The 47245-nt window shown below is 65.1% G+C and carries 49 protein-coding genes; 29 read left to right on the top strand and 20 right to left on the bottom strand.

Annotated features, from left to right (window positions below):
- Positions 1-381 (top strand): biopolymer transporter ExbD (locus tag QM712_RS28385; protein ID WP_415026464.1); only part of this gene is annotated, 381 nt, incomplete at its 5' end.
- 16 nt (positions 382-397) lie between these two features.
- Positions 398-1159, top strand: a complete 762-nt coding sequence (locus QM712_RS28380) for a TonB family protein (protein ID WP_415026463.1) — start codon at positions 398-400, stop codon at positions 1157-1159.
- 21 nt (positions 1160-1180) lie between these two features.
- Here QM712_RS28380 and QM712_RS28375 read toward each other — a convergent pair whose 3' ends face one another.
- From QM712_RS28375 to QM712_RS28365, 3 genes are all read right to left on the bottom strand, one after another.
- Positions 1181-1603 (bottom strand): hypothetical protein, encoded by a 423-nt coding sequence (locus QM712_RS28375; RefSeq protein ID WP_415026467.1) that lies wholly within the window; start codon positions 1601-1603, stop codon positions 1181-1183.
- 62 nt (positions 1604-1665) lie between these two features.
- The gene (locus QM712_RS28370) at positions 1666-2346 is read right to left on the bottom strand and encodes a site-2 protease family protein (RefSeq protein WP_415026462.1); all 681 of its coding nucleotides are present in this window, start codon (positions 2344-2346) and stop codon (positions 1666-1668) included.
- Positions 2347-2409: 63 nt separating this feature from the next.
- Complete coding sequence (locus QM712_RS28365) at positions 2410-3276, bottom strand: LysR family transcriptional regulator (RefSeq protein WP_415026461.1); 867 nt, start codon at positions 3274-3276, stop codon at positions 2410-2412.
- A gap of 91 nt (positions 3277-3367) precedes the next feature.
- Between QM712_RS28365 and QM712_RS28360 the strand changes: the two genes are divergently transcribed.
- Positions 3368-4279 carry a DMT family transporter gene (locus QM712_RS28360; protein WP_415026460.1) on the top strand — a complete coding sequence of 304 codons (912 nt, stop codon included), beginning with the start codon at positions 3368-3370 and terminating at the stop codon, positions 4277-4279.
- 2 nt (positions 4280-4281) lie between these two features.
- Here the strand turns inward: QM712_RS28360 and QM712_RS28355 are convergent, their stop codons facing one another.
- From QM712_RS28355 to QM712_RS28335, 5 genes are all read right to left on the bottom strand, one after another.
- A complete protein-coding gene (locus QM712_RS28355) occupies positions 4282-4680 on the bottom strand; it encodes a GFA family protein (RefSeq protein ID WP_415026459.1) in 399 nt (132 codons plus the stop codon).
- Between the two features lies 1 nt (position 4681).
- A complete protein-coding gene (locus QM712_RS28350) occupies positions 4682-5428 on the bottom strand; it encodes an SDR family NAD(P)-dependent oxidoreductase (protein WP_415026458.1) in 747 nt (248 codons plus the stop codon).
- A 121-nt stretch (positions 5429-5549) separates the two neighbouring features.
- Positions 5550-6281, bottom strand: a complete 732-nt coding sequence (locus QM712_RS28345) for an SDR family oxidoreductase (RefSeq protein ID WP_415026457.1) — start codon at positions 6279-6281, stop codon at positions 5550-5552.
- Between the two features lie 127 nt (positions 6282-6408).
- Positions 6409-8238 (bottom strand): IlvD/Edd family dehydratase, encoded by a 1830-nt coding sequence (locus QM712_RS28340; protein WP_415026456.1) that lies wholly within the window; start codon positions 8236-8238, stop codon positions 6409-6411.
- Between the two features lie 121 nt (positions 8239-8359).
- Positions 8360-9460, bottom strand: coding sequence for a LacI family DNA-binding transcriptional regulator (locus QM712_RS28335; protein WP_415026455.1), 1101 nt, complete (start codon positions 9458-9460; stop codon positions 8360-8362).
- 205 nt (positions 9461-9665) lie between these two features.
- On the opposite strand from QM712_RS28335, the gene QM712_RS28330 reads away from it, so the two are divergent.
- The 14 genes from QM712_RS28330 to QM712_RS28265 all read left to right on the top strand — a co-directional run bounded on the left by QM712_RS28330 (position 9666) and on the right by QM712_RS28265 (position 22739).
- The gene (locus QM712_RS28330; RefSeq protein ID WP_415026454.1) at positions 9666-10727 is read left to right on the top strand and encodes an ABC transporter ATP-binding protein; all 1062 of its coding nucleotides are present in this window, start codon (positions 9666-9668) and stop codon (positions 10725-10727) included.
- An 88-nt stretch (positions 10728-10815) separates the two neighbouring features.
- Positions 10816-12129, top strand: coding sequence for an ABC transporter substrate-binding protein (locus QM712_RS28325; protein WP_415026453.1), 1314 nt, complete (start codon positions 10816-10818; stop codon positions 12127-12129).
- Positions 12130-12197: 68 nt separating this feature from the next.
- Positions 12198-13145: a carbohydrate ABC transporter permease gene (locus tag QM712_RS28320; protein ID WP_415026452.1), complete on the top strand. Its 948-nt coding sequence runs from the start codon at positions 12198-12200 to the stop codon at positions 13143-13145.
- 2 nt (positions 13146-13147) lie between these two features.
- Positions 13148-14023, top strand: coding sequence for a carbohydrate ABC transporter permease (locus QM712_RS28315; RefSeq protein WP_415026451.1), 876 nt, complete (start codon positions 13148-13150; stop codon positions 14021-14023).
- Between the two features lie 79 nt (positions 14024-14102).
- Positions 14103-15089, top strand: coding sequence for a D-erythronate dehydrogenase (gene denD, locus QM712_RS28310; protein WP_415026450.1), 987 nt, complete (start codon positions 14103-14105; stop codon positions 15087-15089).
- Between the two features lie 29 nt (positions 15090-15118).
- Entirely contained in the window at positions 15119-16105 is a 987-nt protein-coding gene (locus tag QM712_RS28305; RefSeq protein WP_415026449.1) for a sugar kinase, read from the top strand.
- Positions 16106-16145: 40 nt separating this feature from the next.
- Positions 16146-16796 carry a bifunctional 4-hydroxy-2-oxoglutarate aldolase/2-dehydro-3-deoxy-phosphogluconate aldolase gene (gene eda, locus QM712_RS28300; RefSeq protein ID WP_415026448.1) on the top strand — a complete coding sequence of 217 codons (651 nt, stop codon included), beginning with the start codon at positions 16146-16148 and terminating at the stop codon, positions 16794-16796.
- A 60-nt stretch (positions 16797-16856) separates the two neighbouring features.
- Positions 16857-18026, top strand: coding sequence for an acetyl-CoA acetyltransferase (locus tag QM712_RS28295; protein WP_415026447.1), 1170 nt, complete (start codon positions 16857-16859; stop codon positions 18024-18026).
- A gap of 122 nt (positions 18027-18148) precedes the next feature.
- Entirely contained in the window at positions 18149-18355 is a 207-nt protein-coding gene (locus QM712_RS28290) for a hypothetical protein (RefSeq protein ID WP_415026466.1), read from the top strand.
- Between the two features lie 121 nt (positions 18356-18476).
- Positions 18477-19676 (top strand): CaiB/BaiF CoA transferase family protein, encoded by a 1200-nt coding sequence (locus tag QM712_RS28285; RefSeq protein ID WP_415026446.1) that lies wholly within the window; start codon positions 18477-18479, stop codon positions 19674-19676.
- 127 nt (positions 19677-19803) lie between these two features.
- Complete coding sequence (locus QM712_RS28280; protein WP_415026445.1) at positions 19804-20940, top strand: thiolase family protein; 1137 nt, start codon at positions 19804-19806, stop codon at positions 20938-20940.
- Positions 20937-21296, top strand: a complete 360-nt coding sequence (locus QM712_RS28275; protein ID WP_415026444.1) for a Zn-ribbon domain-containing OB-fold protein — start codon at positions 20937-20939, stop codon at positions 21294-21296. The genes QM712_RS28280 and QM712_RS28275 overlap by 4 nt, the downstream gene beginning before the upstream one ends.
- A gap of 588 nt (positions 21297-21884) precedes the next feature.
- Entirely contained in the window at positions 21885-22412 is a 528-nt protein-coding gene (locus QM712_RS28270) for a carboxymuconolactone decarboxylase family protein (protein ID WP_415026443.1), read from the top strand.
- Positions 22413-22436: 24 nt separating this feature from the next.
- Entirely contained in the window at positions 22437-22739 is a 303-nt protein-coding gene (locus QM712_RS28265) for a nucleoside triphosphate pyrophosphohydrolase family protein (RefSeq protein ID WP_415026442.1), read from the top strand.
- Between the two features lie 30 nt (positions 22740-22769).
- Here QM712_RS28265 and glsA read toward each other — a convergent pair whose 3' ends face one another.
- On the bottom strand, positions 22770-24617 hold the full coding sequence (gene glsA / locus QM712_RS28260; protein WP_415026441.1) for a glutaminase A: 1848 nt from the start codon (positions 24615-24617) through the stop codon (positions 22770-22772).
- Positions 24618-24745: 128 nt separating this feature from the next.
- On the opposite strand from glsA, the gene QM712_RS28255 reads away from it, so the two are divergent.
- Positions 24746-25411 carry a trimeric intracellular cation channel family protein gene (locus tag QM712_RS28255; RefSeq protein WP_415026440.1) on the top strand — a complete coding sequence of 222 codons (666 nt, stop codon included), beginning with the start codon at positions 24746-24748 and terminating at the stop codon, positions 25409-25411.
- Between the two features lie 214 nt (positions 25412-25625).
- Here QM712_RS28255 and QM712_RS28250 read toward each other — a convergent pair whose 3' ends face one another.
- The gene (locus tag QM712_RS28250; RefSeq protein WP_415026465.1) at positions 25626-25847 is read right to left on the bottom strand and encodes an acetyl-CoA carboxylase biotin carboxyl carrier protein subunit; all 222 of its coding nucleotides are present in this window, start codon (positions 25845-25847) and stop codon (positions 25626-25628) included.
- A gap of 95 nt (positions 25848-25942) precedes the next feature.
- Between QM712_RS28250 and QM712_RS28245 the strand changes: the two genes are divergently transcribed.
- From QM712_RS28245 to QM712_RS28230, 4 genes are all read left to right on the top strand, one after another.
- A complete protein-coding gene (locus tag QM712_RS28245) occupies positions 25943-26917 on the top strand; it encodes an IclR family transcriptional regulator (RefSeq protein ID WP_415026439.1) in 975 nt (324 codons plus the stop codon).
- Positions 26847-28406 carry an acyl-CoA carboxylase subunit beta gene (locus QM712_RS28240; protein WP_415026438.1) on the top strand — a complete coding sequence of 520 codons (1560 nt, stop codon included), beginning with the start codon at positions 26847-26849 and terminating at the stop codon, positions 28404-28406. The genes QM712_RS28245 and QM712_RS28240 overlap by 71 nt, the downstream gene beginning before the upstream one ends.
- Before the next feature lie 203 nt (positions 28407-28609).
- Positions 28610-29104, top strand: coding sequence for a hypothetical protein (locus QM712_RS28235; protein WP_415026437.1), 495 nt, complete (start codon positions 28610-28612; stop codon positions 29102-29104).
- 123 nt (positions 29105-29227) lie between these two features.
- A complete protein-coding gene (locus QM712_RS28230) occupies positions 29228-29740 on the top strand; it encodes an EF-hand domain-containing protein (RefSeq protein WP_415026436.1) in 513 nt (170 codons plus the stop codon).
- A gap of 211 nt (positions 29741-29951) precedes the next feature.
- Here the strand turns inward: QM712_RS28230 and QM712_RS28225 are convergent, their stop codons facing one another.
- The 5 genes from QM712_RS28225 to QM712_RS28205 form a co-directional block, all read right to left on the bottom strand.
- Positions 29952-31343 (bottom strand): serine hydrolase domain-containing protein, encoded by a 1392-nt coding sequence (locus QM712_RS28225; RefSeq protein WP_415026435.1) that lies wholly within the window; start codon positions 31341-31343, stop codon positions 29952-29954.
- 125 nt (positions 31344-31468) lie between these two features.
- Positions 31469-32731 (bottom strand): MFS transporter, encoded by a 1263-nt coding sequence (locus QM712_RS28220; protein ID WP_415026434.1) that lies wholly within the window; start codon positions 32729-32731, stop codon positions 31469-31471.
- Positions 32728-33057: a hypothetical protein gene (locus tag QM712_RS28215; protein ID WP_415026433.1), complete on the bottom strand. Its 330-nt coding sequence runs from the start codon at positions 33055-33057 to the stop codon at positions 32728-32730. Before QM712_RS28215 ends, QM712_RS28220 begins: the two co-directional genes overlap by 4 nt.
- On the bottom strand, positions 33044-33619 hold the full coding sequence (locus QM712_RS28210) for an isochorismatase family protein (protein ID WP_415026432.1): 576 nt from the start codon (positions 33617-33619) through the stop codon (positions 33044-33046). The genes QM712_RS28215 and QM712_RS28210 overlap by 14 nt, the downstream gene beginning before the upstream one ends.
- 42 nt (positions 33620-33661) lie before the next feature.
- The gene (locus tag QM712_RS28205; RefSeq protein ID WP_415026431.1) at positions 33662-34114 is read right to left on the bottom strand and encodes a MarR family winged helix-turn-helix transcriptional regulator; all 453 of its coding nucleotides are present in this window, start codon (positions 34112-34114) and stop codon (positions 33662-33664) included.
- Between the two features lie 239 nt (positions 34115-34353).
- Here QM712_RS28205 and QM712_RS28200 point away from each other — a divergent pair, with 239 nt between their 5' ends.
- Positions 34354-34917: a hypothetical protein gene (locus QM712_RS28200; RefSeq protein ID WP_415026430.1), complete on the top strand. Its 564-nt coding sequence runs from the start codon at positions 34354-34356 to the stop codon at positions 34915-34917.
- A 208-nt stretch (positions 34918-35125) separates the two neighbouring features.
- On the opposite strand, the gene QM712_RS28195 is transcribed toward QM712_RS28200, so the two are convergent.
- Positions 35126-36301, bottom strand: a complete 1176-nt coding sequence (locus tag QM712_RS28195; protein WP_415026429.1) for a patatin-like phospholipase family protein — start codon at positions 36299-36301, stop codon at positions 35126-35128.
- 265 nt (positions 36302-36566) lie between these two features.
- On the opposite strand from QM712_RS28195, the gene QM712_RS28190 reads away from it, so the two are divergent.
- The 3 genes from QM712_RS28190 to QM712_RS28180 all read left to right on the top strand — a co-directional run bounded on the left by QM712_RS28190 (position 36567) and on the right by QM712_RS28180 (position 39905).
- Positions 36567-37349 carry an acetoacetate decarboxylase gene (locus tag QM712_RS28190; RefSeq protein WP_415026428.1) on the top strand — a complete coding sequence of 261 codons (783 nt, stop codon included), beginning with the start codon at positions 36567-36569 and terminating at the stop codon, positions 37347-37349.
- A 113-nt stretch (positions 37350-37462) separates the two neighbouring features.
- Positions 37463-38479, top strand: coding sequence for a transporter (locus QM712_RS28185; RefSeq protein WP_415026427.1), 1017 nt, complete (start codon positions 37463-37465; stop codon positions 38477-38479).
- Positions 38480-38561: 82 nt separating this feature from the next.
- Complete coding sequence (locus tag QM712_RS28180) at positions 38562-39905, top strand: carbohydrate porin (protein WP_415026426.1); 1344 nt, start codon at positions 38562-38564, stop codon at positions 39903-39905.
- A gap of 22 nt (positions 39906-39927) precedes the next feature.
- Here the strand turns inward: QM712_RS28180 and QM712_RS28175 are convergent, their stop codons facing one another.
- The 3 genes from QM712_RS28175 to QM712_RS28165 all read right to left on the bottom strand — a co-directional run bounded on the left by QM712_RS28175 (position 39928) and on the right by QM712_RS28165 (position 43617).
- A complete protein-coding gene (locus QM712_RS28175; protein WP_415026425.1) occupies positions 39928-41229 on the bottom strand; it encodes an MFS transporter in 1302 nt (433 codons plus the stop codon).
- A 112-nt stretch (positions 41230-41341) separates the two neighbouring features.
- Entirely contained in the window at positions 41342-42538 is a 1197-nt protein-coding gene (locus QM712_RS28170) for an acetyl-CoA C-acyltransferase (protein ID WP_415026424.1), read from the bottom strand.
- 308 nt (positions 42539-42846) lie between these two features.
- Positions 42847-43617: an enoyl-CoA hydratase gene (locus QM712_RS28165; RefSeq protein ID WP_415026423.1), complete on the bottom strand. Its 771-nt coding sequence runs from the start codon at positions 43615-43617 to the stop codon at positions 42847-42849.
- A 148-nt stretch (positions 43618-43765) separates the two neighbouring features.
- Between QM712_RS28165 and QM712_RS28160 the strand changes: the two genes are divergently transcribed.
- Both QM712_RS28160 and QM712_RS28155 read left to right on the top strand, forming a co-directional pair.
- Complete coding sequence (locus QM712_RS28160) at positions 43766-44299, top strand: PaaI family thioesterase (RefSeq protein WP_415026422.1); 534 nt, start codon at positions 43766-43768, stop codon at positions 44297-44299.
- Positions 44300-44363: 64 nt separating this feature from the next.
- Entirely contained in the window at positions 44364-44993 is a 630-nt protein-coding gene (locus QM712_RS28155; RefSeq protein ID WP_415026421.1) for a TetR/AcrR family transcriptional regulator, read from the top strand.
- Positions 44994-45079: 86 nt separating this feature from the next.
- Here QM712_RS28155 and QM712_RS28150 read toward each other — a convergent pair whose 3' ends face one another.
- Positions 45080-45988: a LysR family transcriptional regulator gene (locus QM712_RS28150; protein ID WP_415026420.1), complete on the bottom strand. Its 909-nt coding sequence runs from the start codon at positions 45986-45988 to the stop codon at positions 45080-45082.
- Between the two features lie 99 nt (positions 45989-46087).
- On the opposite strand from QM712_RS28150, the gene mmsA reads away from it, so the two are divergent.
- Positions 46088-47245, top strand: a 1158-nt coding sequence (gene mmsA, locus QM712_RS28145) for a CoA-acylating methylmalonate-semialdehyde dehydrogenase (protein WP_415026419.1), incomplete at its 3' end; no start/stop codon positions are given.

The raw sequence follows: 47245 nt of genomic DNA, 5'->3' as shown, positions 1-47245 counted from the left end.
GTGCTGCTGATCATCTTCATGGTGGCGGCGCCGCTGTCGACGGTCGATCTTCCGATCGACCTGCCGACCTCGACGTCGACGCCGCAGAAGAAGCCGGACAAGCCGACCTACGTCACCATCAAGCCGGATCTGTCGGTGGCGATCGGGGAGAACTTCGTCAAGCGCGTCGATCTCGTCAGCGCGCTCGACAACACGCCGGACATGAGCCGCGACAAGTACATCTTCCTCCGCGCCGATCGTGCGGTTCCCTACGGCGAGCTGATGGATGTGCTGGAATTCCTGAACAAGGGGGGCTATTCCAAGGTCAAGCTGGTGACGCTGGAAGGCGTGCCGGGCGCGGCGCCACCCCAGGGTGCGCCTGCAGCCGCACCTGCGCCGTGACGAAGGCCTGCTGCCGATGTCCGATTTCGAATTGAAGCCGTCTCGAAAGCTGTGGGTGTTCGCCGCGGTGGGTGCGCTTGCGCTCCATCTCGGCGGCGCGGCGCTTGCGCTCGCCAATCTGCGCGCCGACGAGCCGGACTCCATCGCCGATCCGCAGGGGATCGAGGTCGGGCTCGAGGCGATGTCTCCCAATGGCGAGCCCAGCGAGCTGCCGCCGGGGCCGGACTCCAACGAATCCGTGGCTTCGCCCGAACTGACCGAGCAGAAGGCCGAGCTCAAGGAGAGCAGCCTCCCGAAGGACGTCCCGATGGAGGCCGAGGATGCCGACCGGGCGGTGACGCAGAACGAGACCAAGAAGCCGGTCGAGGAGGAGGTCAAGGAGGCCGTCGTCCCGACCACCGCGTCGGTGGCGTCGCCGGCGGCCGAAGCGACGGCGATGCCGACCTCCGATGCCGAGAAGAAGAGCGACCGTTCGGTCCGCATTCGCCAAGGCTGGGAGAAGGACCTCGTTGCCCATCTCGACAGGCACAAGCGCTATCCGAAGGGTGTTCTCAAATCGGTTGAGCTCTCGGTCCGTATGACCTTGGACCGGCTCGGACATGTGGTCTCGGTTGCCATCGAGAAGGGCTCCGGCGATCCGATGTTCGACGACGCCGCAGTCAGCATGGTCAAGCGCTCCGATCCCGTTCCGACGCCGCCGCCGGTGGTCGCGGATGATGGGCTGACATTCGTCCTGCCGGTGATCTTCCGCAGGAACGAGAAGGCGGGGAAGGGTTGAGGCCGCGGCGCGGCCATCGGCTCAACGCCAATAGTAGCGGATCGCGACGTAGACCACGACCAGGCAGGCGAAGATCAGCGCCACCGGGAGCGGCCGTTTCTGGGTTCCGCCGAACGCCGATGCGCTGAACGTGCTGGCTCTTTTCGGCTTCGGTGCCGGACGGCGGAAAGCGGTCACATTGTCCGTGACCGGCTCGGCCGGACTGGTGCGGACGTCGGGTGGAGTTCCCGCGCCACCCATCTCGGCGTAATAGGCCCGGTAGATCGCTCCGATGGTGGCCTCGGTCGCTTCGCCCTCGCTCATCTGCTCCAGCAGTCTCTTGTAGCTTGCGAGAAACTCCTGGGCTTCCGGAGGCAGCGCGGACAACCCGTTGAGCTTGGCCATCATCTTCCAGGTGGCGAAATCGGCGCGGGCACGGGTGTCCGCGCGTCGCGCGATCAGCATATCGGCAGCTTTGACCAAGTTGGCCTCGGGCCCTTCGGGTGTCGTCAGAGGTGTTCTCTCAACTACGCATTGCCGGTCACGACGAGAACAGCTTGAATCACATAACCGGTCAACGTTCGCAGTATTGCTGAAATAACATCAAGATTTAGACCGAACTGGGAACCTGCGAGCGGCAGCAGGATCAAGAGAGCGATCAGGATCAGCATGCCGAACGGTTCGAGCCTCGCGAGAAGCAGGGCGAGCGGCCGGGGCAGCAGCCCGACTGCGACCCGCCCGCCATCGAGCGGCGGAATCGGCATCATGTTGAAGACGGCCAGCACCGCGTTGATCACGATCGCATTCTGCAGGTTGTCGGCAACCCATTTCGCCGAGTTCGCCGGCACCCAGGGCAGGGCGTGGAAGGCCAGGGCTGCGGCGACAGCCAGCAGGATGTTGGTGACGGGGCCGGCGAGCGCCACCCAGACCATGTCAAGCCTGGGATGGTTGAGATTGCGGAAATTCACCGGCACCGGCTTGGCATAGCCGAACAGGAACGGCGAATGCGCGAACAGCAGCATGGCCGGCAGGATCAGGGTACCGAAGGGGTCGATGTGCCGGAGCGGGTTGAAGCTGACGCGGCCGAGCTGCCAGGCGGTATTGTCACCGAGGCGATGCGCGACGAAGCCGTGCGCGGCCTCGTGGAAGGTGATGGCGAGCACCAGCGGCAGCACCCACACCGAAAGGTCATAGAGGGAAAAGTTCACGGCTCGGCGCTCCCGGCTTGCCTGCGGCCATCCGCGTATCGCGCGGCATGGAAGCGTGTCCAGTCAGTCCATCGTGCCCGATTCTGAAATGTTCCGCTGCAAATGATCGGCGAGCAGGGCACCGGCCCGCGACAGGTTGCGGGCGCGGTGGAGGCGAATGTCGGCCGCCGGCAGCGGTGGCAGGCCCTCGCGCCGGGACAGGGCGCGAAGGCGAGGGGGCAGGGTGCCGGCCTTCACCACCGTGACCGCAAGACCCGCAGCGGCGATCGATTCGACCGCCGCGAGCGTTCGGCTGACGAACGCAAGGCGCCACGGACGGCCAGCGGCATCGAGCGCCTCCGCGGCCCATTGGCGGAACAGGCACCCGGGTGGGTCGAGCGCCACCGGCAACGGGTCCTGCCGCGCGGGCCGATGGGATGCCGCGGCGGCCCAGACCGCCTGCTCTCGTCTGAGCAACGCGCCGTCACCGCGTCCCTCCCGGTGCATGGCGATGACGAGGTCGTAGCTCTCGCCGAGCCGCGCCGGCATCGTCGCGGTCAGTCCGGTCTCGATCTCGACCCGGATGGGCGGATGCTCCTTGGCGAAGCTCGCCAGCAGGGGCGGAACGACGATGGTGCCGTAATCGTCCATCACGCCGAGGCGGACGACGGCTTCGGTCTTGCACGCGCGCAGCGCGCCGACCGCTTCCGCATTGAGCGCAAGAATGCGCTCCGCATAGGCGCGCAGCGCATCGCCGTTCGCCGTCGGTGCGACGCCGGCCCTGGTGCGATGAAACAGCCTGGTGTCGAGGCGCTCTTCGAGGCGCCTGATCTGGACGCTCACCGCCGATTGGGTCCGGTTGAGCGCGGCCGCCGCACGCGTGAACGAGCGATGCTCGGCGACCGCAAGGAAGGCCTTCAGAAGGTCGGGATCGAGATCGGGGACGTTCATGACGGAACGTTATCCCAGCATCACGGAAATTCCATTCCCTGTTTCGGCGCGGCCCGTATGCTGGCGACAAAGCGGTTCAAGGGGAGGGGTTGTGGGCGAGATATCCGGCGTCCTGGCCGCGGTGCTGTCGAGCGGGCTGGGCGGCACCTCGATCGGCGCCACGCGCTATCTCGTGAGCGCGATCGATCCTCTGGCGATCGGCTCGTTCCGGTTTGGTATCGGCTGTCTGTTGCTGCTGCCCGTGACGCTGCTGCGCGGCGATCGCTGGCCGCAGCGGCGCGACTGGGCGGCCGCGATCGGGCTCGGCTTTCTATTCTTCGCCTTGTTCCCGATCCTGTTCAATGCATCGCTCATCTTCACGACCGCCGCGCGCGGGGCGCTCGCGCTCTCGACGCTGCCTCTGTTGTCGCTGGTGATCGGGGCCGCGCTCGGCGCCGAAGCGCTGACCTGGCGCAAATCGGTCGGCGTGGTGGTCGCGACGTGCGGGGTCGCCGTCGCGCTTCTCTCCGACCTGACCTCGGCCCCGTCGGGTGCCTGGCGCGGCGATCTGCTGATGGTCGCGGCCGCCTTGTGCATGGCGCTGTACGGCATCTGGTCGAAACCGCTGATCCGGCGTTCCAGCCCGATCGCCTTCACGACGCTGAGCATGGCGGCGGGAGCTGCCTGCCTCATCCTGCTTTCTTTGGTCCGAGGCAGTTTCGCGCCCGTTGCGGGCTTTAGCCTTCCGCAATGGCTTGCGGCGTCCTATCTCGGCGCCTTCGGCGCGGCGCTGACGTTCTATCTCTGGGCCTTCGCGCTGGAGCGGACGACGCCGACGCGCGTGGCGATCTCGGTGACGGTCAACCCGATCACGGCCTCGCTGGTCGGCGCCTGGCTGCTGCAAGAACCGCTGCGCTGGAATCTGGCGGCCGGCATCGTCGCGGTCTTTGCCGGGATCTGGATCGCGACAACGACGGGACGTCGCAGCCTGCCTGCGAGCGCGCCGGCTTCAGAGAGGTCCTGACGTCAGGCCGGCAGCGTGGTCGGATATTGCGGCAGGCCATCGTCGAGCTTCAGCCACGAAGGCTTCTCCGAAACCCAGATATGGTCCGACGGCGCGAAGGCGTTGCGGTCGTCGAACGTGGCGAGCGCGACGCCGGCGAGCGTCCCGTTGCGCCGCCAGGCGAACAGCCGCGTGCCGCAGCGCTTGCAGAACACGCGATCGATATTCTCCGATGATGCATAGCGGCCGGTGTCGCCCTCGACGCTGAGCGCGGTCTGGTCGAATTGCGCGCGAGCGAAGAACGGCGAACCCATCGCCTTTTGGCACGTGCGGCAATGACAGACGCGGACGTTGAGCGGTTCGCCTTCCGCCTTGAACCGCACCGCGCCGCACAGGCATCCGCCTTCCCGGATCGTGGTCATCTCAGTAGGTTGCCCGGCCGCCCGAGATGTCGAAGACCGCGCCGGTCGAGAACGCGCAGTCCTCGGAGGCGAGCCAGGCCACCATCGCGGCCAGTTCCTCAACCAGCACGAAGCGACCCTTGGGGATTTTCGACAGCATGAAGTCGATATGCTGCTGCGTCATCTGGTCGAAGATCGCGGTTTTCGCCGCCGCCGGCGTCACAGCATTGACCAGGATGTCATGCGCGGCGAGCTCCTTGCCGAGCGACTTCGTCAGCGCGATCAGGCCGGCCTTGGACGCCGAATAATGCGACGCGTTCGGATTGCCTTCCTTGCCGGCGATCGAGGCGATGTTCACGATCCGCCCGTATTTCTGCTTGAGCATGGCGGGCACGATCGCCTTGCAGCAGATGAAGGGGCCGTCGAGGTTGATGCGCAGCACCTTGCGCCATTCCTCGAGGTCGGTTTCCCAGACCGTCTTGTTGATTCCGGCGATGCCGGCATTGTTGACGAGGATGTCGATCTTGCCGAAGGCGGCGAGCGTGGCATCGCGCGCCTGCTCGACTGCCGCGGTGTCGGTGACGTCGACCTTGAAGACCTTGGCCTCGCCGCCGATGTCCTTGGCGGCCTTCTCCGCGAGCGTCGCATCGAAATCCCAGATCGCGACCTTGGCGCCGGAGCCGACGAAGCGCTGGGTGATGGCGCGGCCGAAACCCTGCGCGCCACCGGTGACGACGGCGACGCGGCCGTTGAGATCGATCTTGTTCATCGCAGAACCCCTTTCCTTGTCCGTCACGGCGAGGAGCGCGCGCTTGCGCGTCTCGAACCATGATGCCCGTGGTCCATCCCGCGAGACGGCGCTGGTCGCGCCGTCCCGGGATGAGGTGTCGTCAGAGCATGTAGCCGCCGTCGACGACGAGGTCGACGCCGGTGGTGAACGCGCTTTCGTCGCTGCCGAGATAGACCGCCATGGAGGCGATCTCATCGGCGGTGCCGAGCCGCCCCATCTTCTGGCGCGCGATGAACATCTCCTTGCCCTGCGGCCCCTGTGCCGCGGCGCGGTCGAGCATCGAGGGCGTCTCGACGGTGCCGGGGCAGATGCTGTTGCAGCGGATACCCTTGGTGATGAAGTCGAGCGCGACGGCACGCGTCAGCAGCGACACGGCGGCCTTTGATGCGCTGTAGACGTAGCGGTTGGCCGGCGGGCGCAGCGCCGCGCAGGAGGAGATGTTGACGATGCTGCCGCCGCCGCCCGCGAGCATGGCCGGCAGGAATGCCTTGATGGTCCGGTGCATGGACTTGACGTTGAGGTCGAACGAGAAGTCCCAGTCTTCCTCCGAACATTCCAGGATGGTGCCGTGGTGTACGAAGCCCGCCGCGTTGAGCAGGATGTCGATCTTGCCGACGCGCTTGGCGAAGGCGTTGACGTCGGCGGTGTTGCGGACGTCGAGCTTCGCGGTTTCGGCGACGCCTTCCTTGTTCAGGCCCGCGATGCCGCTCTCGTTGATGTCGGTGGCGATGACGGTTGCGCCTTCACGCGCGAACGCGATGGCGCATGCGCGCCCGATGCCTGCCGCGGCAGCCGTGACGACGGCGCGCTTTCCCTTGAGGCGGTCTGCCATTTTGTCGTTCTCCTCACCTTGAATTTGATTGTCGTGCCGTCATCGCGAGCGAGGCAATCCAGAATCTCGCCGGGAAGGCCGTCTGGATTGCTTCGTCGCTTTGCTCCCCGCAATGACGGTGCTGTTGCTAGTGGTTGTCCCGCGCCACACCGAAGGTGCCGGCGACGTTCTGGTAGCGTGTGGCGAGCTCCATGCAGGCGCCGGTCGATTGCTGGCCGACGGTGTTGCGGTAGATCTCCTGCCACGGCGTCTGGTTCGCCGGATGCTTGAAGCCGCCGCTGGTCTTGAGTTCGGCGTGGCGCTTCTTCACCTCGTCGTCCGGGATCATGATGTTCGCGCTGCCCTTGTTGAGGTCGATGCGCACCCGGTCGCCGGTCTTGAGGATCGCGAGGCCGCCATTGGCGGCCGCTTCCGGCGAGGCGTTGAGGATCGAGGGCGAGCCCGAGGTGCCGGACTGACGGCCGTCGCCGATGCAGGGCAGGGACAGGATGCCGCGTTTGATCAGGGCCGCCGGCGGCTGCATGTTCACGACTTCGGCGCCGCCGGGATAGCCGATCGGCCCGGTGCCGCGGACGAACAGCACGCAGCGCTCGTCGATGTCGAGGGAGGGATCGTCGATCCGCTCGTGATAGTCTTCAGGGCCCTCGAACACGATGGCGCGGCCCTCGAAGGCGTTGAGATCCTTCGGGTTGCTGAGATAGCGGTCGCGGAATTCCTTGGAGATCACGGAGGTCTTCATGATCGCGGAATCGAACAAATTGCCCTTCAGCACCAGGAAGCCGGCGTCCTTCACCAGCGGCTTGTCGTAGGCCCAGATCACGTCGTTGTCGGGCTTGGGCGCGTTGGCGCAGTTCTCGCCGATGCCGCGGCCGTTCACCGTCACCGCGTCCTCGTGGATGCGCTTGTGCTTCATCAACTCGCGCACCACGGCCGGGACGCCGCCGGCGCGGTGGAATTCCTCGCCGAGATAGAAGCCGGCCGGCTGCATGTTGACCAAAAGCGGGACGTCGTGGCCGACCGTCTGCCAATCGTCGATCGACAGTTCGACGCCGATATGGCGCGCCAGCGCGTTGATGTGGATCGGTGCGTTGGTCGAGCCGCCAATCGCCGAATTGATCACGATGCAGTTCTCGAACGCCTTGCGGGTCAGGATGTCCGAGGGCTTGAGGTCTTCCCAGACCATCTCGACGATGCGCTTGCCGGTCTCGTAGGCGATCTGGCCGCGCTCGCGGTACGGGGCGGGGATCGCCGCGCATCCCGGGAGCGAGAAGCCGAGCGCTTCGGCAAGCCCGTTCATGGTGGAGGCGGTGCCCATGGTGTTGCAATGGCCGACCGAGGGCGCCGAGGACGCCACGATCTCCATGAACTCCTCGTAGTCGATCTCGCCGGCGGCCAGCCGCTCGCGCGATTTCCAGACGATGGTGCCGGAGCCGGTGCGCTGGCCGTCGTGCCAGCCGTTCAGCATGGGGCCGCCCGACAGCACGATCGCGGGCAGGTTGACGGTTGCGGCCGCCATCATGCAGGCCGGCGTGGTCTTGTCGCAGCCGGTGGTCAGCACCACGCCATCGAGCGGGTAGCCGTAGAGGATTTCGACGAGGCCGAGATAGGCGAGGTTGCGGTCGAGCGCCGCGGTCGGACGCTTGCCAGTCTCCTGGATCGGATGGGTCGGGAATTCCATCGCGATGCCGCCGGCTTCGCGGATGCCTTCGCGCACGCGATGGGCCAGCTCGATGTGATGGCGGTTGCAGGGGGAGAGGTCGTTGCCGGTCTGGGCGATGCCGATGATCGGCTTCCCGGACTGAAGCTCGGCGCGGGTCAGGCCGTAGTTCAGGTAGCGCTCCATGTAGAGCGCGGTCATGCCCGGATTATGCGGATTGTTGAACCATTCCTGCGAACGGAGATGGCGGCGAGAACCGTTGCTGGCGGGCGCATGCCCATTGGTCGGCTTTTTTGTCATGGGTGTCTCCTGCAATGCAAACGCACGGGTGCCGGTGTCATGGTGTCGGCTGGTGCGATGCCCAACGGTGCGAGCGATGATCTGCCTTCCCGCTGGCGGGTCGTTTTCTCATGGTTCGATACTAATCACGGCGACTTGGTAACGCTATCATTTTGTTCGCGGCGCCGCCGCCGGACAACGCCGGCCGGCTGTCCGGACGCCGCGACGGCGAGCTTTGGCGCTCGATCACCTTGAAGCCGAGGTCGAGCACCGGGTGCTCCGGTCGGCGCCCCTCGATCGAATCGATCAGCATGCTCGCGGCGGTGCGGCCCATCTCGTAGCGGTTGGTGCGCACGCTCGTCAGCGTGGGCACGGCGGAAGCCATGAATTCGAGATCGTTGAATCCGATGATCGCGATCTGTTCGGGCACCGCGATCTCGCGGCGGCGGCATTCGAACAGCACGCCGAGCGCGAGGTCGTCATTGGCGCAGAACACGGCCTCGATGTCCGGTGCCTTGGCGAGGAGGTCGGCGAACAACGTCCCGCCGAGCGTGACGGAGGTCGGGGTGGCCGTCGCGACGATCAGCCGCTGATCGAACAGGTCGGCATCCTTCATCGCAGCCTGGTAGCCGTCGAGCCGCCGCTGCACCCTGGGATCCATGCGGGCGCCGATGAAGCCGATCCTGCGGTGGCCCTGCGCGAACAGATGCGCGATCGCCGCACGCGCTGCATCATAGTGCGAAAAGCCGATCATCATGTCGACGGGATGGGGCCCGATCTCCATGATCTGCACGATCGGACAGTCGGCCGCGTCCAGCATCGCGCGGGATTCCGCGGTCTGGTCGATGCCTGTGACGATCAGTCCGGCCGGCTTCTGCGCGAGAAAAAGCCGCAGCAGCTTCTCTTCCTGGAGGATGCTATAGCGGGTATTGGAGAGCTGGATCGAGTAGCGGCTGCCCTCGGAGGCATCGTAGATGCCGCGCAGCACATCGGAAAACACGTTGTTGGTCAGTGACGGAATCAAGACACCGATCACTTCGGTGCGCTGCGAAGCAAGGGCGCGTGCCGCAAGGTTCGGCACATAGCCGAGCTCCTTGGCGGCGCTCTCGACCCGCGCCCGCTTGGCGGCTGACAGCGCCTCGGGATTGCGAAAGAATCGGGACGCGGTGATCGGGCTGACGCCGGCGAGCTCGGCGACTTCCGCCAGCCGTATCTTGCCTGACTTGGTGCGCTTTCGACCCATTTACTGCTCATAACACAGTCATTCCCTCAAACAAAGGAACGTTGACAGCGCTACCAGCAACGACTAACCAAAGACAAATTGCCAAAACCGCACAAACTGCCGACAATGTCGCCTGATAAAACGGGGCCTTGTGTCGGTGAAGTTCAGAAAAAACAAGACGGTGATGGCGCGACGGTTGCGTCGTCAAGTCCGAGGAGGGAGCTAGATGTCGTCTGTGCAAATCCGCGACGTGCGGAAATCGTTTGGCAATTTTGAAGTCCTGCACGGCGTGACGATTCCGATCGAGGACGGCCAGTTCGTCGTTCTGGTTGGTCCTTCCGGATGCGGCAAGTCGACGCTTCTGCGCATGCTTGCGGGCCTCGAAAACATCACCTCCGGCACGATCTCGATCGGCGAGCGCGTCGTCAACAATGTCCAGCCCAAGGAGCGGGACATTGCGATGGTGTTCCAGAACTACGCGCTTTATCCGCACATGACCGTCGCCGAGAACATGGGCTTCTCGCTGAAGCTGCGTGGCGCGAGCTCCGACGAGATCGGCAAGCGCGTCAAGCGCGCGGCCGAGATCCTGGCATTGTCGCCGCTGCTCGAACGCTATCCGCGCCAGCTCTCCGGCGGCCAGCGCCAGCGCGTCGCCATGGGCCGCGCCATCGTGCGCGACCCGCAGGTGTTCCTGTTCGACGAACCCTTGTCGAACCTCGACGCCAAGCTGCGCGTCGCCATGCGCACCGAGATCAAGGAACTGCACCAGCGGCTCAAGACCACGACCGTCTACGTCACCCACGACCAGATCGAGGCCATGACCATGGCCGACAAGATCGTCGTGATGCATGACGGCATCGTCGAGCAGATGGGCACGCCGCTCGAGCTCTACGACAAGCCGGAGAACCAGTTCGTCGCCGGCTTCATCGGTTCGCCCGCGATGAACTTCCTGAAGGGGCATGTGCGCGTGAACGGCGTTGCGACCTTCGAGGGTCCGAACGGCGTCAAGCTGCCGCTCAAGACCGCGCCGGCTGCGTCCGATGGCCGTCCCGCGGTCTATGGCGTGCGGCCCGAGCATTTCACCATTGCCGACGACGGCGCCGAGGCTGAGATCATCGTGGTCGAGCCGACCGGTTCGGAGACGCAGGTGTTCGCCAAGCTCGGCGGCGAGCAGGTCGTGGCGGTCTTCCGCGAACGGCATCAGTTCAACCCGGGCGACAAGGTCAGGCTGAGGCCGGACCCGTCGCTGGTTCACCTGTTCGACGACGCGACAGGCAAGCGCATGTAGCGACGCCCGGGGAGGGCGCGCAACGACATCCCGGAATCTGACGAGGTAAGGACGAGCTAATACAAATATAAAATCCAGGGAGAGAACGATGAGCGATTTCGACAGGCGTAGTGTGCTCAAAGCAGGCCTGGGCGGCGCAGCATTGCTGGCTGGCCCAGGTATCGTTCCAGTTCGTGCGGCGGAGTGGACCAACACTCCCGAACCCAACGCTTCCATCCGAGTCCTGCGCTGGAAGCAGTTCATCCAGGCCGAGTACGACAAGTTCGCCGAGCTCACCAAGAAGTTCGCCGATACGACCGGCGTCAAGGTCAAGCTCGAGGCGGAGAGCTGGGAGGACATCCGGCCGAAGGCGGCGGTGGCCGCCAATGTCGGCGCCGGCCCCGACCTCATCATCGGCACGCTCGACGATCCCCACAAATTCCCCGACAAGCTGATCGACGTCACCGACGTCGCCGAATATCTCGGCGCCAAATACGGCGGCTGGTATCCGGTGGCCGAGCGCTACGGCAAGAAGGGCAACAGCTGGATCGCGATCCCGCAAGGTGCGTCCGGCGGCTGCCTGAACTACCGCATCAGCCACGTGAAGGCCGCAGGCTTCGAGGAGTTTCCGAAGGACACCGCCGGCTTCCTCAAGCTCTGCCAGGGATTGAAGAAGAACAACACGCCGGCCGGCTTTGCGCTCGGCCACGCCACGGGTGATGCCAACGGCTGGTGCCAGTGGGCGCTGTGGGCCCATGGCGGCATGGTCGTGAACCAGAAAAACGAGGTCGTGATCGACTCGCCGGAGACGATCGCCGCGCTCGAATACGTCAAGCAGCTCTACGAGACCTTCATCCCCGGCGTGCTGTCATGGAACGACAGCAACAACAACAAGGCCTATCTGAACGGCGAGCTCAGCCTGACCCTCAACGGCATCTCGATCTGGACCGTCGGCAAGACCTCTCCGGACCCCAAGCAGCAGGAGATCGCCAAGGACACCAACCACGCGCCGATGCCGATCGGTCCGGTGGGCAAGCCGACCGAGCAGCAGAACGTCCTGATCGCCTACGGCTACAAATATTCCAAGTACCCGAAGGCGGTGAAGGAATACATCAAGTTCATGTGGGACAAGGAGAACTACGACGCGTGGGAGGTCGCCTCCAACGGCTACGTCTCGCCGCCGCTGCCGGCCTACAACGACAATCCGGTCTGGACGTCGGATCCGAAGATCACCCCGTTCCGCGATTGCCTCAAGCGCTGCATCGACAACGGCTATGCCGGGGATCTCGGCGCAGCCTCGGCGGCGGTCATGGGCGACTTCGTCGTGGTCGACATGTTCGCCGAAGTGGCATCCGGCTCGGCGACGCCGAAGCAGGCGGCCGCGCGCGCCGCCGAACGCGCCAAGCGCTACTACCAGGTCTGATCTCCAGAGAAGGCGGCGCCCGGTTCGCCGGGTGCCGCTCCGCCGTCGTTCCGTGAGGGGAGTCCGACATGGCAGTCATGGCCGAACCTGTCGCCGCGCAGGTCAAGCGCAGCAGCCTGTGGTCGAGAGCGTTCGAAAGTCGAAACTGCCTCGGCGCGATGTTCATGGTGCCGGCGATCGCCATCCTCCTGCTGTTCCTGGCCTATCCCCTCGCGCTGGGGTTCTGGCTCGGCATGACCGACACCAAGATCGGCGGCGAGGGACGCTTCATCGGCTTCGGCAACTTCGTCTCGTTGTGGAAGGACTCCGTCTTCTGGCTGTCGGTGTTCAACACGATCTTCTACACCGTCACGGCCAGCATCGTGAAATTCGCGATCGGGCTCTATCTCGCGCTGCTGCTCAACGAGAATCTGCCGTTCAAGTCGATGCTGCGCGCCATCGTGCTGCTGCCCTTCGTGGTGCCGACGGTGCTCTCCGCCATCGCGTTCTGGTGGATCTATGACAGCCAGTTCTCGATCATTTCCTGGGTGCTGATCAAGGCGGGCCTGCTGACGCGCTACATCGAATTCCTCGGCGATCCCTGGAACGCGCGCTGGTCGGTCGTGGTCGCCAACATCTGGCGCGGCGTGCCCTTCGTGGCGATCACGCTGCTCGCGGGCCTGCAGACCATCTCGCCTTCGCTGTACGAGGCCGCCAATCTCGACGGCGCCACCAACCTGCAGCGCTTCCGCCACATCACTCTGCCGATGTTGTCGCCGATCATCGCCGTGGTGATGACGTTCTCGGTGCTGATGACGTTCACCGACTTCCAGCTCATCTACACCATCACGCGGGGCGGCCCGATCAACGCCACGCACCTGATGGCGACGCTGTCGTTCCAGCGCGCGATCACCGGCGGAAATTTGGGCGAAGGCGCGGCGATCTCGAATGCGATGATCCCGTTCCTCGTCGCCGCGATCCTGCTCAGCTTCTTCGGACTTCAGCGCTCCCGCTGGCAGCAGGGCGGGAGGGACTGACCATGACGACCGTGGACGACCAGAGCGTCGGAATGTCCTATCTGGAGAGTTTTCCGCGGAAGCTCCTTCGCGTCTATCTCCCGCTCGGCCTGATCGTGGTCTTCCTGCTGTTTCCGTTCTACTGGATGGCGGTGACGACGTTCAAGCCGGACGCGGAGATGTACGACTACGACAAATACAATCCGTTCCTGATCGCGCACCCGACGCTGGAGCACGTCAAGAAGCTGTTCTTCGACACCGACTATCCGCTGTGGATGTGGAACACCGTCATCGTCTCGGTGTCCTCGACCTTCATCTCGCTGTTCGCCAGCGTGTGCGCGGCCTATGCGATCGAGCGGCTGCGCTACACCGGCTCGCGTTACATCGGGCTGGCGATCTTCCTCGGCTATCTGGTGCCGCCGTCGATCCTGTTCATTCCGCTGGCCGCCATCGTGTTCAAGCTCGGCCTGTTCGACGGCAATCTGGCGCTGATCCTGACTTATCCGACGTTCCTGATCCCGTTCTGCACCTGGCTCCTGATGGGCTACTTCCGCACCATTCCCTACGAGCTGGAGGAATGCGCCCTGATCGACGGCGCCACGCGGCTGCAGATCCTGACCAAGATCACGCTGCCCCTGTCGCTGCCCGGGTTGATCTCGGCCGGCATCTTCGCCTTCACGTTGTCCTGGAACGAGTTCATCTACGCGCTCACCTTCATCTCCTCGTCGGAGAACAAGACCATCCCGGTCGGCGCCATCACCGAGCTCGTCAATGGCGACGTGTACCATTGGGGCGCCCTGATGGCGGCGGCCCTGACCGGCTCGGTGCCCGTAGTTATCCTTTATTCCTTCTTCGTGGAGTATTATGTGTCGGCGATGACCGGCGCCGTGAAGGAATGATCGCGGGGCCTGCCTCGAGAGCGCGCCAGGTGAACGTCCCGACAGCGGAGCGTTCCGGCCAATAAGAAGGAGTAGGCTCTTGCACATTCTGGTTCTGGGCGCCGCCGGCATGGTCGGCCGCAAACTCTGTGAACGGCTGTTGCGCGACGGCCGGCTCGGCAAGAGCGACATCACCAAGTTGACCATGCATGACGTGGTCGAGCCCAAGAAGCCGGAAAAGGCCGGTTTCGCCGTGGAGACCGTTTCGGGCGATTTCGCCGTGCCGGGCGCGGCGGAGAAGCTGATCGCCGGCCGTCCCGACGTGATCTTCCATCTGGCCGCAATCGTTTCGGGCGAGGCCGAGCTCGATTTCGACAAGGGCTATCGCATCAACCTCGACGGCACGCGGATGCTGCTCGATGCCATCCGCCTCGCCGGCGGCGGCTACAAGCCGCGCGTGGTCTTCACGTCCTCGATCGCGGTGTTCGGCGCCCCGTTCCCGGAGGCGATCGGCGACGAGTTCTTCCACACGCCGCTGCTGAGCTACGGCACCCAGAAGGCGATCGGTGAACTCTTGCTCGCCGACTATTCGCGCCGCGGCTTCCTCGACGGCATCGGCATCCGCCTGCCGACCGTCTGCATCCGGCCCGGCCTGCCCAACAAGGCGGCCTCCGGCTTCTTCTCCAACATCCTGCGCGAGCCGCTGGCCGGCAAGGAAGCCATCCTTCCGGTGTCGGAGGACGTCCGCCATTGGCACGCCACGCCGCGCTCCGCCGTCGGCTTCCTGCTGCACGCCGGCACGATGGACCTCGCCACGGTCGGCCCGCGCCGCAACCTGACCATGCCGGGCCTCTCGGCCACGGTCGGCGAGCAGATCGCGGCCTTGAAGCGCGTCGCGGGCGAGAAGGTCGCCGCCCGCATCAAGCGGGAGCCCGATCCGTTCATCGTCGGCATCGTCGGCGGCTGGCCGCGCAATTTCAACGCGAAGCGGTCGCTCGAACTCGGCTTCACCACCGCCGAGAAGACCTTCGACGACATCATCCGCATTCACATCGAGGACGAGCTCGGCGGCAATTTCGTCGCCTGACCGAAGCGGTGAACAGCGTAGGGTGTGTGATGGCGAGCGTTGCTTGCATCGGCGAGTGCATGGTCGAGCTCCGGCAGGCCCAGGGCGGGCATTCCGCGGGAACGTCCGCCGGACAGGGGCAGGGCGGGGGCCTGTACTCGCGCGGCTTCGGCGGCGACACCCTCAACACTGCGGTCTATCTCGCGCGGCTCGAGGTCAAGGTCGACTATCTCACCGCGCTCGGTGACGACGCCCTGAGCGAGGAGATGATCACGGCCTGGACCGCGGAGGGGGTGGGCACCAGGCGCGTCGTGAAGTTGCCGGGCAAGCTGCCCGGCCTCTACATGATCCAGACCGATGCGAAGGGTGAGCGCCAGTTCTTCCACTGGCGCGACAGTGCCGCGGCGCGGCGGCTGATGGATCTGCCCGAGACGGACGAGATCCTCAACTCGCTGATGAGCTACGACATCATCTATCTCTCGGCCATCACGCTGTCGATCTACGATGCGCCCGGTCGCGACCGGCTGTTCGCCGCGATCAGGCGCTCGCGGCTGCTCGGCACCCGCTTCGTGTTCGACACCAATTTCCGCACGCGCGGCTGGCCCGACCGCGACGTTGCCCGCGAGGTCTTCGCCGCGGCCTTCGCGATCGCGGACATCGTGCTGACCTCGACCGAGGACCTGCTCGAGCTTTATCCCGGCGAGGACCAGCGGCAATTGATGGCGCGCATCCCCAGTCCCGAATTGGTCTTCCGGCTGGCCGAACCCGTGAGCCTCCTGCGCTTTCCCGGCGGCAGCAGCGAAGTCCGCGCCGAGCCCATGACCAAGCCGGTGGTCGACACCACCGCGGCGGGCGACAGCTTTGCGGCGGCCTATATCGCCGCCCGGCTTGCGGGTGCCGACCCCGTCGATGCCGCCCAGGCCGGCCATCGGCTCGCCAGCCTCGTGATCTGCTATCCCGGCGCCATCATTCCGGGCTATGCCATGCCGCCCAGGAAGCGGCACCGGCCGGCGACCACGCGCCAGGCACTCAAGTGAAACGAACATCCAAGAGAATATCAAAGACAAGACCCGCCAGATGACCACGAGCGCCCAACAGAACCACCTTGTCGCGCTGTTCAAGGCCGCGACCGTCATTCCCGTCCTCACCATCGAGCGCATTCAGGACGCCGTGCCGCTGGCGCGTGCGCTGGTTGCCGGCGGGGTCCGCACGCTGGAGGTGACCCTGCGCACCCCCGTGGCGATCGAGGCGGCGAGGGCGATGATGTCCGAAGTCCCCGAGGCGGTGGTCGGCATCGGCACCATCCTCAATCCGGCCGACTTCACCCGCGTGGAGAAGCTCGGCGTCGCCTTCGGCATCAGCCCGGGCCTGACCCCCGATCTGCTGAAGGCGGCGGCGCACAGCTCCCTGCCGTTCGCGCCGGGCATCGCCACGGCATCCGAGCTGATGCTGGCGCTGTCGCATGGCTTCGATGTCGCGAAGTTCTTCCCGGCCGAACAGGCCGGCGGCATCAAGGGCCTGCGGGCGCTCGGCGGTCCGTTCCCGAACGTGCGGTTCTGTCCGACCGGCGGTGTCGGCGAGGCCAATGCGGCGACCTGGCTCGCCGAGCCGAACGTGGTGGCGGTCGGCGGTTCCTGGCTGTGCCCGACGGCGGAGATCAGGGCCGGGAACTGGGCCGGCATAACTGCCATCTGCCAGCGCACCCTCGGCGCCCTGAAAGCCGCGTGAAGTCTTGCCATCCCTGCGCTAAGACTTAGGTCAGGTGAGAGACCCAAAGGAGAAAAGACCATGACCGCCAGCATCGTCGGATGGGCGCATACGCCGTTCGGCAAGTTCGATACCGAAACCGTCGAGAGCCTCGTCACCCGCGTTGCCAATGAGGCGCTGGCGGATGCCGGCATCTCGGCCGGCGACGTCGACGAGATCGTGCTCGGCCATTTCAACGCCGGCTTCTCGCCGCAGGACTTCACCGCCTCGCTCGTGCTCCAGGCCGACCCGAAGCTCCGCTTCAAGCCGACCACCCGTGTCGAGAATGCTTGTGCCACCGGCTCGGCTGCCGTGCATCAGGGCCTGCGCGCGATCGCCGCCGGTGCGGCCAAGATCGTGCTGGTCGTCGGCGTCGAGCAGATGACGCGCACGCCGGGACCGGAGATCGGCAAGAACCTGCTCAAGGCCTCCTATCTGCCCGAGGACGGCGACACGGTCGGCGGCTTCGCCGGCGTGTTCGGCAAGATCGCGAGCTCCTACTTCCAGAAATACGGCGACCAGTCGGATGCGCTGGCGCTGATCGCGGCCAAGAACCACAAGAACGGCGTCGCCAATCCGTTCGCCCAGATGCGCAAGGATTTCGGCTTCGACTTCTGCCGCGCCGAGAGCGAGAAGAACCCCTACGTCGCGGGTCCTCTGAAGCGCACCGACTGCTCGCTGGTCTCCGACGGCGCCGCGGCGCTGGTGCTGGCCGATGCCGAGACCGCCAAGGGCATGAGCAAGTCGATCGGCTTCCGCGCCACTGCGCACGCTCAGGATTTCTTGCCGATGTCCAAGCGCGACATCCTGCAGTTCGAGGGCTGCACCGTCGCCTGGCAGCGCGCCCTGGAGAAGGCCGGTGTCACGCTCGCCGATCTCTCCTTCGTCGAGACCCATGACTGCTTCACCGTCGCCGAGCTGATCGAGTACGAAGCGATGGGCCTGACGCCGAAGGGGCAGGGTGCGCGCGCCATCAAGGAAGGCTGGACGCTCAAGGACGGCAAGCTGCCGGTCAATCCGTCCGGCGGCCTGAAGGCCAAGGGCCATCCGATCGGCGCCACCGGCGTTTCCATGCATGTGATGACCGCGATGCAGCTCGCCGGGCAAGCGCCCGAGGGCATGCAGCTCAAGAACGCCAAGCTGGGCGGCATCTTCAACATGGGCGGCGCGGCGGTCGCGAACTACGTCTCGGTTCTCGAGCCGCTGAAGTAATTCCGGCACTGTGGAATGGGCAGGGCGCGCATGCGCCTTGCCCGTCATCCTTGCGCTGGATCATGGCGGGCATGCTCGGTTTTGCCCACCCTACGCTCCTGATTGGTTCCGGGGAAAGCATCATGAGCAATGATTACGAAGACTCGCTGTCGATTGACGCACTCAACGATCGCATCGCGATCCTCGAGGACAATATCCGCCAGCTGATCGAGCAGGCCGCCGCCGCCTCGGGCGAGCAGAACGAGTCGCGCATCGCCGATCGCATCAACCAGCAGAACGACGAGCTCGACCGTCTCATTAAGATCCGCGAATCCCGCCGGAAGAAATAGCGGCCGTTTCGCCGCGTGACGCATGCGGCCATACGTTCGCGGCGCTTGCGTCGCGCCTTCGGCTGCATTTAGGTGGACCGAAATCGCGGGCATGTCGGCCCGCGCAAATCGGGAGCAGACGATGGGGCCGTTGAAGGGCATCAAGGTCATCGACATGACCACCGTGTTGATGGGGCCCTATGCGACCCAGATGCTCGGCGACTACGGTGCCGACGTCATCAAGGTGGAGTCGCTGGAAGGCGACGTCACGCGCCTGATCGGCCCGATGCGCCACACCGGCATGGGGCCGGTGTTCCTGAACACCAACCGCAGCAAGCGTTCGATCTGCCTCGATCTGAAGAAGGCCGCCGGCCGCGAAGCCGTGCTGCGCCTGATCAAGGACGCGGACGTTCTGGTCTACAACGTCCGCCCGCAGGCGATGGCGCGGCTCCAGCTCGGCTTCGACGTCGTCTCCGAAATCAATCCGCGCCTGGTCTATGCCGGCGTGTTCGGCTTCGGCCAGGACGGCCCCTATGCCGCCAAGCCCGCCTATGACGATCTGATCCAGGGCGCGACCGCGCTGCCGGCCTTGATGGCGCAGACCGGCGACGGCGTGCCGCGTTACGTGCCGAACGCGCTGGTCGACCGCATCGTCGGCCTCACTGCGGTCGGCGCAATCTGCGCCAGCCTCGTGCATCGCGATCGGACCGGGCGCGGCCAGCGCGTCGATATCCCGATGTTCGAGACCATGGCCGGTTTCGTCATGGGAGACCATATGGGTGGGCTCACCTACGAGCCGCCGCTCGACAAGGGCGGCTATGCCCGCCACCTTTCGCGCGACCGCAGGCCCTACAAGACGTCGGACGGCTACCTCAGCGTCATCGTCTACAACGACAAGCAATGGGAGAACTTCTTCAAGGCCACGGGACGCGACGATCTCCGGGCCGATCCCAAATTCGCGACCTTCGCCGGCCGTGCCGCCAACATCGACGTCGTCTATGCCGAGCTGGCGCGCATCTTCGAGACGCGCTGCACGGCCGAATGGATCGATCTGCTGACCAGGGCCGATGTGCCGGTGATGCCCATGCACGACCTCGCCTCGATCCTGCACGACGAGCATCTGGAGGCGACCGGCTTCTTCCCTGTCGTCAACCATCCGACGGAGGGCCCGATCCGCAGCATGAAGGTGACTGCGAACTGGTCGGAGACCGAGGCCGAACCGGTGCGGCTGGCGCCGCGGCTGAACGAGAACGGTGCGGAGATCCTGCGCGAGATCGGCTATTCCGCCGACGAGATCGCGGCCATGGTCCGCGATGGCGTCACGCGCTCGCCGCCGGAATAGGGAGCAGGATGGCCACGGTTCTCTCATCCGTCATTCCGAGACGATGCGGGAGCATCGAACCCGGGATCTCGAGAGGCCGGGTTCGGTCCTTCGGGCCGCTCCGGAATGACGAAGAGGAGAAGGAGCGATGACCTTCATCACCGGTGTCGGTCTCACGTCCTACGGCAGGCACGAAGGCTCGTCCTCGCTCGATCTGATGAGCAAGGCCGCCCAAGCCGCGCTCGACGACGCCGGACTGAGGCGCTCCGACATCGATGGCGTGCTCTGCGGCTATTCCACCGTATCGCCGCACATCATGCTGGCGACCGTGTTCGCCGAGCATTTCGGAATTCGCCCGAGCTATGCCCATGCCGTTCAGGTCGGAGGGGCGACCGGGCTTGCGATGACTATGCTTGCGCATCATCTCGTCGACGCCGGTGTCGCGCGCAACGTGCTCGTGGTCGCCGGCGAGAACCGCCTCACCGGGCAGAGCCGCGACGCCTCGATCCAGGCATTGGCACAGGTCGGGCATCCCGACTACGAGGTGCCGCTTGGGCCGACCATTCCGGCCTATTACGGCCTCGTCGCCACCCGCTACATGCACGAATACGGCGTGAGCGAAGAGGACCTCGCCGAATTCGCGGTCTTGATGCGAGCCCATGCCTGCACCCATCCCGGCGCGCAATTCCGCGATCCGATCACGGTCGCCGACGTCATGGCTTCGAAGCCGGTGGCTATGCCGCTCAAGCTGCTCGACTGCTGCCCGGTGTCCGACGGTGGCGCCGCCTTCATCGTCAGCCGCGAACGAACCGGCGAAGCGGGCGTGCGCATTCGCGGCTGCGCCCAGGCGCATACGCATCAGCATGTCACGGCCGCACCCGCGTTGAGCGAGCTCGGCGCCGAGATCGCAATCGCGCGCGCTAGGCAGGCCACGGGCGTTGCGATCTCCGATGTGCGCTACGCCGCGATCTACGACAGCTTCACCATCACGCTCGCAATGCTGCTGGAAGATCTCGGCCTTGCGGGACGCGGCGAGGCGGCCGCAAGGGTGCGCGCCGGACACTTCGGGCGCGACGGCGCAATGCCGCTGAACACGCATGGAGGCCTGCTCAGCTACGGTCATTGCGGGGTCGGTGGCGCGATGGCGCATCTCGTGGAGGCGCATTTGCAGATGACGGGGCGGGCGGGCGATCGTCAGGTGCGCGATGCCTCGATCGCGCTGCTGCACGGCGACGGCGGCGTGTTGTCGTCCCACGTGAGCATGTTCCTGGAGAAGGTGCGATGAGCGGACGAATCGCGGACTGGACCAGGGGTGAGCACGCCATCACCTATCAGACCTGCACCTCGTGCGGTCATGTGCAGTATTTCCATCGCGCCTTCTGCGCGGCCTGCGGCGCATCCGATCCGATGGAGCAGCGCGCCAGCGGCAGGGGCCGGGTCTATGCGACCTCGCTGGTCTGTCGCGCCGCCACTCCCGAGACGCGCGCCCACGTGCCCTACAACATCCTGCTGGTCGACTGTACCGAAGGCTTTCGCATGATGGCGCATGGCGAGAACGATCTCGTCATCGGCGACGATGTCGATGTGGGCTTCAAGTCCTTTGCGGGAAAGCTGGTGCCGTTCTTCACGAAGAAATCGTAAGGCCTTTGAGCGAAGCGGATATCAGTCCGCCTGAAAGAAACGCGCAAGCCAAGATCGAGAGCCCCGTTCCGGATTCATCGGAACGGGGCATTCGTCATTCGGGGGCGGTCCGGAGACCGAGCCTGGAACGGGATTCTGGGCTTGGCTTGTGCGAGAGCCACCCCGGAATGACGAAAACTCAAACAACGCTTACTAACGCCCGTAGAACAGGATGCTGGCGATGACGAGCATCGCCGTCACCGCCAGCATATGCGCGAGCGCTCCCGAGGCCGCCCTCCTGGTGGCTTCCTTCATGCCATCTTCTCCCTAGACTTGGGCGTGACTCATCGTGCGCGGCTGGCGCGCGCGGCGGTCAATTGTTTTTACTCGGAACACCCCACTTCGAGTCTTCACAGCGATTTGTCCCCACGCTGCGAATATCGACTGTGTCAGGGTCGATCAGCAATGCGGCGGCAATTTGACTCGATGATGTTGCTCCTGCGTCGCCGCAAGAATAGAGTTTTGGGGAACCTAAGCCGGCAGCCACAATAAGCATCAAAGGCCTGGGAAGGCCCGCGAGGAAAATCTTCAGGAAACGTCAGGTAAATCATGGCCCGTATCGACTACAGCGACCCGTCCAAGGCGTCCGAACGCACCCGCGACATCCTCGACAAGAACCGCCACGCCAACATCTTCCGCATGATGGCGCACTCGCCGAGCTATTTCGAGCAGTACTGCCGCCTCGGCGGCGCCATCCGCCACAAGGGCGAGCTCGATCCGATCGTGCGCGAGCTCGCGATCACGCGCACCGGCATCCTGTGCGAAGCGCCCTACGAAGTCGTCGCGCACAAGCGCATCGGCAAGAATGTCGGCGTCACCGACGCGCAGAACGAGGCGCTGGTGAACTGGCAGGCCGCGACCTGCTTCGACGAGGTGCAGCGCGCCGCGCTCGCCTTCACCGACGAGATCGTCAAGCTCAACAAGCCGACGGATGCGACGTTCAAGGCGATCGCCGCGAAGCTGACGCCGGCGGCGCTGGTCGAGCTGCAGCTCTCGGTCGGGTTCTACATCATGACATCGAAATTCCTCGAGACGTTCGAGATCGATCTCCAGCCGGTGACGGAAGTGATCGGCTGATCCAACAGCCACGGCGAGGTGCCGATGACGATCGATGAATATGCGGCCTGGGCCGCGACGATTGCGAAAGTCGACAAGCATCCGTCGAACGAACGGTTGTCCTATCTCGGTCTCGGCCTCGCCGGTGAATCCGGCGAGGTCGCCGAGCACATCAAGAAGCTGTTGCGCGACGGCTGGCTCGACCAGGCCGGCCTCGTCGACGAACTCGGCGATGTCATTTACTACTGGGCCTGCCTGTGCGCGGCGACCGGCCAGCAGCCGTCCGACCTGCTCAAGGCCAGCGTTGCCAGGATCGGCCGCCGGCTGGGCGAGGCCGCCAGCCGCTGAGCCTGGATGCGGCTCGAGCGCGGCCACCGCTCAGTTCGCGCTGAGGATATCCACCTTGGCATTCGCCACGATCAGGCGATCGGCCAGAAGCTGCGCCAGGTTGCGCATGACGCGTTCGCTGGCGCGCGGGTGCTGCTTGCGGAAGCGCTCGAAATCCTTCAGGGGCACTTCGAAGGTGGTCGCCGCCATGTCCGCGAACACGTCGGCCGAACGCGTCGGCTCCAGCAGGGCCATCTCGCCGAACGCCATGCCGGCGGTGAGGGTCGCAAGCCGGACGCCGTCGGGCAGGGTGACATGCACCGCGCCGCTGCGCAGGAAGTACAGGGCGTTGGCGGGATCGCCGGTCGTCAGGATCTTGGCGCCGGATTGGTAGGTCCGGATCGTGCAGATCGATGCGAGATCCGTCAGCTCCTCCGCGTTGAGGCCCGCCAGCAGCGGCTGTTCGGCGAGCTCGGTGGTCTCGTGGAAGTCGATCGAGCCGCCGTAGCGGTAGACGATCTGGTCTTCCGCCCATTCGATCGCGGTATCGAGCAGGTAGAAGTCGCGAACGTTCTTCAGTTCGGCCGTCCACTCCCGCAGCGTATTCCATTCCCTGGAGCCGCGCCTGACGCCGGCGAGGATCACCGTGACGCTCATCCCGGCCAGTTCCTCGAAGGCTTCGGCCACGAGCCGTGCGCCTGCGCGGGTGGTCGAGGTGACGCGGTGCAGGTCGAACACCACGAATTGCGGCCGCGGATGCCCGGCGAGCCGCCGCGACACATAGTCGACGGCCGACAGCGACAGCGTGCCGACCAGCTCGATGACCCGGACCTCGTTCTCGTGCGCCGCGAGGATATCGCGCTCCTGCGGCCGGCGGACGCGCCGCGACGGGCTCTTGCCGATATCGTAGTCGGCGATGATGACGTTGCGTGCGTCGTCGCTGCGGTTGAGCATGTGCAGGTCGTAATGCGAGGACAGCGCCTCGCAGACCTTGATGCCGCGCACGCTGTTGCCGTGCTTGTCGAGCTTCGGCGAATAGCTGCCGAGGCCGAGGCGGGCGGGCAGGGCGGCGAGGATGCCGCCACCGACGCCGCTCTTGGCGGGAATGCCGATGCGGTAGATCCATTCGCCGGCATAATCGTACATGCCCGACGAGGTCATCACCGACAATGTCCGCGCGATCGCGTAGGGCGTGACCACCTGTTCGCCGGTGACCGGGTTGACGCCGCGGTTGGCGAGCGTCGCCGCCATCACCGCGATGTCGCGCGCGGTGACCAGCACCGCGCATTGCCGGAAATAGACGTCGAGGACGTCGGCGACGTTGTCCGCGATCACTGCGTTGGTCTTGAGCAGATAGGCGATGGCGCGGTTGCGATCGCCAGTCTGGCTCTCCGAGGTGTAGACGGCCTCGTCGACGCCGAGATCGCGCCCGGCAAAGCGTCCCAGCGCGGCGCGGATCTGCTCGAAGGCGTCGGCGCCCTTGCTTTCATGGATCAGGCCGGTGCAGGCGATAGCGCCGGCATTGACCATCGGGTTGAACGGATGATTGTCGGAATTGAGCCGGATCGAGTTGAAGGGATCGCCCGAAGGCTCGACCCCGATGGCGCTCTCGACCCGCGTGGCGCCCAGGAGATCGAGCGCGAGCGCGAACACGAAGGGCTTCGACATCGACTGGATGGTGAAGGGCACGCGGCTGTCGCCGACTTCGTAGACATGGCCATCCAGCGTCGCGAGGCTGATGCCGAAATAGGCAGGATCGGCCTTGCCGAGTTCCGGAATGTAGTCGGCCACCGCGCCCGAGGTCTCGGCCGCAAATTCGCTGAGGCAGGTGTCGAGAAACCGCAGCAGCGGCGGCTTCGAGCGCGTCCAGGCGGAGGCGGGAGGCGAGAGCGGTGTCATCACCTCTCTTGTGCAACGCAATCAGGGAACGCGCAACCCGTCCGGCATCGATTGCCGGCCTAGGACAGCCGATCGACCTTGCGAAGACCGATGCGCATTTCTCTGCGTTGATGCCGGAAAGCCGAACGATGGAGCAGCTATGGCTTGTGCCGGATCTCACGGGCACCTTTGTCTTCGCGCTGAGCGGAGCATTGGCCGGGGTCAAGCGAGGGCTCGATCTGTTCGGCGTCATGGTGCTGTCGTTCGCGGCGGCGAACTCGGGCGGGATCACGCGGGATCTCCTGATCGGCGCGGTCCCGCCTGCCGCGTTCGACGATCTGCGCTATCTCGGAACGTCGCTGTTCGCGGGGCTCTTCACCTTCTATTTCTCGGGGTTGATCGTGCGGCTGTCCAACGCGGTCCTGCTGTTCGATGCGGCGGGACTTGCGTTCTTCGCCGTCGCCGGCACATCGAAAGCGCTGGCTCACGGGCTGAACCCGGTCATGGCGATCGTGCTCGGCATGGTGACGGGAATCGGCGGCGGCATGGTGCGAGACGTGCTGCTGACCGAGATACCGACCGTGCTGCGCGCCGAACTCTACGCCGTCGCGGCAATGGCGGCTGCAACTGTCGTCGTGATCGGCCACATGCTTCAGCCCCCGGTGACGCCCGTGGCCATCGTGGTGTTGATCCTCTGCTTCGGTCTCCGCGTCATGGCGATTCGATACAGATGGCAGTTGCCCGTCGCGACGTTCGCCAGGCAGTCCGATGTGACGAGCAAGAATGAGAAGTCGGACAATTCCGGGACATCGTGAGCGCCGGATGCGCGTGATGCCGAATGTTTGATGATGCTGCCGGCGTCGTTGAAGCGGCCCATGCCGGTATCATCAACGGCGAACGTCAATGCCGCCCGCAGGTTGGCATCTTCGCCAGGCGCATAGCGTGTGGACACAAAAGCGAGACCGTACCGCGACGATGTCGCTGTCTGACAGATTGTCGCGGGACGCGACCGACATGATAAATGCGCGCTCAACTCGCGACGATCGCGATGGCCTGGCCTTCGGTGACGATGTCGTCGAGCTTCACCAATAGCGATTTGATCGTGCCGGCGGCGGGCGAGGGCACCGGTATCTCCATCTTCATGGCTTCGACGACCACGACATCATCGCCGTTCGCGACGGTTCCTCCGACTTGCACAGGAGTTGCGCAGACGCGTCCTGCAATCTCGGTGACGATTTTAATTTCTGGCATGCCAATCGCCTTTTTGTTGTCGTCGCAAAATGCCTGAGGTAGCTTCGTCTGCAAGTGGAATTTAATTCCGCACAGCGGAACAACTGGTAGGAAACATGGGACGACGTTCGGAGCGGTTGAGTAGGCAAGGAATGCTCGCTGGAGATGCCGGTGAGGGTGATGTCATCCAGGTGGTGTCGCGCGCGTTCGACGTGTTGCGATGCTTCGAGGGCCACGAGGCCCGGCTCGGCAATCTCGAGATTTCGAACCGCTGCGGTCTGCCGCGTTCGACGGTGTCGCGACTGACGCACACGCTGACCCGCATGGGCCAGCTCGTCTATCTGCCGCGCGATCAGAAATATCGCATCGGCCCGAGCGCGGTCGCGATGAGCGCCTCGATGATGAAGGGCGCTCAGCTCCGCAGCATGATCCGGCAGCGGCTGCAGGAAGTCGCCGATCAGGTGCCGGGTACCGTCGGCTTCGTCGTTCCCGATCGCTATCATCTCGTCTATCTGCAGTTCGCGCGCTCGGCGACGGCGCTCGGCCTGCATGAAGGAACCGGCAGCCGCATCTCGATGGCCTCGACCGCCGCCGGAGCCGCCTACACGGCGGCATTGGCGCCCGAGCTCGGCGATTCCTTCATTGCGGAGATGGAGCGTGAGGCCCCCGAGGCCGCGCGGATTCTCAAGCCCCGCATCGAGGCCAACCGCCAATCCCTGCGCGAGCACGGCTATGTCGTGGCCTGCGGCCTCTGGAGCCCGCACATCAATGGGCTGGCGGTGCCGTTGTGGTCGCCGCAATACCAGACCTTCGTGGTCGTCACGATCGGTCTTCTGGCGGCGATGTACGACGAGCGGCGTCTGCATGCCGAAGTCGCGCCGCTGATGGTCGGGCTCGGCCGTTCGCTCGGCAGCCTGCTCGAGGGCGCGGAAGGCGACGTCTTCAACAATCGCATCTCGCGCAAGCCGGTCGCGATGGCCGTGCACAACAATAACAAGCCGATCAATTCGGAGGGAGTGAATGAACTGGAAGCCGGAACTCGACGAGCTCGCCCGGCGCGAAGCTTTCGCGCGGGAGATGGGCGGCGTTGACAAGGTCAGGCGTCAGCATGACCAGGGCCGACTGACTGTTCGGGAGCGTATCGACAAGCTGATCGACGGAGGCAGCTTTCACGAGATCGGCGCCGTCTCCGGCATCGGTGAGTACGATTCCAGCGGCGAATTGAAGAACCTGACGCCGGCGAACTGCGTGTTCGGGCGGGCGCGCGTCGACGGCCGCACCGTCGTCGTGGTCGGTGACGATTTCACCGTGCGCGGCGGTTCAGCCGATGCGTCGATCTCGGCCAAGCCGCTGATGGCGGAAGAGATGGCGCACGATTTCCGCCTGCCCGTCGTCCGCATCATCGAGGGCTCCGGCGGCGGCGGCTCGGTCAAGACGATCGAGACCAAGGGCGCGGCCAATCTGCCGGGCGGCATCGGCGGCACCCGCTGGTACCGCTTCACGACGGAGAACCTGTCGCGCGTGCCTGTCGTCGCGCTCGGTCTCGGTTCGGTCGCAGGGCTCGGTGCGGCGCGCCTTGCCGCCAGCCATTATTCGATCATGACCAAGTCCTCCGCGATGTTCGTCGCGGGGCCGCCCGTGGTGAAACGCCTCGGCCAGGACCTGTCGAAAGAGGATCTCGGCGGCGCCGACATCCAGACCCGCGCCGGCGCGGTCGATCACGCGGTCGAGACCGAGGAGGAGGCGTTCGCCTGCGCGCGGCGCTTCCTGTCCTATCTTCCGTCCTCGGTCCATGAACTGCCGCCGACCGTGCCCTGCACCGACAATCCGGAGCGCACCGAAGAGGCGCTGCTGAATGCGGTGCCGCGCAACCGCAGGCAGGTCTACAAGATGCGGCCGATCATCGAGGCCCTCGTCGACAAGGGCTCGTTCTTCGAGGTCGCTTCCAATTTCGGCAAGCCGATCATCGTCGGCCTGGCGCGGCTCGAGGGCAGGGCGGTGCTGCTGCTCGCCAGCGACAGCTTCCACTATGGCGGCTCCTGGACCGCCGACGCGTGCCAGAAGGTGGTGCGCTGGGTCGATTTCGCCGAGACCTTCCATCTGCCGATCGTCTATCTCATGGACTGTCCCGGCTTCATGATCGGCCTCGATGCGGAGAAGGCGGCGACCATCCGCCACGGCGTCCGCGCCATGGCCGCGGTGAACCAGACCACGGTGCCGTGGTGCACGGTGATCCTGCGCAACGCCTTCGGCGTCGCCGGTGTCGTGCATCAGCCCGCCGACCGCTTCTCGATTCGTTACGCCTGGCCGTCGGCCTATTGGGGCTCGCTGCCGCTCGAAGGCGGTATCGAAGCGGCCTACCGCGCCGACATCGACGCTGCCGACGACAAGGCGGGGAAGCTGAAGGAGATCGAGGAGCGGCTCAACAAGCTGCGGTCCCCGTTCCGTTCGGCCGAGAAGTTCTGGGTCGAGGAGATCGTCGATCCCCGCAAGACGAGATCGTTGCTGTGCGAATTCGCGCGGCTGGCGGAGCCGCTGCGAAAGCCCGGACCGCCCGAGAACATGACGATCAGGCCGTAGGCGCCGCCGTCGTCGGGCCACGCAGCGCGTGGCCCGCACGCTCGAACGATCTGGATCTCTTCTCGTAAGTTGTTGCGCCGTGCCGGGATCGCGATCCCGGCAACGTTCAGCCAATGTCTGCAACGTCCGTAAATGTCTTCGCCAACATCCTGCGGCTGTCCCGGCCTAGGACGGGCTCAGATTTTATGGATCAGGATCGGCAGATGCATTCGAACTCCCTGGCTTCACGTATCGGCGTCGGCGCGGCTTGCCTGGCGCTCGTTGGAATCACCCCGGTATGTGCCGCGGCGGCGCTGGACGATCTCGCGGGCACATGGTCGGGCAACGGCCTGATGAAACCATCGGACGGTCCGCGCGAGAAGGTTCGCTGCAAGGTCGCCTACGATGTCACGAAGCCGGGTCGGTCATTGACCCTGGCCCTGCGCTGCGCCAGCGATGCGTACAAGATGGTCCTGTCCGCAAACATCGAGCAGGATGGAACGGAGCTTTCAGGCAACTGGTTCGAAAGCGAATACCGGCAGGGCGGCAAGGTCTACGGCACGAACAAGGACGGCCTGATCGAGGCGCGAATCGAGGGCAACACCGTCGCCGCGCTGGTGACGATCCAGACGAAGGGCAACCATCAATCCTTCCTGATGGATGCGCCGGGATGCTGGGTTTCCGAGGTCTCCATCGAATTGAACAAGGAAGCGAAGTGAGTTCGGGTTATTCGCTCCCGTCCCGATTTCCTTCCCATTTGTAACGGTCGATTGCTGGGCAGGCCGAGGCCACACTTCGGCCGCCGGCGATTGATTGCTCGGATCATCATGCAGAATTCAAACTTGTTCAATCACACGAAACGCACGCGACTGGCCATCGGGATTCTGGTCATCGCCGTCTCTTCCACCGCCTGCGTCTCCCATTCCTACGCGCAGATGCCCCCAGGAGGCGCGCAGCCGCCGCGTCCCGATCCGCTCGCCGACGGACCGCCGATCTGGGACTACGACCATGACGGCACCTATACCTGCGACGAGTGGAAGAGGTACATGGACCAGATCTTCCGGTTTGCCGATCAGAACCATGACGGGTTTCTGAGCGCATCGGAATTTCCGGCGGTCCGTCGTGCCGAGCGGACGCTCGCCCAGGCGGACCTCGGATATTTCGACGACAATCGCGACGGAAAGGTCAGCCGTTCCGAGTTCGTGGAGAAGCCGAGCCGCTTCATCGGCCAGTACGACAAGAATGCGGACTGCAAGGTGACGCCGGCCGAATTGAAGGGGACCTCATCCTCGCCACCCGGTGGCGGCGGGCGTCCGGGTCCGGGCGGCCATGGCGGCTTCGGCGCGAAGTTCTGACGCGGCATGAGGTCTGATTGAACGGGGATGCGGACTGTCAAGACGCTGTCCCTGATTGACGCGATTTGAACGAATGCAAGATCGTCGGCGGCGATCCCGGCGCAGCGCGCCGCCGCCCCCGACGGATTGCTCGATCCTGTCGAAGAACCATTCGACCTGATTGCGAGCGCGGTAGGCGCGGGCTGAAGCAGATCGGATCGCTGCATGCAGATCACTGAGGCAGCGCCACCCCGGCGATTTGCATCAAGCCAAGCTGGTCGAACAACTCGATCTTTTCACCGTTCAGCACAGGAATGTAGCAGCGACGCCTGGCATCCGAGATCACGATACAGATCTTGTCGTCCGCAACCGTCCATGTCCCGGTTGCGGGTCCGAGGGCCTCGTCCCAGTGCGGATAGGTCATCCGGCCGTCGGGCTCGAATCGCATTGTGAACGGACCATTCCTGAGCCTGGTACCGAAGCTGATCGTCTTGCCCTGGAATTTTGTGGCCAGGGCCTCGCCTGTCGGCCGTTCGCCGGTCGCTGCGGTGAGTGAGGCATCAGGCCCCGGATCATAGCCATCGGCCTTCAGGATCAGCCAGAAGAGCCTGGCCATACTACGGAAAGAAGGTTCGACGTAGGGCGCGTCGCGGTCGACACGATGCACCACGACGAGGTCGAGTGCGGGCACGACCAAGGCGTATTGGCCACCCTGACCTTGGGCCAAAAAGCTGCCCGCGGGCAAGGTCACCGTGGGCGCAACGGCACCGCCCAGAAAACCGATCCACCAGAGATAGCCATAGCCCATCCCGAGCGCTGTGCTCGAATAGCTACGCGTGCTCTCGTCCACCCACTCCCGTGGCACGATCTGGTGTCCGGCCCAATTGCCTTTGTGCAGATAGAGAAGTGCAAAGCGCGCCAGGTCCCGCGCGCTCATGCGGATCTCGTAGGCGGGGTGGATGGACGCTTCGCCGCGGACGTAGCTGCCATCCTGTTGCCGGTAGTCCTGCATGCCGATCGGCTTTGCGATCTTCTGGTCGAGCGCCTCGAAGATGCCGCTGCCAGTTGCGTGCTCGTAGATCGTGCCCAGCGCGTTGAAGTCCCAATTGTTGTAATACCAGAAGCTGCCGGGCGGGTGGCTGCCGCGCGGCGGTCTCATCCTGGCCATGTCCGGCGTCTCATAGAGCGCCGCGTGGTAGACACCGGAACGCGCTTCGAGGAGTTCGCGCACCGTCGCGGCCTTCTCGACCTCGGTCAAGCCGGGCGGATTATCGTCGATGCCGAGTTCGCCGAGCGTGCTGTCGAGATTGATCAGGTGATCCGACACTGCGATGCCGATCAGGGCGCTGAGCACGCTCTTGCGGATCGACGCGAGCTCCATTGGCTTCGTCGTATTGCCCCACTCGGCCACCACCTTTCCGTGCTGGACGATCACGACCGCGCTCGAGCGAATCTGATCCGAAAAGGATCGCGCCTGGGCCAATCCGGTCTCTGACCAGCCCAATTCCGCAGGGGTTATGCGCTCCCACCCCGCTGCCGGGAAACCATCTTCAGCTAGGGCAGTTCCGGACCGAACCAAAGCGCCGAGCAGCGCGACGGCGAGAATAATCTGGCGAAGATACATCGGATCCCACGCACCGCGAGTTCGACCTGATCGCAGCACAATACTCGTTAAATGAGCTCGGCAGAACGCCTGTTGAAGTATTTTCTTGAGGTCTCCGCCAACACATTCTCACAGCGGCGACGTCGTTATCGCTGTCCCGGCAGGTTGATCCCGCTTTCCGGCGGGGGATGGCCGTCGTGTCCGGCCGCGCTGCCCGATCGCGACAGCGCGACGAGCGCGACGATCGCAGCGGCGAAGCCGGAGGCCGCGCCGACGCCGAGCGCCCAGCGCGGGCCGAGATGATCGGCAACCCATCCGACGATCGGTGCGCCGATCGGCGTGCCGCCCAGCGCGACGCCGAGGCGCAGCGCCATCACGCGTCCGCGCATCGCAGGCTCGGTCGAGAGCTGCATCAGCGCGTTCGAGGTGTTCATGACGGTGAGGGCGGCGACGCCGATCACGACCAGTGCGGCGGCAAACAGCCAATAGCCCGGCGCCAGCGCGGCCAGCGTGCATCCGAGGCCGAAGATGGCCGCACCCAGCAGCAGCAGATTGAAGCGCGGCCGTTCGCGGTTCGCGGCCAGCAACGCGCCCGACATCGTGCCGATCGCCATCATCGAGGACAAGAGGCCGAAGCCGCGCGCATCGGTGTGAAACACGCCGACCGCCATGGTCGAGATGAAGATCGGAAAGTTGAGCCCGAACGTCCCGATCAGGAACAGCATGATCAGGGTCGCCTTGAGATCGGGGCGGGACCAGACATAGTGAAATCCTTGCAGGACGCTGCCCTTGGCGCGATGGGCGCGCGCATTGGGGCGGAGCTCCGAGGTCCGCAGCAGCGACAGCGAGATCAGCACGGCGATGAAGGATGCGCTGTTGAACAGGAACGCCCAGCCGGTGCCGACGGACGCGATGACGAAGCCGGCGACGGCAGGTCCGACCATGCGCGCGGCGTTGAACGAGGTCGAGTTGAGCGCGATCGCGTTCGACAGGTCGGCATCGCCCACGAGTTCGGCGACGAAGGTCTGGCGCACCGGCGCATCGAGCGCCGCACTGCAGCCGAACAGGAAGGCGAACACGTAGACGTGCCAGAGCTGCACCAGCCCGGTGACGGTGAGCAATCCGAGGACGAGCGCGAGCGCCCCCATCGTCGCCTGCGTCGCCATCAGAAGCCTGCGCTGGTTGAAATGATCGGCGGCAAAGCCGGACCACGGCATCAGTAGGAGTTGCGGTCCGAACTGCAGCGCCATCACGATGCCGACGGAGGACGCGCTATGCCGCGTGAGCTCGGTCAGGACGAGCCAGTCCTGCGCGGCACGCTGCATCCAGGTGCCGATGTTGGAGACCAGCGCGCCGGCCGTCCAGATCCGGAAGTTGAAACTCCGCAGCGATCGGAACGTGCGTCTCATGGTCGTCCGGGTTCGTTGCCGCCGTGAAATCGACCGAACCTGCGCGCCAGCACGATGCCGATGGCGAGGCCGCCGAGACCGAGCGCGGCGACGTCGCCCGTGTTCCTCAGGCCGAAATCGCCGACACGGCAGACCAGGACATATCCGACGAGGAGGTTGAAGAAACCCCACACGATGTTGACGGTCGACGTGGACAGGCCTTCGCCCGGCGGCTTTGCGAACGGGGTCTGGAACGGCTCTCCCATCATGCCGGCGACGACATGGGGAATGGCATTGGTGAGGAAGGCGCCGCCGAAGAAGTAGGCGAGGAGGTCAAGCCAGTTCATGCGCGTGGGTCCTTTCGAGGAGATCGATGACGGCCTGCGTCGAACCGGTTTCGCCGAGCCGCGGAAATACGTGGGCGATGCTGTAGTCGTGCGCATTGGGCCGCGCATCGGTCATGGCGTCGATGGCGAGGGTTACGTTGAAGCCGGCTTCGTAGGCCTGGCGCGCCGTGGATTCGACGCCGGTGCCGGTCGCAACGCCGCAGATGACGACGTGCGTGACGCCGCGCGTCCTGAGTTGCTGCTCGAGATCGGTGCTCGCGAACGCGCCCCATGTTTGCTTGGTGACGACGATGTCGTCTCCTTGCCGGCCGAGTTCGGGCAGCAGGGTGGTCCAGCCGTCCGGCAATTGCCCGATGTGGCGCGGCCGTTCGGTTCGTCCCGGCGCGACACCGTCGACATTGACCAGCACGATCGGGAGCCGGTGCCGCCGGAACGCGGCAATGAGGCCGCAGGCACGCGCCACGATGTCATCGATCGGATGAATGAAGGGCGAGCCGAGCAGGCCGTTCTGCAGATCGACGACGATGAGGGCGGTGGTCGGATCGAGCATCGTGAGGGCCATGATCTTCCTTTCAGCCGAAGGGCGTGCGCAGCAGAGGCCGCGTCAATCTTCGACGAGCCGTTTCAACAAGCCGACCGCGGCGGCGAGGTCCTGCTGTTCTCGCGCCGACAGCCGCGCCGCGATGGTCCGCGACAGCCAGTCCTGCCGCGCGGCGCGGCCGGTGCGCAGCCGCTCGCGGCAGGCGTCGGTGAGGGACATGATGGTCTGGCGACCGTCGTCGGGATCGGGCGCTCCACGAACCAGACCGGCGGCTTCCAGCGCAGCGATCGCCGCGCTCATCGACTGCGGTCGCATCCCTTCCGATCGCGCCAGGCCGGACACGGTCGCAGGACCGTCCTTTTCGAGGCGAAGCAGCACCGCGACCTGGGACGGGGGCAGGTCTTCGCGCTGGCCCTGCTCGCGAAGCCGGCGCTTCAACTTCCCAATCAGCAAACGAAGATCCTCAGCGAGCGCGGATGTCCGCGCCGCGCCGGCATTGCCCGGTGAATGGCTCATGTGGACCCGTCTAGCATATATGAAGGTAGACTGTAAAGTTTAGCTTCGTAGCTTAGCTGTAGAACCGGTGGGTCCCACGGCCAGCTTCGAGCCTGGGCGGTGCGTCCGGCCGAGCCGTCTCGCGTGGCAGGCGCCTCGCCCAAATCCAGCCATTTTCGGCCCCGGTTCAGGCCCATTTCGGCCAAACCAATGTTGGTTGCTGGCGACCGGGGCGGGACCCTCCAGCTTGGAGTCCTGCAATGATCGAGCGAGTTCTTTCTGCGTGTTTCTTCGTTGTTGTCAGTGTTGTTGCCTCGGAGGCGCGGCCTTACCGCATTGCTCAAGCGCCTGAATGCAACGTCACCATGCCCTGCGACTTCTCGTATTCGCAGACGCGCCGCGAGCGGCCTTCCAGACATTCGTTGCAAGCCTATCGCTCGGCACAACTGACCGTGACGCCGGCAGGCGGCGGCGCCACTACTCCTACCACCACCACTGTGGTGAATGTCGCCGGCGAGCGGATCATCGGCGGTCGTCCGGCCGGTTGCCCATCGTCCTTCTGCGGCTGCGGCGCGGCCCTGCATGTGTTTGGTCATATTGTTCCGGAATTGAATCTCGCGTCGAACTGGCTGCGCTTTCCGCGCACGTCGCCGGCACCGGGAATGGTCGCGGCGCGGCGAGGCCACGTCTTCGTGTTGGAGCAGCCTCTCGGAGGCGACATGTGGATGGCGTATGACGCCAACTCGGGCGGTCATGCCACGCGCATGCACGCGCGTTCAGTGCGAGGCTATACGATCGTCAATCCGCGCGGCGCGGTGACCTGAGGAGAACGGTCGGCATCGATGCGTGGCACTCCGCAACGCGCCCTTTGACGGGCACGGCATTGCCGGCTTGCGGAGTGTATGCATGATCGATTAATGCCGCTGTTTTGCCCGACGTGTCAAATCATGTGAAGGACGCGTGCGGAGCCGGCCGTCGTTCGCCGGCTACTGTGCATGGGGTTGTTTTCGTGTTTTTTGCGGAGAGCGCCCCTTACGCGCTCTCCGTCTCCCGGTGCACGTCGTGCACCACCAGCCCCATGCCCTGGTCCGGCATCTTGATCCAGTCGCGGCGCTTGAGGGTGCGCTTGGTGTCCTCGTAGCCGCTCGCCCAGTGCTCGCGCATCGAGGTGCCCGAGAACTCGTGGTCCTTGGCGTCGCCCTCATAGGCCTTCTGCTGGTAGATCAGGTGCAGGATCGCGATCTCCGGCATGTTGCGCAGGCTCATCTTCAGCTTGCGCTCCTCGTCGGAGAGCTGCTCTTCCGGCATCTTCGCCAGCGCCTTGTAGAGCAGGACCTTGAGGTTGTGCGTGCGGCGGTAGACGTCGGTGTTGTGGCGCGTGCGCGAGGAATACATGATGTCCTTGTGACGGGCCATCACGTCCTGGATCGAGCGCGGCAGCACGCCCCGCGCGCTGAACAGGTCGACCTGGAACACCAGCGAGTTGAGGGCGTCCTCCTGGTCGAGCAGATGCTGGAGCGGGGTGTTGGAGACGATGCCGCCGTCCCAGAAATGATCGGTGCCGATCCGCACCATCGGCAGGGCCGGGGGCAGGGCGCCGGAGGCCATGATGTGCTCCGGCTCGATCTCGTCATGAGCATTGTCGAAATAAATGAAATTGCCGGACAGCACGTTCACCGCGCCGACCGCGAAGCGGATCTTCTTCTCGTTGATGAGGTCGAAGTCGACGAGTTCGAGCAGGCTGTCGCGCAACGGCGTGGTGTCGTAATAGCTCGTCGCGGTCCTGGCGCCGACGGGGCTGAACCAGGGATTGACCTGATGCGGGGTGAAGAAGCCCGGCTGGCCCATCGCCGACGTCATCCACGCGCTGGTGAGATTGCGCCACTGGCGGAAGATGTCGCCGTCGGGCGTGTAGTGCCAGATCTTGCGGTTGGTGATGCGTTCCCAGAAGATGCGCAGTGCATCGAGCCGCTTCTCCGGCTTGTTGCCTGCGATGATCGCGGAGTTGATCGCACCGATCGAGACGCCGCAGACCCAGTCCGGCTCGATGCCGGCTTCGTGCAGCGCCTGGTAGACGCCGGCCTGATAGGCGCCGAGCGCGCCGCCGCCTTGCAGGACGAGGGCGACGCGATCGCAGCGCTCCGGCCGCCAGCCTCGTGAGCTCGGCTGATGTGTCTGATGTGTCGGTTGCGACGTCCGGGCGTCCATGGCGGTGCCTCCCTGCCGCATGATCTGGAAAGTCTCAGGGACGATCATGCTCCAATACCGTCCGAACGATTGCGGCGCGCGGTGACGGTGTGATGACAAAGGCGGCGCCGATGCATCGCTTGCATGCAGGCCACCGCAGCCGGAATGGCGGGGGTCGCGGGTCTGACGAAAATCCTTCACATCGCAGTCAACGAGGAGGGTTAGCAATCCGGAGCGAGCTGAACGCTGCCGGGCAGGCATCACAGACATCACACAGGAGACAGCGATGCGCAGGGAAGACGTGCTGAGACTTCCGTCCATGCCGGCCGCAGGACCGAGCTATCCGGCCGGCCCCTACCGCTTCGTCAACCGCGAATTCCTCGTCATCACCTATGAGACCGATCCGGATCTGATCTGCGCAGGCCTTCCCGAGCCGCTGGAGCCGATCGACCAGCCGATCGTGCATTACGAATGGATCAAGATGCCGGACTCCTCCGGCTTCGGCAGCTACACCGAGTCCGGTCTCGTGATCCCGGCGCGCCTGCATGGCGAGGAGGTCAATTTCGTCTCGCAGATGTATCTCGACGACGATCCGCCGATCGCCGCCGGCCGCGAGATCTGGGGCTTTCCCAAGAAGTACGCCCATCCGAAGCTCGAGATCGTCAAGGACACGCTGACGGGCACGCTGGAATATGCCGGCCAGCTCGTCGCGATGGGCACGATGGGCTACAAGCACGAGAGCATGGCCGGCAACGGCGATCTCACCCGTGCGACGCTGTCGAAGACGCAGGTGAACCTGAAGATGATTCCCGGCGTCGACGGCCGGCTGGAGGTCTGCCAGCTCGTCGCGATCAACCTCGTCGACATCGTGCCGAAGGGCTCCTGGATGGGACCCGGCCGGCTGCATCTGGTGCCCCATGTCAACGCGCCGGTCGCCGATTTCCCGGTCCGCCGCTGCATCGGCGCGCATCACTACATCGCCGACCTGACGCTGCCGTTCGGCCGTGTGGTGCATGATTACATCAGGGAAGCCGAGGTGACGGCCGCGACGGGGCTGGCGGCCGAGTAGGGCGCCTCGCCATCATCAAACTGTAACACTGGCGTAATTGAGTACCCGCGAGAGATCCGGAGGAGGCTTTCAATGGCCCCCCGGATATGGGCTGCATTGACGTGGGGTTGGGCATGGCCGAGCCGGCAAAGCTTGTCAGCGCGATATCGAACGCCGAACTCGCCATTCCCGGCCTGGTCTGGGCCTTCCGTCTGCACGGCGACGGCAGCGCGGAGCCGTTGCCGATCGACCAGCCGATCGAGTTCAGCCATGACGGCCGGCTCTGGCTGCACTTCAACCTCACCGACGCGCGCGTGCGGCCGTGGATCGCGGCCTCGCAACTGCCGTCGCTCGCGCGGGAATTGCTGCTGTCGAACGACACGTTCCAGCAGCTTCATGTCATCGACAACTGCGTGTACGGCGTGTTCTCGGACCTCGTGCGCGATATCGAGAGCGCGACGGAAGAGACCGCATTCCTGCGCTTTGCCATGACCGAGCAACTTCTCGTCAGCGGCCGTCATCAGGCGCTGTGCTCGGCCGATGCGACCCGCCGGGTGCTGGAGGGCGGTTACCGCGTCGAGTCGGTTGCGACCTTGCTCGAAAAGATCGTCGACGAGGTTGCCGACACGCTCGACCGGATGGTCGACAAGCTCGGGCACGAGCTCGACGACATCGAGGAACGCATCCTCGCAGACGAGGCGAAGCCGCTGATGCGGCGCAATCTCGGGCGGCTGCGTCGGACCTGCGTCAGGCTGCACCGACAGCTCACCGGCCTGCGCGTGCTGTTTCACCGCCTCGATCAGAAGAACGTCGATCATCTGACGCCGGCCCTGCGGATCCGGGCCGGCAAGCTCGCTCAACGGCTCGACGGGCTCGATCACGACATCGTCGAGCTCAGGGAGCGCAGCCGCCTGCTCGAGGAGGAGCTGCGCTTCAAGAACGAGGAGGAGACCAACGCCCATCTCCACCGGCTGTCGATCGTGACGACGCTGCTGCTGCCGCCGACGCTGGTGACCGGCATCTTCGGCATGAACACCAAGGGCCTGCCGCTCACCGATGTCGACGAGGGGTTCCTCTGGGCGGCCTTGCTGATGGCCACGTCGGTCGGTGCCGCCTATCTCTTCATGCGGCGCACCGGCATTTTCAAATAGCGCATGCCAGCCGGTATCGACCGTGAGTGGGACTGCTCGAAAATCCCTGTTGCGAGGCGCTTCTGCGATTGTCGTGGCGTATATGGCGGCAAGCACCGGCGCGCTCGCCGGCGCGAAGGACGAGAGCGCGGCCGACTGGCTGTTTCCAAAATGGTTCAACGAGTGGCATGACGGGCTCGCCGACAAGGGGCTGAACTTCGGCGCCACCTTTATCGCCGACAACATCGGCAACGTCTCGGGCGGCGTGGCGCGTGGCGCCATCCATTTCGGTCGTCTCGATCTGTCGGTCGATGCCGATCTCGACAAGCTCGTCGGCTGGACCGGTGGCCGCTTCTACGCCAATGCCTTCGTGATCTACGGTCGCGGACTGACGCGCAACTACGTCTACAATCTCGCCACCATCAGCGAGATCGAGGCCTTGCCCGACCAGCGGCTCTACAATGCCTATTTCGAGCAGAGCTTCTTCAACGACCGGCTGAACATCAGGGCAGGCCAGCAGGCGGCCGACGTCGAGTTCTTCGACAGCCAGACCGACGACCTCTTCATCAACGGAACTTTCGGCTGGCCCGCGATCAAGGCCAGCAATTTGCCGGCCGGCGGGCCCGCGCCGCCGATCGCCGTGCCCGGCATTCGGATCAAGGCCGCATTGTCGGACTGGATCACCGCCTATGGCGCGGTGTTCAACGGCGATCCGTCGGGGCCGGGCGATGCCGATCCGCAATTGCGCGATCATCACGGCCTGGCGTTTCGCGTCAACGATCCGCCCTGGCTGATCGGGCAGGTGCGGTTCAATTACGACATCGATATCGGCGGCCGCTCGCTTGCCGGCAACATCACGCCTGGCGCCTGGAAACACTACGGTTCGTTCGACAGCCAGCGTTTCACTGCAGAGGGGTTGTCGATCGCCGATCCCTCCGGCACCGGCATTCCGGCGAAGCTCCGCGGCAATTACGGGCTGTTCGCGGTGATCGAGCAGGTGCTTTATCGCCCGCCGGAGGTCAAGGACAACACCACCTCGGCCTCGATCCCGGGCGTCACCGCCTTCGGCCGCATCGCCTACAGCCCGCCGGACCGCAATCTGATCGACCTTTATCTCGACGGCGGCATCGGCTTCGTCGGCTTCGTTCCGGGTCGTCCGCTCGACCGGTTCGGCGTGGCGGCGGCGTACATGCGGATCTCGAACACCGCGCGCAACCTCGACATCGACACGCAGCTCTACACCGGCGTCGACAGCGCGGTGCGAAGCAAAGAGACGCTGATCGAGATGATCTACGAGGCGCACATCAAGCCGGGCTGGCTCGTGGCGCCTTATTTCCAGTACGTGTTCCGGCCCTCCGGCGGCATCCCCAATCCGAACGACCCGACCGGGACGTCGCGGATCGGCGATGCCGCGGTGTTCGGGGTGACCACCACGATCAGGTACTAGGGCCGGCCTAGGCCGGCCCGGATCACGCCCGCGCTTGCGCCATGGTTGCCTGCGGCTTCGGCTGACGCGACAGCGCCAGCACGATCAGCGAGGCGAATATGCAGAGCGCACCGGCGACGAAGAAGGCCGGCAGATAGCTCGACAGCAGCGTTCGGGACAGGCCCGCGCCGAACGCGGCGGAGCCGGCGCCGAGCTGGTGGCCGGCAAAGATCCAGCCGAACACCAGATTGGCGCGCTCAGCTCCGAATTTCTGCGCGGTGAGGCGGACCGTCGGCGGCACGGTCGCGATCCAGTCGAGTCCGTAGAACATCGCGAAGATCGACAGGCCGTAGAACGAGAAATCGCTGAACGGCAGGAAGATCAGCGAGAGTCCGCGCAGCCCGTAGTACCAGAACAGGAGATAGCGGTTGTCGTAGCGGTCCGACAGCCAGCCCGACATGATGGTGCCGAAGAAGTCGAAGATGCCCATCGCGGCGAGCAGGCTCGCGGCCTGGACCTGCGGGATGCCGAAATCGAGGCACATCGGGATCAGGTGGACCTGTACGAGGCCGTTGGTCGAGGCGCCGCAGACGAAGAAGGTCGCAAACAGGATCCAGAACGCGCGCGACTTCGAGGCGTCTCGCAGCGTGCCGAGGGCGACGGCGGTGATCGAGCCGTGGCTGACCGGCGGGGCGGGGAGCGGCTCGGTGCCTTCGTCACCGAAAGGACGCAGGCCCACATCGCTCGGGCGGTCGCGCATGATGAGCAGGACCGCAAGCGCGGAGACGCCGAGCATGATGCAGACGAAGCCGAGCGCCAGCCGCCAGCCATAGTGGTCGGTGAGGCTCGCCAGCAGCGGCAGGAACACGAGTTGCCCCGTGGCGACGCTCGCGGTCAGGATGCCGATGACGAGGCCGCGCCGCGCAGCGAACCAGCGCGTGGCGATGGTGGCGCCCAGCACCAGCGCGGTCATGCCGGTGCCGATGCCGATCACGACGCCCCACAACAGCACGAGCTGCCACACTTCGGTCATGCCGAGCGAGAGCACCAGGGCTGAGACCACGATGAGCTGCGCGGTGAGGGTGACGTTGCGCAGGCCGTAGCGGTTCAGCAGGGCCGCTGCGAAGGGCGCCATCAGCCCGAACAGGATGAAACGGATCGACAGCGCCGAGGAGATCTGCGCCGTGCTCCAGCCGAACTCCTTCTGCAAGGGAACGATGAAGACGCCGGGCGCGCCGACCGTACCGGCGCTGATCAGCGCGGCGAAGAAGGTCACGCCCACCATCACCCAGCCGTAGTGGATGTTGCGGCGGCCGAGGGTGGCCGCGAGCCAGTTCGAGATCATTGGGCCTCAATGTTGGTTGGCGAACCCTCAGGGACTCGCGTCATCGTTGGACTTTGGCACATCAAGGGGAAGTCTGAAATGACAGACTTCCCTCAATTCAGGACATTGCGGATCAGTGCGAGAGGCGCTCGACCGCGATCGCGGTGGCTTCGCCGCCGCCGATGCAGAGCGCGGCAACGCCGCGCTTCAGGTTCTGCGCCTCCAGCGCATGCAGCAGCGTCACGATCAGCCGCGCGCCGGTGGCGCCGATGGGGTGGCCGAGCGCGCAGGCTCCGCCGTTGATGTTCAGCTTGTCGCGGGGAATGCCGAGATCGCGTTGCGCGGCCATCGCCACGACCGCGAATGCCTCGTTGATCTCGAACAGGTCGACGTCACCGACGCTCCAGCCGACCTTGTCGAGCAACTTGCGGATCGCCGGGATCGGAGCGGTGGTGAACCATTGCGGTTCCTGGCTGTGCGTGGCGTGACCCTTGATCACGGCGAGCGCGGGCAGCCCGTTGTGATCGGCGAGCGAGCGCTTCGTCAGCACCAGCGCCGCCGCTCCGTCGGCATTCGCCGAGGAGGCCGCCGGCGTGATGGTGCCGTTGGCGCGGAACGCGGGCTTCAATCCGGGAATCTTCGCGGGATCGACCTTGAGCGGATGCTCGTCATTGGCGACCAGGCGTGGCCCGGCTTTCTCGATCAGCGTGATCGGCGCGATCTCGGCCTTGAAGGCACCGCTCTCGACCGCCTTGCGCGCGCGGCTCAGCGTTTCCATGGCATAGGCGTCCTGATCCTTGCGGGTGAACTGATAGGCTTCCGCGGTCGCCTCGCCGAAATCGCCCATGGAGCGGCCGGTCTCGTAGGCATCCTCCAGGCCGTCCATCATCATGTGGTCGATGATGCGGTCGTGGCCTGCGCGATAGCCGGCCCGCGCCTTCGCGAGCAGGTAGGGGGCGTTGGTCATGCTCTCCATGCCGCCGGAGACCACGATGTCCGCCGAGCCGGCGCGAATGATGTCGTGCGCCAGCATGGTCGCCTTCATGCCGGAGCCGCAGACCTTGTTGACCGTGGTCGCACCGGTCGCATCGGGCAGGCCGGCGCTACGCGCCGCCTGTCGCGCGGGTGCCTGGCCCTGGCCGGCGGGAAGCACGCAGCCCATGAAGACCTCGTCGACCTTCTCCGGCGCAAGCCTGGCGCGCTCCAGCGTTGCGCCGATCACATGGGACCCGAGCTTGTGCGCGGCCAGCGGCGACAGTTCGCCCATGAAGCGGCCGAGCGGAGTACGGGCGGCGGAAACGATGACGACGGGATCTGAGGCTTCGGCCATGATGGAACTCCCTGCGTAGATGCGTTTGTAAGATTATGATCATCATATGATGCGGCGCAAAAAATGCAACCGAGCCACGCATGAGAAATTGTCGTGGCTCGGATGAGATTTGCTCGTTCCATCGGAGGATGCTGTGAGGCAGGTAGCAGTCGCGGTCTCACATGACGCGTCATCGCCCGACCTGGTCGGGCGAATCGAGTCTTCCAGAGACCGCCGTGACCGAAGCGATCGTTCCGCGGTGCTCTGAATGCTCCGCCCCAGTGCGGGCCCAAGAAGGCGTGCCCGTTGGGCTTGTCCGCTGAGGCTGCCTATCGCTTCCTGTTGACGAACGCCTGCATCAGTTGCGTCGGTTCATCCGTCAGGAACGACTGGCCGAACACCTTGACGCTCAGGTTCACGGATTCCGTCAGCGGCAATTCCTCCCACTGCCGCAGCAGCGCCTTCTGCGCGCGCAGGGCTTCGGGGCCGCATTCGAGCAGCATCTTCACGACCTGCTCGACGGCCGTGTCCAGTCCGCCCTCCGGCGCGACCCGGTCCACCAGTCCCCAGGCCAGGGCCGTCGGCGCATCGATATTCTCCGCCGTCATCACCAGCCAGCGCGCGCGGGCCCAGCCGATCAGGCGTGGCAGCAGCGCCGCGTGGATCACCGAGGGAATGCCGACGCGGACCTCCGGCATGCCGAAATGCGCATCATGCGCGGCCACGCGGACATCGCAGGCGGCAGCCACTTCCAGCCCGCCGCCGAGGCACCAGCCCGGCATCCGCGCGATGACGGGGGCAGGGAACGCCCGCACGGCCTCGCAGAGATCGCGCAGGCGGCTGATGAAGGCTTCCGCCGAAGTCTGGTCGAGCTTCGCCATCTCCTTGATATCGGCGCCGCCGATCATGCTTTTTTCGCTCTCGCCACGCAGCACAATCACGCGGATGCTGCGGTCGGCGGCAAGCCGTTGCAGGCCTTCGCGCACGGCATCGGTCACGGGCGAACCCAGGATGTTCAGTGGACCGGCGTTGCAGATCGCGACGTGGACGACGCCGCGCGCGTCGCGCGTCACGCCGCAATGATGGTTGAGCATTTCCATGGCGGGTTCTCTGGGTTTCGTGGACGCGCGCAGGACGCGTTGGCATCACTTCCGGGCTGAAACGCATCGCTTGTCAAGCGTTGGCGCGAAGAGTTGCCAGCGTGAAGTCCGCGATATAGCATGACGTATGTCATATAATGAGGCCGCCATGACCGATCCCGATCAGCCCGACCTGTTTTCACCAGCGCAGCGGCGCGAGCGCGTGGTGGATTGGCAGGTGCCCGCGCCGGTTGCGAAGGTGGCCATGGGGCTTTCCGGCATGGACGCCATGCTCGGGATCCGAGACGGTCGCCTGCCTCCGCCGCCCTTCGCCAAGCTGATCGGCTTCGTCATGGCCGTGGTCGAGCCCGGCCGCATCGTGATGGAACTGGAGCCGCGCGAGGACCTCGAAAATACCATCGGCCTCCTGCACGGGGCGACCGCGGCCGCGCTGATCGATACCGCGATGGGCTGCGCCATCTCGACCCGGCTGGAGGCCGGCCAGAGTTCGGTGACGCTCGACCTGAAGATGACGTTCCTGCGCCCTCTATCGGTCCGTTCCGGGCTGATCTCGGCCGAAGGTAAGATCATCAAGTTGGGGCGCCAGACCAGCTACACCGAAGGCTTCGTGCGTGACGGCAAGGGGGCTCTCGCAGTGCACGCAACCGCGACCTTTTCGATGATCGGCAACAGCTTAACATGAATTAATGCACCCAGCGGCGCGTTTGCGTGTTATGAAATGACTTCCGACATCCAATGAGATCCGAATGCGGTATTCCCGGGAACACAAGCAGGAAACTCACGACCGGATCGTGAAAAAGGCCTCCGTGCGGCTGCGCGAGAAGGGTGCCCACGGCATCGGCGTCGCCGACCTCATGAAGGAGGCGGGTCTCACGCATGGCGGCTTCTATGCGCATTTCGATTCCCGCGAGGCGCTGGTGATCGAGGCCTTTGCCTACGCGATGGACCGCTCGATGGAGCATTGGCGCAAGATCACCGACGAGGTGTCGCCGGAAAGGCGCCTCGCCCTGATCGCGGATGCCTATCTTTCAGCGTTGCATCGCGACAATCCCGGCCACGGCTGTTCGATCCCCTCGCTCGGGGCCGAGATCGCTCGCGAGAGTCCGAAGACACGCAAGGCATTCGCCGGCAAGCTCGACGAGATGATCGAGATGATCGCGGATTTCATTCCCAATGTGCCGCGCAAAGCCGCGCGCAAGCAGGCGATCGCGACGCTGGCCAGCATGGCCGGCACGATGCTGCTGGCGCGGATTGCCGGCTCGAGCGACCTGTCTGACGAGGTCCTGAAGGCGGGCAAGGACGGCGCGCTCGAAGGCGCGCGCCGCGAGCCGGCAAAGCCTGCGGCGGCGAAGAAGCCGCGCGAAAAGCAGAACTAGCTGGAACGACCCGCACGGGACCTCATCCTGAGGAGGCCCCGAAGCGATCGTCTCGAAGGATGCTGCGGGCGAGATTTTGGCCGCGCTCACCGCCCCGCGAACAACGCCCGGTCGCGATCCACGATCTCCCCGATGTAGTCGGCTACGGCCCTGATCCGTGCCAGATCCTTGCTGTCGGCGTGCATCAGCATCCAGAAGGTGCGCGTGATCGAAACCTCGTCAGGCAGCACCGGGACGAGCTGCGGATATTCGCTTGCCATGAAGTGCGGCAGCACGGCGATGCCGAAGCCGGCTAGCGTCGCGTTGAGCTGGGCGATCAGATTGGCGCTGCGAAGGCGCGCGGAAATGCGCGGCGAGACCTGCGGCAGATAGTCGAGTTCGGGAGTGAACAGCAACTCCTCGATGTAGCCGACGAAGCGGTGCTGCGGCAGCATCTCGCGCGAGGCGATCCGCGGGAAGCGGTCGAGATAGGCTGGCGCGGCATAAAGTCCCAGGCGGTAGTCGAGCAGCTTGCGGCCGACGATGCGGCCTTCCTTCGGCATGGTCAGGCTGATCGCGATGTCGGCCTCCCGTTTGGAGAGGCTGAACAGCCGCGCGGTCGCCACGAGTTGCAGATCGAGGTCGGGATACCTGTCGGCGAAAGGGGCAAGCCGCGGCGCCAGGAACGCGGTGCCGAACCCGTCCGGTGCGCCGATCCGCACCGTGCCAGTCAGCCGCGCGACCGATCCGCCGACCTGCTCCTGGTTGGCCACGATGGTCGATTCCATCGCCTCTGCGCTGTCGGCGACGCGCTGGCCAGCTTCGGTCAGCAGGTAGCCGGTCTTGCGCCGGTCAAACAGCTTGGCCGAGAGGTGCTTCTCCAGCCGGTCGACGCGGCGGATCACCGTGGCGTGGTCGACGCCGAGCTGCTTTGCGGCAGCCGATACCGAGCCGCCCCGTACAATAGCCAGCACGAAGCGGAAGTCGTCCCAGTCGATCGCGCCTTGATCCAGCATTTTCGCACATCTATGGTGCATTATCTCAGACTTGAATACTACAAAATGCAGGTCGATAGGATTTGTCAAAGCGATCGAACCCGATCCTGGGAGGATTTTATGCGCGCAGTTGGACACTTCATCGGTGGCAAGGAGGTCAAGGGGACCTCGGGCCGTACCGCCGACGTCTTCGAACCGATGACCGGAGACGTTCAGGCCAAGGTGGCGCTGGCGTCGAAAGCCGAAGTTCGCGCGGCCGTTGAAAATGCCCGCGCCGCTCAGCCGGAATGGGCCGCGACCAATCCGCAGCGCCGCGCGCGCATCATGATGAAATTCCTGGAGCTGGTGCAGCGCGACTACGACAAGCTCGCCGAGCTCTTGGCGCGCGAGCACGGCAAGACCGTGCCGGACGCCAAGGGCGACATCCAGCGCGGCCTCGAAGTGGTCGAGTTCGCTTGCGGCATTCCGCATCTGATGAAGGGCGAGTACACCGAAGGTGCCGGCCCCGGCATCGACATCTATTCGATGCGCCAGCCGCTGGGCGTCGTTGCCGGCATCACGCCGTTCAATTTCCCGGCGATGATCCCGATGTGGAAGTTCGCGCCCGCGATCGCCTGCGGCAACGCCTTCATCCTCAAGCCGTCCGAGCGCGATCCCGGCGTGCCGATGCGGCTCGCTGAATTGATGATGGAAGCGGGTCTGCCGGCCGGCATCCTCAACGTCGTCAACGGTGACAAGGAAGCGGTCGACGCCATCCTCGATGACCCCGACATCAAGGCCGTCGGCTTCGTCGGCTCCACGCCGATCGCGCAGTACATCTACGAGCGCGCCGCCCAGACCGGCAAGCGTTGCCAGTGCTTCGGTGGCGCCAAGAACCACGCCATCATCATGCCCGACGCCGACATGGACCAGGCGGTCGACGCGCTGATCGGCGCCGGCTACGGCTCGGCCGGCGAGCGCTGCATGGCCGTCTCCGTCGCCGTGCCCGTCGGCAAGACCACGGCCGACCGGCTGATGGACAAGCTCATTCCGCGCGTCGAGAGCCTGAAGATCGGCACCTCGATCGATCCGTCGGCCGATTACGGTCCGCTGGTCACGCGCGAGGCGGTCGAGAAGGTCAAGAACTACATCGACATCGGCATCAAGGAGGGCGCGACGCTCGCCGTCGACGGCCGCGGCTTCAAGATGCAGGGCTACGAGAAGGGCTTCTATCTCGGCGGTTCGCTGTTCGACAACGTCACCAAGGACATGCGGATCTACAAGGAAGAGATCTTCGGC

Origin of the sequence: Bradyrhizobium sp. (genome assembly GCF_047605465.1) — a bacterium.
Lineage (GTDB): Bacteria > Pseudomonadota > Alphaproteobacteria > Rhizobiales > Xanthobacteraceae > Bradyrhizobium.
The sequence above is the reverse complement of the archived record's forward strand: the minus strand, read 5'-3'. Positions and strand labels throughout refer to the sequence as shown.

What these genes read in the sequence shown, in the direction of transcription:
- QM712_RS28215 (WP_415026433.1), bottom strand. Translation starts at nt 33,057, where the DNA reads ATGAACTGGCTTGACCTCCTCGCCTACTTCTTCGGCGGCGCCTTCCTC.
- QM712_RS28340 (WP_415026456.1), bottom strand. Translation starts at nt 8,238, where the DNA reads ATGACAAAAAAGCCGACCAATGGGCATGCGCCCGCCAGCAACGGTTCT.
- QM712_RS28170 (WP_415026424.1), bottom strand. Translation starts at nt 42,538, where the DNA reads ATGGCCGAAGCCTCAGATCCCGTCGTCATCGTTTCCGCCGCCCGTACT.
- QM712_RS28235 (WP_415026437.1), top strand. Translation starts at nt 28,610, where the DNA reads ATGCATTCGAACTCCCTGGCTTCACGTATCGGCGTCGGCGCGGCTTGC.
- QM712_RS28350 (WP_415026458.1), bottom strand. Translation starts at nt 5,428, where the DNA reads ATGAACAAGATCGATCTCAACGGCCGCGTCGCCGTCGTCACCGGTGGC.
- QM712_RS28190 (WP_415026428.1), top strand. Translation starts at nt 36,567, where the DNA reads ATGCGCAGGGAAGACGTGCTGAGACTTCCGTCCATGCCGGCCGCAGGA.
- QM712_RS28160 (WP_415026422.1), top strand. Translation starts at nt 43,766, where the DNA reads ATGACCGATCCCGATCAGCCCGACCTGTTTTCACCAGCGCAGCGGCGC.
- QM712_RS28220 (WP_415026434.1), bottom strand. Translation starts at nt 32,731, where the DNA reads ATGAGACGCACGTTCCGATCGCTGCGGAGTTTCAACTTCCGGATCTGG.
- QM712_RS28240 (WP_415026438.1), top strand. Translation starts at nt 26,847, where the DNA reads ATGAACTGGAAGCCGGAACTCGACGAGCTCGCCCGGCGCGAAGCTTTC.
- QM712_RS28330 (WP_415026454.1), top strand. Translation starts at nt 9,666, where the DNA reads ATGTCGTCTGTGCAAATCCGCGACGTGCGGAAATCGTTTGGCAATTTT.
- QM712_RS28150 (WP_415026420.1), bottom strand. Translation starts at nt 45,988, where the DNA reads ATGCTGGATCAAGGCGCGATCGACTGGGACGACTTCCGCTTCGTGCTG.
- QM712_RS28245 (WP_415026439.1), top strand. Translation starts at nt 25,943, where the DNA reads ATGGGACGACGTTCGGAGCGGTTGAGTAGGCAAGGAATGCTCGCTGGA.
- QM712_RS28265 (WP_415026442.1), top strand. Translation starts at nt 22,437, where the DNA reads ATGACGATCGATGAATATGCGGCCTGGGCCGCGACGATTGCGAAAGTC.
- QM712_RS28270 (WP_415026443.1), top strand. Translation starts at nt 21,885, where the DNA reads ATGGCCCGTATCGACTACAGCGACCCGTCCAAGGCGTCCGAACGCACC.
- QM712_RS28180 (WP_415026426.1), top strand. Translation starts at nt 38,562, where the DNA reads ATGGCGGCAAGCACCGGCGCGCTCGCCGGCGCGAAGGACGAGAGCGCG.
- QM712_RS28325 (WP_415026453.1), top strand. Translation starts at nt 10,816, where the DNA reads ATGAGCGATTTCGACAGGCGTAGTGTGCTCAAAGCAGGCCTGGGCGGC.
- QM712_RS28375 (WP_415026467.1), bottom strand. Translation starts at nt 1,603, where the DNA reads ATGCTGATCGCGCGACGCGCGGACACCCGTGCCCGCGCCGATTTCGCC.
- QM712_RS28175 (WP_415026425.1), bottom strand. Translation starts at nt 41,229, where the DNA reads ATGATCTCGAACTGGCTCGCGGCCACCCTCGGCCGCCGCAACATCCAC.
- QM712_RS28205 (WP_415026431.1), bottom strand. Translation starts at nt 34,114, where the DNA reads ATGAGCCATTCACCGGGCAATGCCGGCGCGGCGCGGACATCCGCGCTC.
- eda (WP_415026448.1), top strand. Translation starts at nt 16,146, where the DNA reads ATGACCACGAGCGCCCAACAGAACCACCTTGTCGCGCTGTTCAAGGCC.
- QM712_RS28335 (WP_415026455.1), bottom strand. Translation starts at nt 9,460, where the DNA reads ATGGGTCGAAAGCGCACCAAGTCAGGCAAGATACGGCTGGCGGAAGTC.
- QM712_RS28225 (WP_415026435.1), bottom strand. Translation starts at nt 31,343, where the DNA reads ATGTATCTTCGCCAGATTATTCTCGCCGTCGCGCTGCTCGGCGCTTTG.
- QM712_RS28255 (WP_415026440.1), top strand. Translation starts at nt 24,746, where the DNA reads ATGGAGCAGCTATGGCTTGTGCCGGATCTCACGGGCACCTTTGTCTTC.
- QM712_RS28275 (WP_415026444.1), top strand. Translation starts at nt 20,937, where the DNA reads ATGAGCGGACGAATCGCGGACTGGACCAGGGGTGAGCACGCCATCACC.
- QM712_RS28195 (WP_415026429.1), bottom strand. Translation starts at nt 36,301, where the DNA reads ATGGACGCCCGGACGTCGCAACCGACACATCAGACACATCAGCCGAGC.
- QM712_RS28185 (WP_415026427.1), top strand. Translation starts at nt 37,463, where the DNA reads ATGGCCGAGCCGGCAAAGCTTGTCAGCGCGATATCGAACGCCGAACTC.
- QM712_RS28380 (WP_415026463.1), top strand. Translation starts at nt 398, where the DNA reads ATGTCCGATTTCGAATTGAAGCCGTCTCGAAAGCTGTGGGTGTTCGCC.
- QM712_RS28295 (WP_415026447.1), top strand. Translation starts at nt 16,857, where the DNA reads ATGACCGCCAGCATCGTCGGATGGGCGCATACGCCGTTCGGCAAGTTC.
- QM712_RS28250 (WP_415026465.1), bottom strand. Translation starts at nt 25,847, where the DNA reads ATGCCAGAAATTAAAATCGTCACCGAGATTGCAGGACGCGTCTGCGCA.
- QM712_RS28280 (WP_415026445.1), top strand. Translation starts at nt 19,804, where the DNA reads ATGACCTTCATCACCGGTGTCGGTCTCACGTCCTACGGCAGGCACGAA.
- QM712_RS28155 (WP_415026421.1), top strand. Translation starts at nt 44,364, where the DNA reads ATGCGGTATTCCCGGGAACACAAGCAGGAAACTCACGACCGGATCGTG.
- QM712_RS28365 (WP_415026461.1), bottom strand. Translation starts at nt 3,276, where the DNA reads ATGAACGTCCCCGATCTCGATCCCGACCTTCTGAAGGCCTTCCTTGCG.
- QM712_RS28320 (WP_415026452.1), top strand. Translation starts at nt 12,198, where the DNA reads ATGGCAGTCATGGCCGAACCTGTCGCCGCGCAGGTCAAGCGCAGCAGC.
- QM712_RS28290 (WP_415026466.1), top strand. Translation starts at nt 18,149, where the DNA reads ATGAGCAATGATTACGAAGACTCGCTGTCGATTGACGCACTCAACGAT.
- glsA (WP_415026441.1), bottom strand. Translation starts at nt 24,617, where the DNA reads ATGACACCGCTCTCGCCTCCCGCCTCCGCCTGGACGCGCTCGAAGCCG.
- QM712_RS28305 (WP_415026449.1), top strand. Translation starts at nt 15,119, where the DNA reads ATGGCGAGCGTTGCTTGCATCGGCGAGTGCATGGTCGAGCTCCGGCAG.
- QM712_RS28315 (WP_415026451.1), top strand. Translation starts at nt 13,148, where the DNA reads ATGACGACCGTGGACGACCAGAGCGTCGGAATGTCCTATCTGGAGAGT.
- QM712_RS28200 (WP_415026430.1), top strand. Translation starts at nt 34,354, where the DNA reads ATGATCGAGCGAGTTCTTTCTGCGTGTTTCTTCGTTGTTGTCAGTGTT.
- QM712_RS28285 (WP_415026446.1), top strand. Translation starts at nt 18,477, where the DNA reads ATGGGGCCGTTGAAGGGCATCAAGGTCATCGACATGACCACCGTGTTG.
- QM712_RS28355 (WP_415026459.1), bottom strand. Translation starts at nt 4,680, where the DNA reads ATGACCACGATCCGGGAAGGCGGATGCCTGTGCGGCGCGGTGCGGTTC.
- QM712_RS28210 (WP_415026432.1), bottom strand. Translation starts at nt 33,619, where the DNA reads ATGGCCCTCACGATGCTCGATCCGACCACCGCCCTCATCGTCGTCGAT.
- QM712_RS28165 (WP_415026423.1), bottom strand. Translation starts at nt 43,617, where the DNA reads ATGGAAATGCTCAACCATCATTGCGGCGTGACGCGCGACGCGCGCGGC.
- QM712_RS28345 (WP_415026457.1), bottom strand. Translation starts at nt 6,281, where the DNA reads ATGGCAGACCGCCTCAAGGGAAAGCGCGCCGTCGTCACGGCTGCCGCG.